This is a genomic window from Fructobacillus sp. ESL1129, assembly GCF_058507945.1.
On sequence record NZ_CP196668.1, the window covers coordinates 1094160 to 1150844 of the forward strand.

A 56685-nucleotide genomic window follows, 5' to 3' on the forward strand; every position below is an offset into this window, starting at 1 on the left:
CATTCGTGGCGGAAAGCGCCTTCAACAATTTTTTGGTGTTGACGGTAAAATTTAATTGTGCTAATCTAAAGCCAACAAACAAAGAGGTTGCAACCAAGATGAGTCGCACTGGAGAGTCCACCCAGGACGTTGAACCAGTGTTAAAGGTGCGGTTGCCGAAAGTTTTCCCTCGGGGGAGGGGGAACTTGGGACGTGAAAGAAAATTTCCCGGACTGTCGTTTTTTAAACGGTGCGCTTTGCTATCATGCTTAAAAAATGTGATGACGCCTACTTTTGTTTTTGTACAGAAGTAGGTTTTTTGTTTGTCAAAACAAAATGGAGGTTTTTGCTCATGGCAGAAACAAATGTGAATACAATCAAGCACCAGCTCCAAACCCGCCACGTTTCAATGATTGCGCTTGGTGGTTCAATTGGAACTGGTCTCTTCTTAACATCGGGTGCTTCGGTTTCACAAGCCGGGCCATTTGGTGCCATTGCTGCCTACGTGGCAATCGGTATCATGGTCTACTTCCTGATGACGTCTTTGGGTGAAATGGCGACTTTTGCCCCAACGTCAGGATCGTTTGCTGAATACGGCAATCGTTTCGTTGACCCGGCTTTTGGCTTTGCCCTTGGCTGGAACTACTGGTTTAACTGGGCCATCACCTTGGCCGTGGATACCGTCACGGTTGGGTTAGTTGCCCAATTCTGGCTGCCACAGGTACCATCCTGGATTTTTTCAGCGATTGCCTTGGTCTTGATTTTCCTAATTAACCTTTTCTCCGTGCGCACTTTTGGTGAAACGGAGTTCTGGTTGTCCTTGATTAAAGTGGTGACAATCTGTTTCTTCCTCTTTATCGGGGTTTTGGCCATCTTTGGTATCATTAACTCCCACACGGACGTGGTTCGCAACTTGACGGTTGGTAACCATGGCTTCGTTGGTGGCATGGGTGGTATCTTGTCCGTCTTCGTTGTGGCTGGGTTCTCTTTCCAAGGAACTGAACTAATCGGGATTACGGCTGGTGAAGCCAAGGACCCTAGCAAGTCCGTTCCTAAGGCCATTCACTCCGTCTTTTGGCGAATCTTGCTTTTCTACATCGGGGCCATCTTCGTGATTTCCGCCTTGGTTTACTACAAGGACCCCCGTTTGATGTCAGCTGCCGATTCCGGCAACATCTTGATGTCACCCTTCACGATTGTCTTTAAGAACGCGGGGATTGCTTTCGCTGCTTCTCTGATGAATGCAGTTATCCTGACTTCTGTTTTGTCAGCCGCCAACTCCGGTACGTATGCGTCAACGCGTACACTTTACTCGCTGGCTAAGAAGGGGCAAGCACCAAAGATTTTTGGTCGCTTAAGCAAAAATGGTGTTCCTTGGGCAGCGCTGCTCTTAACAATGGCCGTTGGCTTGCTTGCCTTCACTTCTGAAATGAAGGGTGGCAACATCGTTTATGGTTGGTTGGTGTCCGCTTCCGGTTTGACCGGCTTCATCGCCTGGATGGGTATTGCCATTGCCCACCTGCGCTTCCGGCGGGCTTACGTTGCCCAGGGGCACAAGGTTGATGACCTGATTTACAAGGCAAAGTGGTTCCCATTCGGGCCAATCTTTGCTTTGCTCATGTCCATCATCGTTATCTGTTTGCAGGATCCCGCTTCCTTTGCAAACTGGGAATGGGATAAGATTGCCGTGACCTACTTGTCCGTGCCAATCTTTGTGATTCCATACTTTGGTTACAAATGGTCAAAGAAAACGAAGTTGATTCCGCTAGAAGACGTGGATTTGACGGGTAAGAAATAAAATGAAAAAGTCGTTCATGGATTTCCATGAACGACTTTTTATGTGGATTAACCACTTATCTTTCTATAGGGACCAGATTTCTCTAAAACGGTAACAGGATTTTTGCAACATGCTATTATCAAAATAGAACAAAGGAGAGAGGTGAGATCCTTGAAAGTGCTTTTAAATGTCTCAGAAGATAATGCGGAAGCGAAGATTCTAGTTAACGTACCCAAACGAACTGTCTTTTTTGAGAATTTATTTCTAAAAATCAAACGACTTTTGCATGAACAACAAGTAAATGTTGAACAAGATGGCGAATTTTATACCTTTGAGGTGAATGGTATTGAACGGGTATTTACAGAAAAGAAAAGCGTTTTTTGCCAAGTAAATGGGAAAAAATATCGAATCAAAAAATACATCTATGAAATTGCTGATCTTTTGCCGTCCGATTCATTCTTCCAAATTTCACAGTCGGAGATTGTCAATCAACACTTTGTCTGTAAGTTTTCACTGACGAAGACGGGTCTGTATCAAGTTGTGCTAAAAGACGGCAGCTATACCTATGCTTCAAGACGATACATGTACAAAATTAAAAAGGAGTATTTCAAATGATGAAGTTTTTTAAAGGACTACTTTCTAGCATTTCTGCTGGTATCACCATTGGGCTGTTACTCTCGCTATTTTTTAGCTATTGCTATCAACTAAACGTCATGCAGCCATCAGGTAATCGCTTTGTTGACAGTTTTTCCTCACCATTGCAGGCAATGGCGGTTGCTACATTGATTTGGGCAGGCATGGGGGCCATGTTTTATTTGGCATCCTTCATCTATCGAATTGAATCCATCAGTATCACCAAACAAACGACTTATCATTTCCTGGTGACTTATGTAGGTTATACGGTTCTAGCGCTCTTTGCCAAATGGTACCCCTTTACGGCAACCTGGTTTTTGATTTATACTGCTATCTACATTCTGATTTATATCATCATTTGGTTTTGCTCAATGCAGTCAGCCAAACACTTGGTAGAAGAAGTCAACGCATTAGCACTGAAATGATTTGGAAGATAAAAGAAGCAGAAGGTCAAGCAAAAATATGTTTTCAGTGCTAAACATGTAGCAGCAAGGACTGGCATTGCTTGATAAAGTCGGTGTTGTTTGCTAACATCATATCAACAGGGGAAAGGCAAGTAGGATAGGTTTTTTTGTCCTGCTTGTTTTTGGATTAAAAGGGTTGGAGGAAAAATGATGAATAAAAAGGGTCAGGAATTTTCAGTAGAAAAATTGCGTGCCGAATTAAATGAGTATGGTTATTGGATTTTATTCACTGCTGTTTTTTTAATTTCCTTTTTGTGTGGGATAGCAGTTGGACTGAATCATCTCAATCATGCTGGCATGTAGTTAAACATAAAAGGTCGCGCACGATTCAATTCGTGTACGACCTTTTTTAAGTTGCTAGAATTTACTCTCGTACTTTTCAAAAACTGTCTCTATCGGCCGAACGTGGCCGTTCTGGTAATCTTGATAGCCTTTTTCCATTTCGAATTGAAATTTTCGAATTCGATCCCTTTGTTCACTCAAACAGAATCCATCGTTCCTTGAAATCTTTCTTGTCATATTAAACCTCACTGATCGAAATAAAAAGCGATGACCAAATCAGTCACCGCTACACAAGTTTTTCTGTTGCCAGCCAACAATCCAGGATGAACCTGGCTTACTTTTTCTGTTGTCAGCCAACGATCTGGGTCGCACCCAGCCTAATATATCTGGTTTTATAGTTGCTTGCTCAACTGGGGGAGAGCAAACCTCTCGTTTCTTGAATTATAGCAAGCGTCCAAAAATGATTTCATTCTGTTTTGTATTAATTATTAAAGAAGAGTCATTCAGTAATGGCCCGTTTTGGTCTCACTTGATATCTGTTATCCTTTCATATAGAAGAACAAAGGAGACAACCCATGAAAAAGATCTTTGCCAGAGAAAATAACAAGCAGGCACTGATTAGTGGTTTGGTTGCGGTTCTGATTTTCGTGCCGTTTATTGTCATCATTCAATTAGCAACAAAGCACTCAGTGGATAGCTGGCCATGGTGGGGACAGTTTGCGCTCTACTTTGTTTTGGGGATGGTCGCCGTCCAGGTGAACCAGTGGCGTATGAAGAGAGGAAAGAATCAGTCAAAACGATAGCTAGTGTAGAGCAAGTAGATTAATTGACGTTGCTTCACGTGAAACACTTGGCAGCCGGCTGATAGTCACCCCGACAGTGCTATACTAAATGATAAGTAAGAGGAGAAGGGGAGAACCCATGGCAAGCGTTATCTACTTATTAATCATGAGCCTTTTGGCTGGTATCTTGAACGGCATCGTGGGGATGGCCGCGCTCACCCTCTATCCCGTGCTGCTGTCGATCGGCATTACGCCAGTCAGTGCTAACGCCACCATCACCATTTCGCAGATGGGTTCTGGGATTGGCACGCTGCTTTCTTCCTTTAAAGAGCTGAAACATCATTGGAAGCAGGCCATCTTGATTGCCCTCATCAACACATCTGCTGGTATTCTAGGTGCCTTGCTCCTCATTCACAGTTCCGATGCGGACTTTAAAAAAGTCGTGCCACTCTTTATCCTGTTAGCCGCCATCATGATTTTGCTGCCAAAGAAACAGCGAGAAGGACTAACAAAAAGCCCATGGGTTAAAGCCATGGGCTGGATTAGCATCTTCTTAGTCGGCCTCTACATCGGCTACTTCGGCGCTGGGTCGGGCTTGCTGATGATTGCCGTCTTGTCCAGGGCGCTGAACGAAAAGTATGCGACCTACAACGCCATTCGTAACTTCGCGACTTTTCTAAACAACGGTGTGGCAGGAATTCTATTCGCCTTCACCATGCCTGTCCACTGGGTGGTCATCCCAATCCTGTTAGTGGGCCTCTTCGCCGGTGGCTTTCTCGGTCCGATCGTCGTTCGCCACGTTCCACAAAATAAAATTGAGCGCTACGTCGGTATCTTTGCATTGGTGCTGTCGACAGTGCTGGCTTGGCAGGCGTGGGGATGATGTCGAAAATATTTATGTCATTGAGGGCTTTTATTTGACCTAAGGGTTCCAATAAGGAATATTGGATTGAATTTTTTTGTTGCCACTGCTATACTTCGAGCGTGAAGTAGTTGAAAAGGTTATCATTTCTTTTCAAAGCCGTCGTTTGTCAGCGACGGCTTTTTTATTTGAATGCATTTTTACCAAAATATGATGTCGGTATAAGAAAAGCCCCGGCTGTCAAACCGAGGCACATGTGGCTATTTCTTTCGATTAAACCACTTGTGTAACTTAGTTAATGCGAATTCTGTCAAAACAGCGGTTAAAACAGTTAGCACGGCGTTAAGCAGTTGCACGATGAAGTAGCTGAAAATCACGGTTATCACCTCCCTTCCGGGGGCATAACTACGACCCTTACTTATTAATACGTAAGGATTGATGAACTTCTCCAAAACCGTCGTTTGTCAGTGGCAAGTTTTTTCATTGGTCCGTACCTCTTACCCCTTTTTCATAATTTTGTCAAGAATTTCCCTTGTATTTTTTGAAAAGACCCGTATAATAGTATTCAGTAACACTGTAAATAAATATGGCGGCTGGTGATCTATTGTCCATCAGAGCCCTTATAGCAGGCAAGGTCCGCGCCCTAACGGTCGCGAGACTTGCTTTTTTTGTGCCTTTCGGCCCCAAAATAAGGACTTTTTTGCTAAATTTTTACGAAAATTGTCAAATTTATTTTGCATGAACAGTGAATTTTAGATGAGGTGATAAGTGTGGCAGGACATTTAGTAAAATATGGTAAGTACCGTACTCGTCGTTCATACTCGAAGATTAAAGAAGTTTTGGATCTTCCAAATTTGATCGAAGTGCAAACGGCATCCTACCAATGGTTCCTTGATGAAGGAATCAAGGAGATGTTTAACGACATCATGCCAATCGAAGACTTCCAAGGAAACTTGTCTTTGGAATACGTTGACTACCAGTTAATGGAGCCAAAGTACAACATCGATGAGGCCCGTGAACATGATGCGAACTACTCAGCACCTTTGCACGTCACGCTTCGCTTGACGAACAAGGAAACGGGTGAGATTAAGTCCCAGGACGTCTTCTTTGGTGATTTCCCATTGATGACGAAGCAGGGAACTTTCATCATTAACGGTGCGGAACGTGTTATCGTTTCACAGCTTGTGCGCTCACCTGGTATTTATTACAACCAGGAAGCTGACAAGAACGGTCGTCCACACTTTGGTACAACGGTTATCCCTAACCGTGGTGCTTGGTTGGAATACGAAACGGATGCCAAGGGTATCGCTAACGTTCGTATCGACCGGACGCGTAAGTTGCTGATGACGGAATTGGTTCGTGCCCTTGGCTTTGGATCAGATTCTGACATCATCGACATCTTCTCTGACCAATACGATGCCTTGAACATGACTTTGGAAAAGGACGTTCACAAGAACATGTCCGATTCCCGTGTTGAAGAATCATTGAAGGACATTTACGAACGCTTGCGTCCAGGAGAACCTAAGACGGCCGACTCGTCTCGTGCCCTTTTGGTGGCTCGTTTCTTCGATCCAAAGCGTTACGATTTGGCTCCCGTTGGTCGTTACAAGATCAACAAGAAGTTGTCACTTAAAAACCGTTTGTTGAACCAGACCTTGGCCGAAACGTTGGCTGACCCTGAATCTGGTGAAATCATTGCGGAAAAGGGAACGGTTGTGGACAAGGCTGTTATGGCTAAGTTGGCACCATTCTTGGACAACCCTGACTTTAAGACGGTTTCATACACGCCATCCGGCGATGCCGTTTTGCAGGACCCCGTTGTTCTTCAAAAGATTAAGATTGAATCACCTGAAAACCCAGACAAGACGTTGGTCTTGATTGGAAACGGTCACTTGCCTGAAAACGAACACAACGTTCGTCCAGCCGACATCATTGCCGGTATGAACTACTTCTTGAACTTGCAAGAAGGTGTTGGTCAAGTTGATGATATTGATCACTTGGGTAACCGTCGTATCCGTTCCGTTGGGGAATTGTTGCAAAACCAATTCCGAATTGGTTTGACTCGTATGGAACGTGTCGTTCGCGAACGGATGTCAATCCAAGACGCCGCAACGGTAACACCACAACAATTGATCAACATCCGTCCGGTTGTTGCTTCAATTAAGGAATTCTTCGGTTCCTCACAGCTGTCACAGTTCATGGATCAGACGAATCCACTTGGGGAAATGAACCACAAGCGTCGTTTGTCAGCCCTTGGACCTGGTGGTTTGACTCGTGACCGTGCCGGCGTTGAAGTTCGAGACGTTCACTACACCCACTACGGCCGTATTGACCCAATCGAAACGCCCGAAGGTCCTAACATCGGTTTGATTAACTCTTTGGCTACTTACGGTCGCATCAACAAGTATGGTTTCATCGAAACACCATACCGTCGTGTTGACTGGGGTACGCACAAGGTTACTGCCAAGATTGATTATTTGACGGCCGATGAAGAAGATAACTACATTGTTGCCCAGGCCAACACGGAGTTGGAAGACGATGGTTCATTCGTCCACAACACAGCCATGGCCCGCTTCGGTGAAGAAAACATCGAAACGCCAGTTGAAAAAATCGATTACGTCGATGTTTCGCCTAAGCAAGTTGTTTCGGTTGGAACGTCTGTTATTCCTTTCTTGGAAAACGATGATTCGAACCGTGCCTTGATGGGTGCCAACATGCAACGTCAGGCCGTCCCTTTGCTCGACCCACACGCGCCAATCGTTGGAACTGGTGTTGAATACAAGGCTGCCCACGATTCAGGTGCTGCCATTATTTCAACGGCTCCTGGTGAAGTGGAATACGTTGATGCGAAGGAAATCCGCGTGCGTCGTGAAGACGGTCAGTTGGATACCTACGAATTGATGAAGTTCCGCCGCTCTAACGGTGGTAAGAACTATAACCAAAAGCCAATCGTCAAAGTCGGTGAAAAGATTGACGATGACCAAGTATTGGCTGATGGACCATCAATGGAAAAGGGTGAATTGGCCCTTGGACAAAACCCTGTCATCGCCTTCATGACTTGGCACGGTTACAACTTCGAAGATGCCATCGTCTTGAACGAACGTTTGGTTCGTGAAGACGTTTATACGTCAATTCACATCGAAGAATTTGATTCAGAGGCTCGTGATACAAAGCTTGGCCCTGAAGAAATTACTCGTGAAATTCCAAATACCGGTGAAGAACAACTGAAGGATTTGGATGAAAACGGAATCATTCGTGTTGGTGCCGAAGTTAAGGATGGCGACATCCTGGTTGGTAAGGTGACGCCTAAGGGTGTGACTGACCTATCAGCCGAAGAACGACTTTTGCATGCTATCTTTGGTGAAAAGGCTCGCGAAGTTCGCGATACATCATTGAAGGTACCGCACGGTGGTGGCGGTGTTGTGCAATCCGTTCGCGTCTTTACGCCTGAAAACGGTGATGAATTGGCCCCTGGTGTTAACCAGATGGTTCGTGTTTACATCGCCCAAAAGCGTAAGATCCAAGTCGGTGACAAGATGGCCGGTCGTCACGGAAACAAGGGTACTGTTTCAGTCGTTGTTCCCGAAGAAGACATGCCATACTTGCCAGATGGAACACCAGTTGATATCTGTTTGTCACCCATGGGTGTGCCATCACGTATGAACATCGGACAGGTTTTGGAATTGCACTTGGGTTATGCCGCTAAGAAGTTGGGTATCCACGTTGCTTCTCCTGTTTTCGATGGAGCAACCGATGATGAAATCGAAGAAGCTTTGGCCGAAGCTGGTTTGCCAGCCGATGGTAAGACGGTCGTTTACGACGGTCAAACCGGTGAAGCCTTCGATAAGCGTGTTGCCGTCGGTGTGATGCACTACTTGAAGTTGGCCCACATGGTCGATGACAAGATTCACGCCCGTTCAATCGGTCCTTACTCCCTTGTTACGCAACAGCCTCTTGGTGGGAAAGCCCAGTTTGGCGGACAGCGTTTCGGAGAAATGGAAGTTTGGGCTTTGGAAGCCTACGGTGCCGCTTACACTTTGCAAGAAATCTTGACTTACAAGTCTGATGATGTTGCTGGTCGTGTAAAGGTTTACGAATCAATCATCAAGGGTGAAGCCATTCCTAAGCCAGGCGTTCCTGAATCATTCCGAGTTTTGGTGAAGGAATTGCAGGCTCTCGGTTTGGACATGCGTGTCTTGAACCAAGAAGGTGAAGCCGTTCAATTGAAGCAAATGGACGAAGACGATTCTGTCTTGCCTGTTGACGCTTTGGAAAAGTTGGCCCGTACCAACCCAGATCTATTGAACCGTGACGATGAAGAAGTCAAGGTCGCCTTTGATAAGGTGGATGGTCAAGAAAAGACCCAAGAACAAAGCACCTTTAGTGATGAAGAACAATAATTTTAGAAAGGTGACCGAATAGATGGCAATTGATGTTAACAAGTTCGAATCGATGCAAATCGGTCTTGCTTCTCCTGATCAAATCCATGACTGGTCTCATGGTGAGGTCAAGAAGCCTGAAACGATTAACTATCGAACACTCAAGCCCGAAAAAGACGGCTTGTTTGATGAACGAATCTTTGGTCCTACTAAGGATTACGAATGTGCCTGTGGAAAGTACAAGCGAATCCGTTATAAGGGAATCGTTTGTGACCGCTGTGGCGTTGAAGTTACCTCAGCGAAGGTCCGCCGTGAACGGATGGGGCACATTGAATTAGCTGCACCCGTTACTCACATCTGGTACTTCAAGGGAATCCCATCACGAATGGGCTTGGTCTTGGACATGTCACCACGCTCATTGGAAGAAGTAATCTACTTTGCTTCTTACGTTGTGGTTGACCCAGGTGATGCACCGGTTGAAAAGAAGAAGCTTCTGACAGAGCGTGAATACCGCGACTTGAAGAAGGAATACGGTGCGAACTTTAAGGCAGGAATGGGAGCCGAAGCCATCAAGGAATTGTTGGCCGACGTTGACTTGGCTGGTGAAGCCGCTGCCTTGAAGGCTGAATTGCAAGAAGCAACTGGTCAAAAGCGTGTTCGTGCGGTTCGCCGTTTGGACATTATCGAGGCCTTCTTGCAATCAGATAACAAGCCAGAATGGATGGTCATGGATGTTATTCCTGTCATTCCACCTGACTTGCGTCCGATGGTTCAATTGGAAGGTGGTCGTTTTGCCACTTCCGATTTGAACGACTTGTACCGTCGTGTGATTAACCGTAACAACCGTTTGAAGCGATTGTTCGATTTGCACGCACCTGGTATCATCGTTCAAAACGAAAAGCGTATGCTTCAAGAAGCCGTCGATGCGCTGATGGACAACGGTCGTCGTGGCCGTCCCGTTGCCGGTCCTGGTAACCGTCCATTGAAGTCCCTTTCACACATGTTGAAGGGTAAGCAGGGACGTTTCCGTCAAAACTTGCTTGGTAAGCGTGTCGACTACTCTGGTCGTTCCGTTATCGATGTTGGACCATTCTTGAAGATGAACCAAATGGGATTGCCACGTCCAATGGCAATCGAATTGTTCCGTCCATTCATCATGAAGGAATTGACGGCTCGTGGTCTCGCTGGCAACGTGAAGTCTGCTAAGCGTAAGATTGACAAGGCCGACGAAGACGTCATGGATGTATTGGAAGACGTAATCAAGGAACACCCAGTTCTTTTGAACCGAGCACCTACCTTGCACCGTCTTGGAATTCAGGCCTTTGAACCAGTTTTGGTTTCAGGTAAGGCCATGCGTCTGCACCCATTGATCTGTGAAGCCTATAACGCCGATTTCGATGGTGATCAGATGGCCATTCACGTGCCTTTGTCTGACGAAGCACAAGCTGAAGCTCGTTTGCTGATGTTGGCCGCCGGCCACATCTTGGCACCGAAGGATGGAAAGCCAATCGTTGCCCCTTCTCAGGATATGGTTATCGGTAACTACTACCTAACTACTGAAGAAGCCGGTCGTGAAGGGGAAGGCATGATCTTCTCCTCTGTTGATGAAGCCCGTTTGGCTTTTGAAAACAAGTTGGTTCACTACCACACGCGTGTTGGTATCCAAACTTCATCATTCCCCGAAGAAAAGCCATTTACCGACGAACAGCGCGGTAAGATCATGGTTACTTCAGTTGGTAAGCTCTTCTTTAATGAAATCTTGCCAGTTGATTTCCCATACATTAACGAACCTTCCGATGAAAACTTTGAAGGAATCTCTGATGACTTCTTCATGGATGCCGGTGAAGATATCCACGATTACTTGGATGGTAAGGCTGTTATTAAGCCATTCAAGAAGGGCTTCTTGTCCGACATCATTGCAGCGGTATACAAGCAGTACAAGGTGACGGAAACGTCATTGCTCTTGGACCGCATGAAGGATATCGGTTATGACATCTCAACCAAGTCTGGTTTGACGGTTGCCATGACCGACGTTACCGAACTTTCTGATAAACCAGAAATTTTGGAAAACGCCCACAAAGAAGTGGCAACGGTAACGAAGCAGTTCCGTCGTGGACTGATTACCGATGCCGAACGTTACCAACGAGTTATTGAAATCTGGTCAAAGGCCAAGGATGTTATCCAAGACGAATTGATTCAGACTTTCGACCTCCGAAACCCAATCTACATGATGCAGGATTCTGGAGCTCGTGGTAACATTTCGAACTTCGTTCAGTTGGCCGGAATGCGTGGTTTGATGGCCGGACCTGGCGGTAAGATTATCGAATTGCCAGTTACATCAAACTTCCGTGACGGTTTGACGGTTATGGAAATGTTTATCTCAACCCACGGTGCCCGTAAGGGAATGTCCGATACGGCCTTGAAGACGGCCAACTCAGGTTACTTGACCCGTCGTTTGGTCGATGTTGCCCAGGACGTTATCGTGCGTGAGTATGACAATGGTTCTGACCGCGGTGTTAAAGTCGCAGCCATTACCGATGGTTCTTCAATCGTGGAACCATTGTACGACCGTATCCTTGGTCGTTACGCGATGAAGACTGTCTTTGACCCAGAAACTGGCGAAAAGATTGTTGCCCGTAACGAGATGATTGATGAAGCTGCCGCTAAGAAGATTGTGGCAGCCGGTATTGAGGAAGTAACCATCCGTTCTGTCTTTACTTCAACGACGGAGCACGGTGTTTCAGTTCTCGATTACGGACGTAACTTGGCCACTGGTGAAGAGGTTGAAGTTGGGGAAGCCGTTGGTACGGTTGCCGCCCAGTCAATCGGTGAACCAGGTACACAGTTGACCATGCGTAACTTCCACACGGGTGGTGTTGCCGGTGGAAACGATATCACGCAAGGTTTGCCTCGTGTGCAAGAAATTGTGGAAGCACGTATCCCTAAGGGACGCGCTGAAATTTCTGAAGTAACGGGTAAAATTACCGCAATCGAAGAAAACCCAGCCGAACGGACTAAGGACGTAACAATCGAAGGTGAGACCGATACTCGGACTTATACTTTGCCTTTGACTGCTCGTATGCGCTTTGGTGAAGGTGACTTTATCAAGCGTGGTGAAGCGATTAACGAAGGACCAATCGATCCGAAGGAATTGTTGGCTGTAACGGATACGTTGACGACGGAATCATACATGCTTTCTGAAATTCAGAAGGTGTACCGTTTGCAGGGTATCGAAGTTTCCGACAAGCACATCGAAGTAATGATTCGTCAGATGCTTCGTAAGGTTCGCATCATGGATCCAGGTCAAACTGACTTGTTGCCAGGAACCTTGATGGACATTGCCGACTTTAAGCGGGCTAACGAACCAGCGCTCTTTGCTGGTAAGGTACCTGCAACGGCTCGTCCTGTCTTGCTTGGAATTACGAAGGCTGCCTTGGAGACGAACTCCTTCTTGTCAGCCGCTTCCTTCCAGGAAACGACACGTGTCTTGACGGATGCTGCTATTCGCGGTAAGAACGATCCACTTGTTGGATTGAAGGAAAACGTCATTATCGGTAAGATTATTCCAGCCGGTACTGGTATGTCCGAATACCGTAAGATTAAGCCTGAAGTTGTTGGTGAAGTGGTTGCAAAGCCAGAAGAAGCAACGGAAGACATTCAATCATTGGACGACGTGGCCCAAAAGATGGACCAAGAAGACTAATGAAGGCAATATAAAGCCAGTTGATCAGCACGGTTATCGTGCTGATCAACTGGCTTTTTTATTGAGTGGAGACCTAAAATAGGGTAGACTAAGGGTAGGAATAAAGGAGATCGCATGGCAAAGGTAACGATTAATTGGATTGACTGGGTTAAGAAATTATCAAAGAAACAATTATGGGCGATTGCCATTGTGCCAGCGCTCATTGTGGTGGCCCTCTTTATTTGGCGATTGAAGTCCGGTAATTCGGAGTATAATGCTAATTGGTTTGCCTATGCCTTGACTTTGTACTATGTGGCAGCCTTTAGTCCGGCCGGTGAACAGATTCAGTACCGACTCTTTCCAAAAGCTGTTCCGCATAACCAGTACCAAGTAACAAGCTGGAACCAGTGGACACAAGCTATGTTGGTTTCAGTGGTTTTGTTGATTGTCGCTTTGTTAATTTGGCCTCCCCTAAACCAGTCCGAAATTGCTTTACATGTGGTGGGCTCAGCGGTTTTCGGCTTCATTGCGATGTGGACTTGGCGTTGGTCTAATGGTATTCGCCAGCAAAAAAATAACAAATAATGCACAGAAGGCCCCTTTGTTTGGGGTTCTTTTTAATGGAAGAAGCAGGGAAGTAGTGGGCGTCTTTAGTAAAATAGTCTTTTATCAGTTAGTTAGGCTATTTTGAAGCAACAAAGGTCTTGGTTGTCAGGTAATATTCCGAATTGGAATTATACTAAAGACAGTCGGGAGGAGACGTCTTCGTTAGAGGATACAATGGAAAAACTCGACTATGAACAAATGAATGGGTTGTCTCTTGCCTATATCGGTGATGCAATCTACGAAATCAAGGTTCGAACGCACCTGGTTAGCACGGGATTAACAAAAGTTAATGATTTGCAAAAGAAATCCAGGCACTATGTTTCAGCCAAGGCTCACGCTGCTATTTTTAACTTGATGCGCGATGACCACTACTTGACGGAAGAAGAGTTGCACTACTTTAAGCGTGGACGTAACGCCAAGTCCTATACCAAAGCTAAGAACACGAATGTCGTGGCTTATCGAATTTCGACAGGAATTGAAGCGATGGTGGGGTATCTTTACCTTTCAGGACAAAGTGAGCGTTTGGATCAGATGATGGACTGGATTTATGAACAGGTCGAACAAGGGAGAGTAGACGATGCCAAAACAAAGTGAGCAAGCCTTTATTTATGGGCACCATGCGGTGATCGAGGCGCTAAAGGGCGATCAAAGTTTAAACAAACTATGGATTCAAACTGGTTTGAACCCTCGGTTGGCGCAAGAAGCCAGCAAGTTGGCAAAGGAACGTGGTTTAGTTATCACGCAGGGACCTAAGGGTAAATTGGATGAACTGGCTGACCGTGGCAATCACCAAGGCCTAGTTCTTTCGGTGGCCGCCTATGATTACGCTGATTTAGATCAGCTATTCGAAAACGCCGAAGCAGCCGGAGAGGATCCCTTCTTCTTGATTCTGGATGAGATTGAAGATCCGCACAACTTGGGTTCCATTATGCGTACGGCTGATGCCGCTGGTGTGCATGGTCTCATTATCCCCAAGCGTCGCTCGGTTCAATTAACCGGAACCGTCGCTAAAGCATCGACCGGTGCCATTGAACACGTTCCTGTTTGTCGGGTAACGAACCTGGTTCAAACGGTGAAGACTTTGAAAGAACGCGGTCTCTGGGTCTTTGGAACTGATATGAACGGGCAGGATTACCGGACCTGGGATGCCAAGGGCGCCACGGCTTTAATTATTGGAAATGAAGGAAAGGGTATCTCGCCGTTGCTGAAAAAGCAGGTGGATGCCATGCTGACGATTCCGATGATTGGCCATGTCCAGTCCTTGAACGCTTCCGTCGCCGCCTCGCTGTTGATCTACCAAGCCTTTGGCTCGAGACACCCATTAAAATAAACGGGTGGCAAATGCCCCCGTTCAACAGGGGGTGTGTGGATGAACCGAGATCCGTTACTACCAGCAGTGATTGCTGCACAGCGTGGGCATGAGTGCGCCTATTGTTTTTTACAACGGGCGACGCGCGGTTTGGTTGGTAAAGTCTATCAGGAACAATTATCTGGTCGTTACCGTTTTGATGATTGGGAAGCCGATGCCTTAGTTTCCCTGATTAATTCCGTCCGTTGTTTTGCATTGATTGAGCGAAGTGCTCGCTTTTCAACCTATTACACGCAGTCCCTACTTAATCGCTCGCGTGATATTAAGCGCAAGGCCATGAGTCATAAGGGACGGGCCGCTGCTGAAATGCTTTCTTTTGACGAGAGCCCGAGTTTGGGCCAAACACTTGTGACGGATTCCTTTAATCCTGAACAAATTTTGCTTGTCAAAGAGGCTCTGCGAGACATTCGTTTTCGTAGAGGGAAGGGCTATGCCCATGGCGTTTCGAAACTGGTCGGATTGAAACCACTGAAAAAGCACCTCGATGCGAAAGAGGCACGACGAATGCAACAGGTTCAGTACCATTTTAAAAAGACCGTGTATCGCGCTCTAAAGGAGGAATAGGCTGCTTGCTTGTTCTCGCCTTTGAATCGTGCTATGATAGCAGGAAGTGAGGTAAACTATGCCTAGTCAAAAAGCATCGTTAGCCTGTGACGTCTGTGGTTCAAGAAACTACACCGTAACCCTTTCAAAGGGACGGACAGAACGTCTAGGCGTTAATAAATTTTGTCCCCATTGTGGGAAGCACACCTTCCATCGAGAAACTAAGTGAGGTTTTTTCATGATTACTTATTTTAAGAATGTTGCTTCAGAAATGAAGAAAGTGACCTGGTTGTCATGGGCGCAGACGAATCGTGAAACCATTGCGGTGATCGCTATGTCCATTCTCTTTGGTGTCTTGATTGGTGCCTTCGATTGGGTCTTGAAGCAAGGTGTTAATTTCTTGGTGGCGCACTAAGAAAAGCTGTAGTATACTAAAAACAGCGAAAAAAGAGTCTAACGGCTCTTTTTTATTTACAAAAAAACTAAAGGAGGGCGGGCTGACATGCCCGCATCGATATGACGGATTCAATCGAAAAAGCATGGTTTGTTGTGCACACTTATTCAGGATACGAACACAAGGTCCAAGCAAACTTGGAATCACGTACCCAAACAATGGGAATGGCGGATCAAATTTTCCGCATTTTGGTTCCTGAACAAGAAGTATCAACCGTTCAAGACGGTGAAGTGAAGACATCGATTGAAAACGACTTTCCTGGCTATGTTTTGGTCGAAATGGCCACGCCACAGGACGGCAACATGACAGACGAAGCTTGGTATGTTGTTCGTAACACGCCAGGGGTTACTGGATTCCTTGGCTCCCACGGTGCCGGATCAAAGCCTAACTCATTGCTTCCTGAAGAAGTTGATTTGTTGATGAAGCGAATGGGCATGACCGGTGAAAAAGTCGTGGATTTGGACGTCGAAGTTGGTCAAACAATCAAGATTGTTGCCGGACCATTTAACGGCATGGAGGGAATCATCCGTTCCATCGATCCTGAAAAGCAGGAAGTGGAAGCAACGGTTGAAGTCTTCGGTCGTGAAACACCGACGGAACTTGGCTTTAACGATATTGACACAAACATTTAATTGCTGAGAAGTCCCTTTACGAAAGGGGCTTTTTTTGTTATGATAATAGGGCATGTCAAAGACATGTGTGGAAGCAGCACTCAAGCTGCGCTCTACCACAACACGAGGAGGAAAATATCGTGGCTAAAAAAGTCGTAAATGTAGTTAAACTACAAATCGCTGCCGCTAAGGCAACCCCAGCTCCTCCAGTTGGTCCTGCATTGGGACAAGCTGGAATTAACATTGCTCAGTTTACTAAGGAATTCAACGCCCGGACTGCTGACCAAGCTGGTTCAACAATCCCTGTTGAAATCTCAGTTTTCGATGACCGTTCATTCGAATTCGTTACGAAGACACCACCAGCAGCTGACCAATTGCGTAAGATTGTTGGTAAGGGTTCTGGTGAACCTAACGTCAAGAAGGCCGGAAACGTTACTCTTGACCAAATTCGTGCTATCGCCGAAAACAAGATGGCCGATTTGAATGCCAATGACATCACAGCTGCCATGAAGATGATCGAAGGTACTGCCCGTTCAATGGGTGTTACGGTCGACGGTGTGGACTTGACTGTTGATGGAACAGCAATCAAGGAGGAAGCATAATGACTACTAAGCATGGAAAGAAGTATTTAGAAGCCGCAGCCAAGGTTGAAGCCGAAAAGGCCTACAACTTGACTGATGGTGTTTCCTTGTTGAAGGAAGTTTCATACGCCAACTTCGACGCTTCAGTTGAATTGACTTTCAAGTTGAACGTTGACACGCGTCAAGCTGACCAACAACTCCGTGGTGCCGTTGTTTTGCCAAACGGTTCTGGTAAGGATAAGAAGGTTGTTGTCTTCGCCCAAGGTGACAAGGCTAAGGAAGCAGAAGCTGCCGGTGCTGATGTCGTTGGTGCCGCTGACTTGGTTCAGCGTATCCAAGGTGGTTGGCTTGACTTTGACGTTGCTATCGCAACGCCTGACATGATGGCTCAAGTTGGTCGTGTGGGTCGTGCATTGGGTCCTAAGGGATTGATGCCTAACCCTAAGACTGGTACGGTTACTATGGATGTTAAGAAGGCTGTTTCTGACGCCAAGGGTGGTCAAGTGACCTACCGTACTGATCGTGACGGAAACGTTGCGGTAACTGTTGGCCGCGTATCATTTGATGATGCTAAGTTGGCAGAAAACATCAAGGCAATCGCTGCTGTTATCTTGAAGGCTCGTCCAGCCGCCGTTAAGGGAACTTACGTTTCAAACGTGGCTTTGGCCTCAACGATGTCACCAGCCGTTACCTTGGATGTAACGTCTCTTTAATTGACAGCTGTCAATTAACCTGTTAGACTAACAAAGTAAATTAAATCAATTTTGCCTAAGACTCAGGTGGTGCTTGCACCTTAATCTCCTGCCGAGGAAGTTATTAAAGATAACTGACCCGTCTGTCTTTTGGCAGGCGGGTTTCTTTTGCAAAAAAATCTTGAGGAAGGAGAATTTCACATGAGTGAACAAGCTATTGCTTTGAAGGCGCAAAAGGTTGCTGAGATCGCTGACCAGTTCAAGAACTCAACTTCTGCCGTTGTTGTTAACCCTCGTGGTTTGACTGTTGCAGAATCAACTGACTTGCGTCACCAATTACGTCAAGAAGGTGTCGTATTGGAAGTTATCAAGAACAAGGTTCTTGTCCGTGCTTCTAAGGACGCTGGTTTTGAAGGATTGAACGATTTGTTTGCTGGTCCTACGGCCGTTGCCTTCTCTGAAGAAGACGCCGTTGCCCCAGCCCGCATTTTGAAGAAGTACGCCGATGCTAACGAAAAGCTCGTTATCAAGGGTGGTGTGATTGATGGTTCAATTGTTTCAATTGATGAAATCAACAAGTACGCTTCATTGCCTTCACGCGAAGGTTTGCTTGGTCAGTTGATGGCCGAGTTCCAGTTCCCAATCCGGAGCTTTGCTTATGCTGTTAAGGCATTGCAAGAAAAGAAGGAAGCTGAAGGCGAAACAGCCGAAGCTGCCGAATAAGTTTGACTTATTAGAAAACATTTATAAATTGGAGGAAATTAATCATGGCTTTTGATAAAGACGCGATTATCGCATCATTGAAGGATGCAACGATTTTGGACTTGGCTGACTTGGTTTCAGCTATCGAAGAAGAATTTGACGTTTCAGCTGCTGCACCTGTTGCCGCTGCTGGTGCAGGTGACGGCGCAGCCGCTGCCAAGTCAGACTTCGACGTTGAATTGACTTCTGCAGGTACTGCAAAGGTTAAGGTTATCAAGGCAGTTCGTGAAGCAACTGGTCTTGGTTTGAAGGAAGCTAAGGACTTGGTTGACAACGCACCTTCTGTCATCAAGGAAGCTGTTCCTGAAGCAGATGCCAACGCAATGAAGGAAGCTTTGGAAGAAACTGGTGCCTCAGTTACTTTGAAGTAATTCATAAAAGAAGAGCACTTGGTGCTCTTTTTTTGTACATAAATTAGATTTCGTCAATTAAGGAGAAGAAGATGAGTGAAAAAACAGGGGGACAGCAGTATTTTACGGCTGATCCAACGGCTGAACATGATTACCAAAACTTTGACTTTACACTTTTAGGTAAGAATTTGCATTTCCAAACGGATGCTGGGGTCTTTTCAAAGAAAACCATTGATTTCGGTACGCGTGTGATGCTTGACGCAGCGGCTGAACAGCACTTTGTTGTTGGAAAAGTCTTGGATTTAGGTTGTGGCTATGGACCAGTCGGCAATGCCGTGGCTAAGGCCTGGGGACGTGAAGTGGATATGGTTGACGTTAACGACCGTGCCCTGGATCTAGCCAAAACGAACTGTCAAAAAAACGGGGTTAGTGACCTAACACGGGTTTTTCAATCCTCCGTTTATGACGCTGTTGTGGATAAGTACGCGCTAATTCTGGTTAATCCCCCAATCCGTGCTGGAAAAGTCGTGGTGACTGCCATGTTGCAGGGAGCGACTAAGCATCTTGTTGATGGTGGCGCCATCATCGCAGTTTTGCAAAAAAAACAGGGGGCGCCATCCGCACAGAAAAACTTGGAAGCTGTTTTCAATGATGTTTCGGTGATTGGCAAGAAGAAGGGCTACTTTGTTTTGATGGCTAAAGACCCCAAGGAGACAGTCTGATGGCCGTCGTGCCGACTTTAACGTCTGAACAGATTAAGGCTTCCATGGAAGCGGCACTAAACGAAGCGCGGGCTGCTGGACAGCGCGGCGAAGTGCCAATTGGGGCCGTGATTGTTAAGGACGGGAAAATCATCGCTTCGGCTGGCAACCGACGGGAAGAAGATCAAAAGACGGATGCCCATGCCGAGATGCACGCCATTCTAGAGGCAAACGCGAAATTAGGAACATGGCGCTTAGAGGAGACCGCTCTCTTTGTGACTTTGGAGCCGTGTTTGATGTGTGCGGGTGCCATTCTAAATGCTCGAATTCCCCTGGTTTACTTTGGTGCGCAAGACAAGAAGGCGGGTGCCGTGACCTCGCTCTATTCGGTTTTTGCTGACGATCGGCTGAACCACCAGGTCAAAGTCGTTCCAGGTGTTTTGCAGGCTGAGTCTTCCGCACTATTAAAAAGCTTTTTTCAAGAATTGCGGGCTAAGCAAAAGGCGAGAAAAAAGGCGTTGAAGCTAGAGAAAAACAGGGAGCAAGACGAGAAAGCAGAGTAGAAAAAATCTCGGCTTTTGTTTGCGCCAGTTCCTAATTTTCGATATAATAAAGAAGCAGGCAAGGGTCTACTTTCGAACCGAGTCAGGACAGAGATGTAGCAGCTCTAAGATTGCTTGACCTTGTGCTTGTGTACATAGCAAAACCGCCTTCAGGCGGCTTTTTTTGTAAGGGAGAAACGATGGCGTATCAGGCACTTTACCGGGTTTACCGGCCAAAGACTTTTTCAGAGATGGTTGGACAAGAAGTGATCACTAAGACGCTACAAAACGCCATCGATCAGCACCAAACTGGACACGCCTATCTGTTTGCAGGTCCAAGAGGAACTGGTAAGACATCGGCGGCCAAAATCTTTGCCCGTGAAGTGAATGGGATTGGCCCCGATCAGGCTGGTCAATCCCAACCCGATATTATTGAAATTGATGCGGCTTCCAATAACGGGGTGGATGAAATTCGCTCCATTCGTGACTCGGCGAATTACGCACCAATTGAGGCCCCTTACAAGATTTATATTATTGACGAAGCGCATATGCTCTCGACGGGGGCCTTTAATGCCCTTTTGAAGACACTTGAGGAGCCACCTGCTCAGGTAAAGTTTATTTTGGCCACCACTGAAATTCAAAAGATGCCCGCGACAATCTTGTCTCGAACTCAGCGTTTTGAATTTAAACGCCTCTCAAACCAAACCATTAAGAACCGTTTGGTGGAAATTTTGAAGCAGGAAAAACAAGACTACGAAGAGGCCGCTTTGGACGTTGTGGCCACTGCCGCCGAGGGTGGGATGCGTGATGCCCTGTCCATCATGGATCAGGTGATTGCCTTTGGCCCTGATAAAGTCACATTGGACAACGCACTGACGGTCACGGGATCCGTTGATATTGATCAGGTTTTGGCTTACTTGAATCAAGTGATGACGGGGCAAACAGCCGTTGCCCTTGAAACGCTTTCGCAAATTCTGCTCTCGGGGAAGGATGCTAATCGCTTTTTATCGGACCTCATTGCGACTTTGCGCGATGTGATGCTCGTTGACTTGGCCCCTGATTTGGTGAAGGCCAAGTCAAAGGAAAGCGATTTGAAGACCTTCTTGAAAGCTAGCTCACAAGAACAGATTCAAGAAATGTTGCAAGTTATTGATCAGACAAAGACGGCTTTGGCGCAGTCCTTACAATCCGACATTTATCTGGAGATTTTAACGGTTCAACTCGCGCAAAAGTCGAATCCAGCAAACGCCAACACATCAATTGGCCATGCAACGTCTTCTAAGGAAGAGCCGAAATCAGCAGCAAAGAGACAGGAAACAGTTGAGGAAAAGCCCACAAAAACAGTCGAACAAGCAGCGCCTGTTGAAGCAAGTGCGGCACATGAGGAATCGGCTGATTCAGAAAGCGAGCACGGCACAAACGGCGTTTTGGAGTCCAAACGATCTGAAACAAAAGCCATGGGCACTCCTTCCTCTAGCTCAACGGAAGAGCCAGTTGCTGAGCAATCCGCAGGCAGCCGTGTGCCGGAAGAGCGGCCAGCTGATGAAGTGACTGAAAAGCCAGAGCGTCCGGTTGAAAAGCGGTCACTTGATAATGAAACGACCACAGGGCAAGCCGAGACGGGAACTGCTGCGACAGCGACAGCAACTGTGGCCACGGAAGCAACGGCCACTGGACCAGCATTACGACTTTATACCGGTAACGAGCCGGTTCAGGCAGTTCTATCACAGGCCAAGCGTGACCAGTTGAATCAAGCGCAAGCAAAGTGGACTGACATTATTGCAACGATGCCCGTTAAGGATCAGGCGGTTCTGCAAACTGCTGAGCCAGTAGCCGCTTCGCTGGACGCAATTGTGTTAGCCTTTGACTACCCGGCATTGGAAGACAAGGCCGAAAAGGATGCCGAGTTGCAAGCACAACTTGCTCAGGCATTGATTCAAAGCGGGCTACCGGTTCAATTAGTGTTACGAACAAAGGATGAGTGGCATAACGATCGGGCGGAGTACGTGAAGGCGTTGAAGGCCGGTCAGACAGTGAAGATTGCACTTTCTGATTTAAGCCCCATTGTGGTTAACCAAGAAACGACACAACAAACCGCAACCCCACAGGAAACGAAGGGAAATGACCACTCAGACGTTGTGGCTTCGGCAAAAGCGCTCTTTGGCGATGACATCGTTCAAGTAAAAACTGAAACAAAGTAAGGAAAAAAGATGCAATATCCGGAACCCATTGCTAAACTAATTGATTCATATTCTAAGTTACCCGGAATTGGTGCCAAAACGGCGTCTCGTCTTGCCTTTTACACGTTAAACATGGATCAAGAAGACGTGGCGAATTTTTCAAAAGCACTGGCAGAAGCAAAAGATTCGATTACTTTTTGTGAGATTTGCGGTAATATTACCAGTAAAGATGAAAATCCCTGCGTCATCTGCACGGATACCACAAGAGATCGGTCAACCGTTCTGGTGCTTCAAAATCCAAAAGATGTCATGGCGATGGAACAGACCCAGGAGTACCACGGCCTGTACCATGTTTTGAACGGGGTGATTTCGCCGTCGGCTGGTACGGGACCGGAAGACATCAACCTACCGTCGTTGATTCGCCGGCTTTCCAAGGATGACGAAATCAAAGAGGTGATTGTCGGAACCAACGCGAACACCGATGGCGAGGCAACGGCCATGTATATCGCCCGTCTCGTCAAGCCCGCCAATATCAAAGTTACTCGCTTGGCCTCTGGATTAGCGGTTGGCTCGGACATTGACTACGCGGACCAGTTGACTTTGATCAAGTCCATCGAAGGTAGGAATGAACTGTGATTTTTAAGAAGAAAACCGTACGACACAACAATTTGAAGGCTGAGTATGACCAAATTCTGTTAGAAGAAGTGGACCACGCCCGCCGTGAATACCGACAGGCTCAGGATTCCGAAACTGCCTTGGTTGACGCACGGGTTAATGGGCACATGGTTCAGGCACAGACTGACATGAAAAAGGCTTGTTTCTCCTATCTTTATAAAGAAGCGAAACGGCGAAGAACCGTGGCAAACGGGCCACAACTTTATCGTTCGACTGATGAATAGGAGGGTGGTATGAAAAAAGCAAATTTTATCACCTTTGAAGGGCCCGAAGGGGCCGGAAAAACAACGGCCATTCAAGCTGTGCTGCCTTTCCTTGAAGAGCTGACGAGTAAAGTCGTTGTGACGACAAGGGAGCCGGGTGGCAATCCCCTGGCTGAGGCTGTTCGAGATTTATTGAAAGAACAGCAGGAGCCAGCCATTGATGCCCGGACGGAAGTGTTGCTGCTTGCGGCTTCTCGTCGTGAACACGTCGTACAGACCATCTTGCCGGCTCTAAATAACGGGGCTGTCGTGGTCTCTGACCGTTACTTGGATTCTTCCTTGGCCTACCAAGGTGGTGGCCGAGGATTGGGAATGCAGGCTGTTCAGGCTATCAATGACTACGCCATTGAAAATCCCGAAACGGGTCAGGCTGTTGAGCCAGGATTAACGATTTACATGGACTTACCCGTTGAAATCGGATTAGAACGAGTTTTCAAACACCGAACTGGCAAGATTGATCGGATGGATCGAGAGAATCTTGACTTTCACCGGAGGGTTCGCGAGAGTTATTTGGAATTGGCGGCACAAAATCCTGAACGGATTAAAACCGTCAATGCCAACCAGCCGGCCAACAAGGTTTTAGAGGATGTTAAAGCAATTTTACTGGAAAACTGGAGGTAAACGATGAAACTGATTAATGCGATTGTACAGGACAAGGATGCCACAAAATTGGCAAACGCTTTGGTGAAAAACAAAATTCAGGCAACTCGCTTGGCGACTTCTGGTGGCTTTTTGCGCTCAGGGAACACGACTTTTCTAGTAGCCATTGACGACGAGCGTGTGCAGGAAGTGCTCGACATTATCAAGTCTGTTTCGCAAAAGCGCAAGCAGTTCATGGTTCCCCCAATGGGTGTTGAAGGAGAGCGCGCAGCTGCCTTCCCTGTTGAAATCGAAGTTGGTGGAGCAACGGTCTTCACGCAAACGATCGATGACTTTTATCAATTCTAATGGTAGCGACGAAGAAAAAAGTCGCTGCGGCAAAGCAGGAAGAATCGGCCGTTTTTGAGATGGCCGATTTTTTGACACTTGCTAAGGAATCGTATCCCGAAAACATCCAGCAGTTGCAACAGGCGGTGGCTGAAGACCGACGGTCCCACCTTTATCTATTAGCAGGACCCGGTAATCAACAAAAGTTGGCCTTGGCCCTTGCTTTTGCTTCGATGGTGCTGGGGGATGATGAGGAAACACAGGAGCGGATTAGTCGCCTTGACCACCCGGACTTGGTCACGGTTTTACCGGAGAAGAAGGGGGCAGCCATTAAGATTGCCCAAATTCGCGCCATTACCCCAGAATTGACCACAACGGCATTAGAATCGCCCGTCAAGGTCTTTATCATCGATCGAGTGGAGACGCTCACGACCGCGGCCGCCAATTCCTTGCTGAAGTTCATTGAGGAACCGGCCGGACCACAGTTGATTATTCTATTAGCCAACAAAGCCGATGATGTGTTGCAAACCATCGTATCACGGGCCCAGGTCGTCCACCTACTGCCTAGTCCAGAAGTAGCAAAGGAAGCGGCCGCTAGTTTGGCTGTTTTCCAGGAAACGGCTCAACCCGCAGTCTTTAAGTGGTTTGAAAAAGTCGTTGCCCGAGATGTGTCTTCCATGGTTTTCTTGCAAACGACGTTAATTAAATTGATTGATGACAAGGAAAAGGAAGAGCAAGTGCTGCTTTGGCTGCAACAGCTCGCTCGTGATCTCTTTATGCAAAAGACGGTCGACCAACCCGTTTTATACTTTCCGCAGTTAGTTGGTTTTTATAAAAAAGCGGCGGAACGTTATCAAGCGAATCAATTGCAGGCCGTCCTCGAAAACGTTTTATCTTTGGATAAACTAAAGAACGTACAATTAGCTTTGCAATCAAAGCTTGAAAAAACTGCGCTTGAATGCGCCATTTTACTAGGTTAACGATGCAGATACAAAAGTCTTTTACAACTCATGACACCGGGACGCTCTACCTTGTGGGTACGCCCATTGGTAATCTTTCGGACATGTCTTCTCGGGCTCTCGAAGTTCTCCAAGAGGTGGATGTTATTGCGGCCGAAGACACTCGGCATACGCAGTTGCTCTTGAACTATTTTGATATCAAGAATAACAAGACTTCGCTTCACGAGCATAACTGGCAGGAAAAGGCACCAGAATTGGTACAAGAACTCCTTGCTGGTAAGTCCATTGCGCAAGTTTCCGATGCCGGCCTACCTTCCATCTCAGATCCGGGAAAGGAATTGGTGGCCCAAGCGATTGAGGCGAACGTGCCCGTTGTGCCAATTCCTGGTGCTTCCGCCGGAATTACAGCCTTAATTGCTTCAGGATTGGTGCCACAGCCCTTTTACTTCCATGGTTTTTTACCACGTAAGAAACAGGAGCAGGCCCAGGCGTTGCAGGATCTTTCGTGGCGTCCTGAAACCATGATTTTTTATGAAGCACCCCATCGCTTGAAAAAGACCTTGCAGAATTTGGTCGAAGTGCTCGGCGAGAAGCGTCGCATTGTACTGGCTCGCGAACTAACGAAACGCTACGAAGAGTTTCTTCGGGGGACGGCCGTTGAAGCCGTCCAGTGGGCGGAGGAAAATGACATTCGTGGTGAATTTGTTTTGTTAGTTGAGGGGCGGTCGGACGGTTCGGGTGTTCCACCAAAAGCTGTTGCTGACACGACAGACACCAGCGCGGCAAATCCTGAAGAAGCGGTCCAAGCACTCATTGACCAGGGGCTCAAGCCGAACGCTGCCATCAAGCAGGTGGCCAAAGAAAACGGCTTGAACCGACAGGATCTCTATAAAAGTTATCATCATATTGAGGAAGAAAATGGCTAATATCTATTCCATTCAACGTCCAGTTGAGTATTATCAAGTTGACCTCACCCGCAAGCTATCCCTTTCAATGATTTTGAATTTAGCCATTCTTTGTTCACGTAAACAGGGGGAGTACCTCAAGGTCGGTTATCAAGAAACTGACAAATGGGGACTGGGCTGGGTGATTTTACAATACGACGTTAAAATTTTACGTCGCCCCGTTCTGGGGGAAGAATTGACCATCGAGACGAAAGCCGGTGAGTGGTCCTCATACTTTGCCCAGCGTGGCTTTTATTTTAAGGACGCGGCCGGCAAAGTCATCATCGATATCGATTCACTGTGGGCCCTGATTGACCTTGAAAAACGGCACATGGTCAAGTTACCACTCGAATTGGTTAAACCTTACGGGGGAAACGAACAAAAACGTTTACCAAAGATGGTTCGAATTCCGAAAATTAAGGACGAGCCAATCGACTTTGATAAACCCTACCAAGTCCGTTTCTTGGACATTGATGGCAACCGTCACGTGAATAATTCGAAATATCTGGAGTGGATGGTCGATGTGTTACCGCTCGACTTTTTGAAGGAGCACGAGGCAACGGGCTTCTCCATTCGCTACGAGAATGAGGTTCACTATGGTCACCATGTTGATTCCCAAGTCGTGATGGGGGATAATGAGACGAGGCACCGTGTGTTAAACGGTGATCAAACAGCAGCAGAGGCCGTGATTCATTGGGCCCCTGCGGATAAAAAATAAGCGAGGACAAACATGTCAGTATTAGTATTGGGTGGAGCCGGCTACATCGGTTCTCACATGGTTCGCCAACTCTTGGCTAATGGTCAAGACGTGGTTGTTGTTGATAACTTGGTCAAGGGACACCGCGCGGCGGTAGCACCCGAAGCCAAGTTCTACGAAGTTGATATTCGTGACAAGAAGGCCCTTTCCGAAGTCTTTGACAAGGAAGACATCGAGGCCGTCGTTCACTTTGCAGCCTTTTCAATCGTGCCCGAATCCGTTGCAGAGCCTTTGAAGTATTTTGATAACAACACGGCCGGAATGGTGACTTTGCTCGAGGTCATGCAGGAACACAATGTGAAGAAGATTGTCTTCTCATCAACGGCCGCTACCTATGGTAACCCCGTTCACATTCCAATTAAGGAAACGGATCCACAAAACCCCATCAACCCCTATGGTGAATCCAAGTTGATGATGGAGAAGATGATGGGTTGGGCTGATCAGGCCTATGGTATTAAATGGGTAGCCTTACGCTATTTCAACGTGGCGGGAGCTATGCCAGACGGTTCCATTGGTGAAGATCACGAACCAGAGACCCACTTGGTACCAATCATCTTACAAGCCGCTTCTGGTAAGCGCGATTACATTGAGATGTTCGGGGATGACTACAATACCCCAGACGGCTTTAACGTCCGTGACTATGTCCACGTCGTTGATTTGGCCGATGCGCACATCTTGGCCTTGAATTACTTGAAGGAAGGCAAGCCATCTGCTCAATTTAACTTGGGTTCAGCAACTGGTTTCTCCGTTAAGGAAATGGTCGAAGCAGCCCGTAAGGCAACCGGTGTTGATATTCAGGCAAAAGTCGGTCCACGTCGTGCTGGGGATCCTGACATTTTGGTGGCGGATTCAACGGCCGCCCGTGAGGTCCTAGGCTGGAAGCCAAACTATGACAATGTGGAAGACATTATCAAGACGGCCTGGAATTGGGTTGAGAAGCACCCAAATGGTTATGACGACAAAAAGTAATGATTGAAAGAGTTGACTTCGGTCAGCTCTTTTTTGTTTCCCTCTGTTAGACGAAGACAGTATGATTGGCAAGAATGTTGGTGGCGTCTTGCTGCTGTTTACTCGAACCGATTACCAAAAATCGTAAAAAACCAGACAAAAGTCTTGTCAGCGCTGTTCGGCTATGGTATGATATTTTTTGTTGATAAAGACACCATGGTTAGTTAGCTCAGTTGGTAGAGCAACGGACTCTTAATCCGTGGGTCCAGGGTTCGAGCCCCTGACTGACCATCCCAAGGACCGGCGTAGCCGGTCCTTTTTTTGTACATAGGAGGGAAAAGTGAAACGTAAAAAGAGATTGTTAACCATTTTGTTCTTGGTTTTGATCTGTGCGATTGTTCTTGGTGGTTTCTTGTTCATGAGAACAGGGCATCAGCAACAGAGTACTTCAAGTACGAACGATTCGGCAAAAACCAAGACCCTAACTGATTTACCGAAGGGTGTGAAGTCCACTGATTGGGACCTTGTCTTGGTCAATAAGTGGCACCCCCTTTCCTCCGAAATAAATTTTGAAAAGGCAACGGTTGGTGGCATAACGGTCAATGCACGGATTAAGCAGGCCGTTTTGGACTTTCAAAATGGTGCCCGGGCGGCCGGCTACCAAACGAACTTGATTTCGGGCTACCGGTCGATTCAGTACCAAAAAGAAGTCTTTGAAAACGTCAAGAGGAACAACATTGCCCAGGGGATGACGGATGCCGAAGCGGAAAAAGCGACAGCGGCAGTTGTCCAAAATCCAGGCTCCTCAGAACACCACACTGGTTTAGCCGTCGACATGGCTGGCAGTGATGCTTTTGAAAAGTACCCGAACTTGGAAGCCAACATGGATCAGTTCGCTTCACAGCAGTGGTTAATCAAACACGCGGCGGATTATGGCTTTGTCTTACGTTATCCAAAGGAGAAGAGTCAAATCAAGCAAACGGGGATTGATTATGAATCCTGGCATTTCCGTTATGTTGGCGTGGAAAACGCCAAATACATGGTGAAACACCATCTCACGCTGGAAGCCTATGTGAAAGCACTAAAAGAAGCCGGCCGTTAAGGCGTTAAAAAGTCCGATTGCAATCGGGCTTTTTTTTAGGTAAAGGGCGCCAAAAAAGTCAAGTACAGGTGATGATGAATTTACAACTAGACCAATTAAAGAATGCGTGTTCGCTTGTTTTAAGGTAAACTTTATGCGTAGGCTTATTCCGAAAAGAGCTGTTCGGCTTTCCGGTTTGTCTTTAAACTTTATTTAACATGATGACTGGCTTTTGCTAGGTAAACCTACGGTAAAACCCGAAGGATTCATTGCGAAAAGGTAGCGAACAAATGTGCTTATCAACAGTTGGGGATAAGTCTGGGGATAAAGAAGGTAATTTGGGGAAAAAGATTGATTTAATGCCATTTCTGACTTTGGAAAAGAATGAATTCTTTTGACGTTGATAACGAGTCTTGTTGGGGAAAAGTCGTGTAGATTGCATAAAATCCGGGTATTTCTTTGGGAAAACTGTGGATAAGTCCGTTGATAAGTCGAAAAAGTGGGGATAACTTTTTGGCTTAGACCAAAATGAAAAGAGATAATTTAAATGAAAATTAAAGTAATTACAGTGGGAAAACTGAAAGAAAAGTATTTAAAAGAGGGCATTGCGGAGTATCAGAAGCGCTTGCAGCGTTTCGCAAAGATTGACATGATTGAGTTAGCTGATGAAAAAACACCGGAAAAGGCGTCGGAGGCAGAGAACCAGGAAATCATGGCAAAGGAAGGCGACCGCATTTGGGCAAAAATAGGCGAACGTGACTACGTCGTTGTGCTCGCGATTGAGGGAAAGCAGCTACCTTCAGAGAAGTTCTCCAAAGTGCTCCAGCAGGCAAAGCTATCAGGACATGGTACCCTGACTTTTATCATTGGCGGTTCACTTGGATTAACGGATAAAATCAAAAAAAGAGCCGATTTACTGCTCTCCTTTGGGTTATTAACGCTGCCCCATCAATTGATGCGTCTGGTTTTGATGGAGCAAATCTACCGGGCCCAAATGATCGAGGTCGGTTCGCCCTACCACAAATAAAAAAGCTAGGAGCAACCACTCCTAGCTGAATCAATTATTGAATTGAAAAGTCAAAATCATTCGGTGTAATCAAACCGGCCGATTGAACAATGACGCGACCCGCCATTTTTTTACCAAGGGAGCGCGACGTACCCACCTTTTGGTAACCGAAGGCGATGGTGGCCTTCGCCTTTAAGGCAGCCCCGTGGCTGTCGCCGGTGTTTACATCGATACCCGTTGGCATGTCCAAGGCAACCACGGTGTTTTCGATGTGGTTAGCCGCCTTGAGCATTTTTTGAAGACCTTCTGGCAAATCAGCATTCAAGCCGGTGCCAAAGATGGCATCGATGATGAGGGACGGCTCTTTAAAGTCTGATTTCTCGGCTCGTGTGACACCGCACGCCTCGGCTGCCTTGAGTTGTTCTTTGACAGATTGGCTGGCCCGGTGGACGTTACCAACGAATTGGAGGGTGACTGGTATTTTCGCTTGGTGAAGAAGGCGAGCCAGGGCTACGCCATCGGCGCCGTTTTGACCAAGGCCGGCCAAAACGAGCACCTTTGATAAGTCGAAGCGGCCTGCCGCTAGGACTTGCAGTGCGGCCATTGCAGCCTGCTCCGTCAAAACGGCAGCTGGCAAACCAGCTTCATCAATCGTGTAAGTTTCAATGGCCTTCATTTCTTCGCCAGTTACGAGTTGTGTCATGTTTTTCACCTTAGTATAATAGATACAGTTATTATAATATAGAAGAACAGAAATTACATATAAAAGGAGATGGGTCATGGATAATTTGGATGTGGCTGATGACTACCAACAAGTAAAGGACCAGGTCGCCATCTTGAACGCCCGTGGTGAGCAGGTGACAGAAGATCAAGTGATCAAGCGGACGCTGAAGCGTAGTCTCGAACAAATTCTTGACTACCGGATGGACGGGACGTTTTATACCGTTGCATGGGATGACCAGGGGAACCTTGCCCTGACCGACGTTTATGGCAAGCCTGCTGGCGTGATTAAGCCAATCAACGAATCGTTAATTGAAGACTTTAAAAAAGATGATCAGGGTGTTTGGGACCATTTCAACCTGGCCATCATGAAATCGATTGCGCGTTAAGAACACGACTTTCTTTGGCTGAGGGGGTGGAGAACTTCTTGCCGGCTAGCGGATAATCTGGTATAGTATTATCTGTTATTGGAGAAGTACTCAAGAGGCTGAAGAGGCGCCCTTGCTAAGGGTGTAGACGTGTTAAAGCGTGCGAGGGTTCGAATCCCTTCTTCTCCACTAAGTAAAGCACAGCTGGAAAGCTGTGCTTTTTTATTTTTTGAGATAAAGCGAACCAAGCGTTGATCAGTCGTTTTTGATAGTGGAAAAAGTTTACAATAGAGTCAAACAGATTGAGTAGAGGAGTACATCATGAAAGTTGCTATTTTAGTCGGTTCGAACCGTCAGTTTTCGGTTTCACGCAAAGTCGCTTACTGGTTAAACCCCATTTTGAACAGTGCTGACATGGCGGCCGAAGTTTTGGATTTGGCTGAGATTAACCTGCCCTGGTTGGATGAGCCCGAATTGCCAGCGGTGGGAATGTATCAGCTAGAGGCCACCAAGACCTGGTCGAACATTGTTAAGGAGTTCGATGCCATGGTCATTGTTTTCCCACAGTATAATTGGGGCTATCCGGCCGTTTTGAAAAACGCGCTCGATACGCTCTACCAGGAATGGCAGGGACTGCCGGTAGCGACCGTTGCCATTGGTTCCCACGGTGGGTTTCAGGGGGAGCTGGCGCTTTCGATGGTCTTGCAGGGCCTGAAGATGCGCCGGTTACCAGTGAACTTGCGGCTATCCATTAAACCGGATGAAATTGAGCGCGAGGCTGATGAGGCAGAGACGGCGCAATTTTTGGCGGATTCTGTCGATCAGGCAAAGCTGTTAGCACAAGCTTTAAAAAAAGAAGTAAACGAAAAGGATGAATAAATGACAACATTTGTGACCGTTTTAAGCCTCTTAGTGGCAATTGAATTTTTTTATATTCTGTACCTGGAGACTTTTGCCACGACTTCTGCTAGCACAGGCAAAGTCTTTTCGATGACAGCCGATGAGCTTGCCCAGCCGAAAGTCCAGCTACTCTTTCGTAATCAGGGAATCTACAACGGATTGATTGCGGTTGGGATGCTCTACGCGATTTTTGTACAACGGGATTTGTTAGTGCCGCTCCTGGTTTACATCCTTTTAGTGGCGGCCTATGGTGCTTTTTCTGCTGGCAAAGTCGCTTTGTTCTTCAAGCAGGGTGGCTTGGCTTTGCTAACGTTGCTTCTGTTACTGTTGGGTTAACGAAATGATTAAAGTTTGGGGTCAATCCGTTGGAGAAACGGGTACTTGTCGGCATTACCATAGTGAGTTGGACGTGGTTGCCCAACAGTGTGCCGGCTGTCAACGGTACTATGCGTGTTATCAGTGTCATGACGAACTGGAGAACCATGTCTTTCAGCCGGCTTCAACATCAGCGGGCAAGCCAGTCCTGTGTGGTGCCTGTCAGACGCTTCTGACGTATGAAGAGTATCAGCTGGGGGTTTGCCCGACGTGTCAACATCCGTTTAATCCAGGGTGTGCCTTACACCATGACCGCTACTTTCAGTAAGCTGTCTAAAAATGAATGTTGAAAAAGATTTAAATGAACGTTTTCTAATAAAAGTATTGACTTTCGGCTTTGATTCTTCTATTCTTGATGAAAAAGCAGGAGGAAAGACAGATGCGAAAAGTGGGAATCATCGGAATGGGAAACGTTGGATCAGCGGTGGCGCACGCGTTGATTCAAGAAGGTGCCTTTGATGAGTATGTCTTGATTGATAAGCGCGAAGAAAAGGTCCGCGCCGAAGCGTTGGATTTTGAAGATGCGAAGGCCAACCAAAATGAGAGCTATCAAATTACAGTGAACGATTATTCCGCTTTGGATGACGCAGATGTTGTGATTTCAGCGATTGGAAAGATTGAGTTGCACTACAACAACGTGAAGCGCGATCGCTTTATTGAATTACCCTTTACTGCTGAACAGACTAAGGAAGTGGCGGCCAAGTTGAAGGCTACTAAGTTCTCCGGAACGTTAGTTGTGATTACGAATCCCTGTGATGCCATTGCAGCGCTTTACCAGAAAGAGACGGGTTATCCAAAGGAGAAGGTGATTGCAACCGGTACTTTGCTGGATACCGCCCGTATGAAGCGTGCCGTTGGGGCTGCCTTTGGGGTAACGCCGAAGTCCGTTTCGGGGTACAACCTTGGGGAGCACGGTAACTCCCAGTTCTCCGCTTGGTCAACGGTTCGTGTCTTGGAACAGCCAATCAAGGAAATCGCACGAGAACGTGGGGTTGATTTGGCAGATATTGAGGAAGACTCAATTCGTGGTGGCTATACTGTCTTTTCTGGTAAGAAATGCACGACCTATGGCATTGCGACAGCAGCTGTTCGCTTGACCAAGGCAGTGGTCTCCGATTCTCACGAAGAGTTGGTTGTTTCCCATTACCAGGATGCATACGGAACTTACCTTTCAACGCCGGCCGTTGTTGGACGCGCGGGAATTGTTTACCATGTTCCAATGGCATTGCCAAAGGATGAGGCTGATAAGTTGCAAGCCTCAGCGGATTCAATTAAGACGCAATTTGAGAAATACGCGGACTAATGTTCGTGTTTTAATGGTTAAGAGACGGAAATAAATGTTTTATATTCCGTATTGACTTTTATAACCGAACGATTTAAGATAAAGAGGTTGAAGCGAAGAAAAGATAAGTAAGAGCTGCGGTTGCTAAGAGAGCCGGTGTTTGGTGCAAACCGGTCGATTCACGTTCTGAAAATGGTCTTGGAGCTTTTGTTAGAGTGAGCGTTTGTGAGCTCTGGCCGGGAATCGCCCGTTATAGCGAATGGTTTTCGAATATTGAGAACCTAGAAAGGGTAGCACCGTGAGATGCTACCAAACACACCAGGTGGTAACGCGAATTTTCGTCCCGGGTAGGTCTTTTGACCTATCCGGGTTTTTTAGTTGCCAAGAAAAGCTGCAAAATAGCAGGAGGAAGAAATGAAAGAAGCATTGGTATTACAAACAGACTTTGGCTTGAATGACGGCGCCGTTTCCACCATGTACGGGGTTGCTCGTCAAGTTGACCCGGAAGTAACGGTTGCTGATTTAACGCACGGTATCACGCCATTTAACATCTTTGAAGGTTCCTTCCGCCTCTCGCAAACGGTGAAGTATTGGCCAGCTGGAACAGTTTTCGTTTCCGTTGTGGATCCTGGTGTTGGCTCCAAGCGCCTTTCCTTGGTGGCGAAGCTCAAAACCGGTCACTATGTTGTCACGCCTGATAACGGCACGTTGACTCACTTAGACAAGCTCTATGGAATTGAAGCCGTGCGGGTGATTGATGAGAGTATTGATCGATTGCCGGGTTCTGAAAAATCCGCGACTTTCCACGGCCGTGACATCTACGTGTATAACGGCGCTCGCTTGGCTGGTGGGGAAGTGACTTTTGACCAAATTGGTGAAGAATTGCCGGTGAAAGACATTGTCCGCCTGCCTTTGAACCCAGCCCGGGTTGAAGGAAACAAAATTCTTGGAAACGTCGACATTACTGACGTTAACTTTGGCTCGCTTTGGACCAACATTGATGAAGACCTTTGGGAAGATTTTGGCGCCCGTTATGGGGATGTCTTCAACGTATCGGTCTTCTATGAGGGCAAGCGGGTTTATCAGGCTAAATTGCCTTACTACAAGACCTTTGCTGACGTGAAGAATGGTGAGACGCTCATTTATGTTAATTCCGTCTATACGGTTGGTATTGCCATTCGTCTCGGCTCAATGGCGACCGAAAACCACTTATCCGCCGGTCAGCACTGGACGATTGAGATTGAAAAGGAGAACTAAGATGAAGAAAAAGGGATTATCGACAAAGGACGTTGTTGCCATTGGAATTGGGGCAGCCGTCTTCTTGATTTTGTTTAAGTTTATTGCCATTCCAACGGGAATTCCAAATACTCAGATTAACGTGGCTCAGTCATGGCTATCGCTTCTTTCCGTGATCTTTTCACCAATTGTCGGTTTCTTTGTGGCCATCATTGGGCACAGCCTAAACGATGCCATCTCATACGGATCCGTTTGGTGGTCCTGGGTCATTGCCGATGGTATCTATGCCTTGATTTTTGCGGTGCTGGTCAAGCGAGCTAATTTGTTGCAGGGAAAGCTAACTGCTTTCAAGCTGATCTGGTTTAACATTAGCCAGGCCATTGCCAATGTCATTGCTTGGCTGGTTGTAGCCCCCATCCTAGACATTTTGATTTATGCCGAACCAGCTAACAAAGTCTTCTTGCAAGGTGGCCTTTCTGTTGTGGTGAACATCATTTCGACGGCAATTATTGGAACGACTTTGGTATCGTTGTATATTAAAAACAAAGGGCAACAAGAACTATTGCGTAAAGAAGATTAGAAAGAGAACTGAATGACTGATTCTGTCTTACAATTTAAGGACCTCTCCTTTCGTTATCACAGTCAAGCGGAAGAAACGTTGAAGAATCTAAACTTCACCATCCAAAAGGGGAGTAAAACTCTCGTTTTAGGCCCTTCTGGTTCGGGAAAGTCAACGTTGATTGCTCTTATCAATGCATTGGTAACTGAAAAAGAGGGCGAAATCGACGGACAAGTCTTCATTAATAATGAGGACCAAGCCGGGACTGACTCTTTTGACCGTTCGCTTTTAGTTGGGACTATTTTACAAGACACTGATCGCCAGTTTGTTGGTCTAACGGTGGCTGAAGACATTGCTTTCGTGCTCGAAAACGAGGCGGAAGCGGTTGAAAAACTGCGTGCTGCCGTTGCCAACATCGCCGATAAGTTAGGATTGACTAATTTGTTGCCGTTGGGGCCGGAGGCGCTCTCTGGTGGACAAAAGCAACGGGTTGCCATGGCGGGGGTGCTGGTTGGGAATAGTCCCATTTTAGTTTTGGATGAGCCCCTCGCAAGTCTCGATCCCCAAACCGGTCAAGCGGTGCTTGCGACCATTGAGCAGCTGCATCAAGATGGTATTACCATCATTATGGTGGAACACCGTCTGGATGAGGTTTTGCGTCAAGGTGTTGATCATGTTTTGGTTCTGAAAAACGGTGAACTGGTCTTTGACGGACAGGCCGAGGATTTGCTTAAAAACCCTCGCTTTCACGACTGGCAGTTGGCCCAGCCGGCGTATCTGTCACTCGTTGAACAATCGGGTTATTCTCTGCAGAATCTTGAACACATTGAAGATGTTCAAACGGTAACCGGTCCCAACTTGAAGCAGCAACTGCAACAGGCGCAAAAGACTAAGAAAACAGCAGTAGATAAGGGAACACAAGACAGGTCCACGGCCGCCTTGGAGGCGGAGAACTTGACCTATTCCTATGGCGATCGAACCATTTTAGACGATGTTTCGTTGACCATTGATGCCAATCAATGGTTGGCCTTGATCGGCGAAAATGGTTCTGGAAAGTCGACGCTCGCCCGTTTAATTGCTGGTTTCTTACCTGTTCAACAGGGACGTGTTTTTTCGAAGAGTGACGAGGATAAGAACGTCACAGTCGACTTTGCCGAACTGAGCTTGGCAGAGCAGGCGCGATACGTGGGCTACGTTTCGCAAAATCCTAACGAGATGCTCATTGGTTTGTCAGTTTTTGAGGAAGTGGCTACCGGCCTGCGCCTGCATCACGTAGCGGAAGATGTCATTGAGGAAACGGTTCATTTTGCTTTAAAAAAGGCGAATCTCTATCCTTATCGTCATTGGCAAAGTCAATCGCTGTCTTTTGGTCAAAAGAGACGCTTATCCGTTTTGTCAGTAGCCATTTTGGAACCTAAGGTCTTAATTTTAGACGAACCAACGGCCGGACAAGACGATGTTTCCGCCAAAGGGTTGCTGGAATACTTGCGTTTGTTGCAAGATTCCGGGATTGCCCTGGTGACGGTTACTCACGATATGGCCCTGATTGAAAAGTGGGCAGATCAGGTGGTCTCCTTGGTAGCGGGGCGTCTGACGGCGAAAATGACGCCGGCCGAACTTTTTAGTCAACGGTCGTTATTGGAACAGACGTCACTCATTGTGCCATCGGATCAAATTTTGCTGACGCGCATTGAAAGGGAGGGGAGTCATGACTGATTTTCTTGGTTATCAAGACCGCGATTCGGTCATCCATCGATTAAACGCGACGAGTAAGCTGCTTGTCTTTTTGTTGCTTACGGTCGCGGGGATCCTTTCCTTTGACATCCGCTTCCTGCTTTTGTTGACGGTTTTTGCCGGTTTTGTTTTATATTTATCAAAAATCTCTTGGCGCTCGATTCGGATACTGGTTTATTTAACCGTCGTTTTTGCGCTACTTAATCTGGTGTTGATTTATGTTTTTGCACCACAATACGGGGTTGAGTTATACCATGATAAAACGATTTTACTTGGTTCGGGTTACTATGCTTTGACGAGTCAACAACTGTTTTATGAATTGTTGGTGTTACTAAAGTATTGTTTTTCGGTTCCGCTTTCCCTGGCTTTCTTGCTCACGACGCAACCTTCTCAATTGGCAGCTGGTCTGAATCGAGTGGGAATTTCTTATAAGATTGCCTACGCCTTTTCCTTGACACTGCGGTATTTACCGACGATTCAAAACGAGTTTCAAACCACAAAAAAGGTGCAGGAGGCCCGCGGGTTCGCCCTTGGTAAAAAAGCATCTTTAGGGAAGAAAATGATGGCTTCGACCCGCCTCTTACTTTCCCTGGCCTTTTCGACTTTGGAAAAAGTCGAAACAATTTCCGAAGCGATGGCCCTACGCCGCTTCGGTAAGAAGCGAAAACGAACATGGTATTACAGTCAAAAATGGCGCTTGCCGGATTGGCTGGCTTTGACGATGGGAATTCTTCTTTTGTTACTGGCTGTCTGGTTGGTATCAATCGATGGTGGCCGTTTTTGGAATCCGTTCAGATAAAAATTAAAAAATACTCATAATTTGTTGACTTTTATTAGAATGGCGTGGTATATTAATACCACGCCATTTGATTGTCTTGTAGTTCAGTTGGTAGAACACCGCACTGTTAATGCGAAGGTCGCTGGTTCGAGCCCAGCCGGGACAGTTGAGAAATAAGATGTTTTTTCTCATTTTTATAATTTCATTTTGTCTTGTAGTTCAGTTGGTAGAACACCGCACTGTTAATGCGAAGGTCGCTGGTTCGAGCCCAGCCGGGACAGTCTGCGTCGCTCCATACGAGGAGGGGCTTTTTTTATTTTCTTCAAAATATTCGGCCTCGTTATAAAAGTTAACAAAAAAGGACCATTTATTCCTACAAGGGTTATAATGGCTATAATACATTGATTCTAAAAAAAGACATGGGGGAAAGAAAACAGATGTCCATGATTGAGTTCAAAGACGTAGAAAAGTACTATGGCGACTTTCACGCACTAAAAGACATTAACCTGAAAATTGATGCGGGCGAAACCGTTGTGTTGATTGGTCCATCTGGTTCTGGTAAATCAACGTTAATTCGAACGGTGAACGGGTTGGAAGAAATCCAAGAGGGTCAGCTCATTGTTGATGGTTTTGACCTTCATGATCCCAAGACGGATATGAATAAGATTCGTAAGAACGTTGGAATGGTCTTTCAGCATTTTAACCTCTATAACAATAAAACCGTGATTGAAAACATTATGTTGGCCCCCCGTTTGGTCTTGAAACGTGACGAAGCGGAAAACAAGCGAATTGCAATGGAGCTGTTGGAGCGTGTCGGTTTGGCTGACAAGGCGAATAACATGCCATCGGCTTTGTCTGGTGGACAAAAGCAGCGCGTGGCCATTGCCCGTTCTTTGGCGATGAAGCCTAAGTGCCTGCTCTTTGATGAGCCAACTTCTGCCTTGGATCCCGAAATGATTGGGGATGTTTTGAAGGTTATGAGGGAAATTGCTGAAGATAGTGATATGACGATGTTGGTCGTGACCCACGAAATGGGCTTTGCAAAGGCCGTGGCCGATCGTGTAATCTTCATGGCGGATGGTCAGATTTTGGAAGATTCCTCAACGGAGCAGTTCTTTAAGGACCCAAGTAACGAACGAGCAAAGAAGTTCTTGAGTCAAGTGGCAAACCACTAAGGGAGGAGGCAAGATGGAAAAGAATAAAAAACGTCTTTTTGGGATTACTGCCTCCATTCTGTTAGTGCTGATTTTGATTGTTGCTGGTTTGTGGGCTGCAAACCGTGCTCATGAAAACCGCATGCATCAAGATACACTGGCCCGTGTTGAAAAGACCAAGACCATTAATTGGGGGGTTAAGACAGACACGAAACTCTTTGGTCTGGTAAATACCAAAACTGGACAGTCGGAGGGCTTCGACGTTGATTTGGCAAAGGCGCTTACAAAGCAAATTGGTAAGCAATTGAACATGAAGCTGACCGCGACTTTTACACCCGTTAACGCCTCTTCAAAGGTTCAATTATTGAAGAACACGAACATTGATGGGGTAGCTGCGGTCATGACCATCACGAAGGAACGTGCCAAAATCGTTGATTTCACTGATCCGTATTTCCCAGCCGGAAATTCGCTTTTGGTTAAAAAGGATTCGGGTATCCAGTCGATTAAGGACTTGAATGATCCATCCAAGACCATCTTGATTGCCCTGGGAACAACGGCCGCGGATACTGTCAAAAAGGAAGCGCCAAAGGCTAAGGTTTTGGCCTTGCAAGATTATGCTTCGGCTATGCAGGCTCTGAAGGCCGGCCAAGGTCAGGCAATTGTGACAGATAACGCCATTTTGTATGGTTTGGTAACCGAAAACCCAGACTATCACGTGGTTGGTGGCATCATGGGCTACGCTCCTTATGGTATTGCCTTTGACCACAACCAGCCTGGTATGGTGAAAGAAAGTAATGAAGCGTTGGCCGCCCTCAAGAAAAATGGAAGGTACAACGCCTTAATTAGAAAGTGGTTTGGTCAGGTACAGGGATTAGACGTTAGTCAATTGGAGGTGACACAATGACAATCTTTAATCATTATAGTTCCCTCTTTTACTCTGGATTTGGTTACACCCTTCTCGCTTCGCTCATCGCTTTGGTTGCTTCTCTCATATTAGGGACGCTCTTTGCCTTGCTTCAGTTGTCGAAAAAACGCCTCTGGTCAGGTTTAGGGAACGCCTACGTGCAGTTCTTTCGAAACGTACCGTTGCTGATTATTACGCTCTTTTTCTACTTAGCAGTTGCCAAAGTCATTAAGATGACCGGCTTTGTTGCGGGAACTGTTGCCTTATCACTTTATACGTCGGCTTTTATCGCTGAATCGGTTCGTGCCGGGATTTTGTCGATTGATAAGGGACAGATGGAAGGTGCCTTAGCCAATGGTTTATCCTATGGTCAAGCCATGCGGGTAATTGTCTTACCACAGGCATTCAAGGTTGCCATTCCATCTTTAGGAAATCAATTCATTAATCTGGTCAAGAATTCTTCCATTTTGGCCTTTGTTGGTGGCTTAGACCTGATGTATCAGGGAAACTTAGTGGCAGCTAGTTCGTTTGATACGTTCACGTCTTATATCATCGTTGGTATTTTCTACCTCGTCTTAACGTTGCCACTTAGTTATGGTATGCAGTACTTGGAAGAACGTCTGCAGGGAAATCGATAGGAGGGGATGACCAATGAATGACTTTTTAAATGCGTTAACACCCGATAACTTGGGTTATCTCATGCAGGGCCTATGGATTACCGTTGCGGTCTCTGTTCTTTCAATTGTGGTTTCCTTCATTCTTGGTTCCGTTATTGGAATCGTCATGTTTGAAAAGATTCCTTACTTTTCATCGTTAGTTGGTACTCTAAACAACATCGTGCGAAACTTACCACTGTTGTTGATTATCTTCTTCACTTACTTTGCTTTGCCTCAGATTGGGATTCGCCTACCGGTTTTCTGGTCAACGGTTGTCGCCATGTCCTTTTTCGAAGCGGCCATGCTGTCTGAAATTATTCGTGGTGGCTTGGACTCGATTGACAAGGGACAGTTCGAAGGTGCTCGTTCGACTGGTATGTCCAACCGACAGACCATGATGTACATCATCTTGCCTCAGGCATACAAGAAGATGATTCCACCATTGATTTCGCAGTTGATTTCTTTGGTAAAGGATACCTCTTTGGCCTCTGGAATTGTGCTTGCTGATTTGACCTTCCGTGGTCAGGTTGTCTATGCACAAAACAGTCACTATATTGTACCCATTCTGGTCTTTATGACTTTCTGCTACTTTATCGTGAACTACCTCTTATCTTTGTTGGCCAAGCGTCTTGATCGCCGTTTAGCATAATCAAATCAATGAAAAAGTCCCGCTCTCACTAGTCGAGAACGGGACTTTTATAATGAATTAGTTTTTTCGATTATACCAGTACCAAGCACCGTAGAGGGCGTTTGCCAGCATGACGATTTGAAGCACCAGCATGGAAATCGCATAGGAGCCGTCGAGGACGAAAATGTTTTGGGCCCAGACGAGCACCTGAACGATGTCAACGGTAATCCAGGCGAACCACTGGGAGCGGTAACCATAGGTCATGAGTAACTGACCGATGATGTTCAGCGGGAGCACCGCGGAATCCAAGTAAACTTGCAGTCCGTTCAAGTGCTTTGAAATGGCTAAAACCACTAAGTAGGTCAGGATGGTCAAAGTTAAGACCGACCAAGCCAAGGTTTTGGACATCTTCTTGAAGACCAGCTCACCCTTTTCGCTGTTTCGTGCCCGAGCCCAGAAGTAAATCCCGGAAAACTGCATCAAAAAGGCGAATCCCTGGGCAAAAACGTCCCCGAAAGTTCGAGAGTGTAGAGCAACCATCATCCAGGCGGCCGTACAAATTAGGCCCCAAAAGAAGTTGGATTGCTTGCCCTGGTCAACTAAGGCCAGGTTAATCACCGCAGCCAAACCGGTCCAAAGGGTCAACCAGGCGAGACCGGATCGGTCGGACGAGAGCAGAAAGGTCAAAAGCTGGGCGAAGACCATTACGGAAAGCATTGCCTTTGTTGCCTTATTCAGTGAGATGAGGTCCGACCAAATCGCCTTGGGCGAAAAAGTCAGGGCCAGTGTGCTTGATTTTTGATTCATGATGAATCCTCCTATTGTTTTTTAGGTGCCGTCATCGGAAGCAACGCACCGTGTGTTTAGCGCTCACCGGAATTGGTAAACGTGTTGATTATAGCATTTTTGTGGGGATTTTCCTTTTAAAAGAGAAGCATCTGAATGGGCATAATGGAGGAAATTCTAATAAAACGAACAATTAGATAAATTTAATCAAAATGTTCGTTAAAACAGGGAAAGAAAGAGAGAGAAACTTAATTTGTTTACTTTTCACCGTGTATAATTAAGTTGTTATGCGAAACTGTCGGAATTACAGGGGGAAACGACATGTTCTATTTGTTGGTAAATGCGGTGGGACTACTGGTCTTTATCGGACTGGCTGTGCTGTTTTCAAAGAACCGCTCGAAGATTAACTGGCGCTCGATTGCCATCATGGTGGTGGTTAACTTAGTATTAGCTTGGTTCTTCACATCGTTCTCAATCGGTCGTGACATGATTGATGCGGCAGCTGGTGGCTTTAACGAACTAATTTCAGTGGCCAGTGTTGGAATTGACTTTGCTTTGAAGCCAACCGGCGCTAAGTTGCAGGGCACTTTCTTTACGTCCGTTTTGTTGCCAATTCTGTTGGTTGTGCCACTTTTCGATATTTTAACTTACTTTGGGATTTTGCCATTCGTCATTAAGTGGCTTGGAAAGGGACTTTCAAAGCTCTTTGGTCAACCAAAGTTTGAATCATTCTTCTCAATTGAAATGATGTTTCTAGGAAACACGGAAGCCTTGGCCGTTTCTGCCTTGCAATTGAAGAAGATGAAGGCGGACCGGATGTTGACTTTGGCCATGATGTCCATGTCTTGTGTGACGGCCTCGGTTCTGGGTTCTTATACGTTGATGATGCCTGCTCGTTACATCTTGACGGCTGTTCCCATTAACGTTATTAACGCACTAATTGTGACTGCTATCTTGAATCCTGTTGAAGTGTCACCAGAAGAAGATACGATTGCAAAGATGGGACCTGCTCCGGCAGCAACCGAGGATATCGACTCCGGATCAGAAGTCTTGGCTGAGTCCGAGGTGAAGGAAGCCGTTGTTGCCAAACGTGAGCCGTTCTTCTCATTCTTAGGTGATTCCATTCTTGGTGCCGGGAAGTTGATTTTGATCATTGCGGCCAACGTGATTGCCTTCGTTGCCTTGGCAGCGATGGTGGATAAGCTGTTGGGTCTTATCAACCCCTGGCTATCCCTCGAACATATCTTGGGAATCGTGATGTATCCATTTGCTTGGTTGCTCGGTGTGGGAGCACACTCCTTCGACTTGGCCCAGTTCATGGGAACAAAGTTGATTACGAACGAATTCGTTGTGATGGGGTCTGTGACTAACAAGATTAGCCACTTCCCAGAACACTATGCGGCAGTTTTGACGGTGTTCTTAACGTCATTTGCCAACTTCTCAACAATCGGAATGATTGTTGGTTGCTTCAAGGGAATGGTTTCAGACGATAAAAGCAAGGTCATTGCCAAGAACGTTGGCTACCTCCTCTTGTCTGGTATCCTGGTTTCGCTTTGTTCAGCGGCCATGGTGGGACTATTTGTTTGGTAAGCAGTTGATTAAAAAACGACCTGCGGGTCGTTTTTCTCTTTTGTAAAGTCAGTCGATCTCCTCGACTGACTTTTTTAATGATATTGGCTCTTTTGTTTCATTCCTGCTAGAATGAAAGTTGACAATAAACTTGATTGAAAGGAAATCGCTTATGGCAGAAGAGAAAAAGACGCCAGAAACAAAAAAGGATGTGGAACAAAACACATCTGAAGCGCAGCCGGTTGATTCAAAGAAAGAAAACACGGGTAACAACCGCATGGAAGAAGCGGCGGAAGCTGCACAAAAAGGTGCCCAAGCGGCGACGGATTCTGCTAAGCAGGCCTTTGTCAAAGTCAAAGAACGCTCCGAGTGGTCTAACCCCTTTGTTGTGGTGATTACGGCCATTGTTTTGCTCGTAGCCGTTCGTGTTCTTTTTGGTACTATCTTCGATAAGTTTTTCGGGTTCGTGGGTGAGTTGTTACTCGCAGCCGTTAAGCAAGGTGCTTGGCCCATTGTCTTTGCTGGTTTCATTATTTACTACCGCAAGGAAATTCGTGAACTTCTAAACCGTTTGGGTCGTAAGGACTAAACGCGAGAAAGGAATTTACATATGCTATCACGTTCAAAGCGTCGGAAAACCGACAAGCGCGGGATGACCTTTTATAAAAAATGGTGGTTTTGGCTCATCGTTGTGTTAATTGGTGGTGCCTTTGCCTTCTACATGGTTGGCGCGGCCTCATCGTCTTCTGACAATGATGATTCATCAACGCCGGATATTTCATACTCTTCAAAGAAGCATTCATCCTCAAAGAGCTCATCATCGTCAGATGATGACGATGATGCGAACACAGCATCGGCCAATGCAGCCGCAGCCGCAAGAGCTAGCTCCGAAGCGGCGGCCGATCGTGAAGCGATTGCAAGACAAAACGCACAATCAGCCGCAGCGGCAGCCTCATCACAAGCTGCAGCCGCCTCTGCAAAGGCAGCGGCTGATTCTTCATCAAAGGCAGCCGCAGATTCCGCTTCCTCAAAGGCAGCGGCCGACTCTGCTTCAAGTGCAGCAGCCCAATCTTCATCTGCTGCAGCAGCCGCAGCTCAAAATCAGAACCAGAATCAAAACCATTAAGATGGTCAAGATCAGGTGAAAAGCAGACGATCAAATCGTCTGCTTTTTTATTCTAATTTAAAAGAAGCGTATAATGGGGAACATTAAGGAAAGAAATCAGGTTGAAAGATGAAACGAACAAAGTGGATTTGGCTAGTGGTTGTTCTGCTCGTGGCTGGGCTATCCGGGACGTTCGTCTGGCAAAAACACCAGTTGAATAAGAATGACCAAAAGCAGGAGACGGTAAGTAGTGTTCGCTCGTCAACAAGTAATGGTATACTCGCCCTAACTTCGGGGCAGTCTGGCACTATTAAGGGGTTAAAAATCAACGTTTTGTCCCTTAAAAAAACGGATTACAAGGCTTTCCATAGTCGAAGTGTTGTGAAAATCAAGTTGCAACTAAAGAACACGACTAAATCGAACCTGTACGTCGTTGCATCAGCGCCCAATGGGGCCTTTGATACGGGCTTTAAGAATACAGATAGTCGTAACATGACGGGCCTTGCCACCGATGACATCACGGCCACGGCCTGGACTTCCAGCGTGAAGTATTTTGAAAATGGTGCTGGTCAATTAAAAGATGATCAATTGATTAGTAACAAATTGCAAAAGAAGGGCGATGTCATCCTCGGCCAGTCCGGTAAGTACCGCTACCTTTGTTGGAAGCTAGCCCCAGGGCAGACGGTGTCCGGAAATGCTTATGGGCTTTATACAGAGAACAATGACCATCCGAAGGAATTACCGGTTTTGAAAGTCAACACTGAACAAATTGGCGTTTTGAAAGAGCAAATTGACCAATACCAGTCAACCTATGAAGAACAAGCTGGGAATAGTCAGTCTTGAGGATTAAGAAAGGCTTGACTAACCCCAAAAGACTTTGTACACTAAAGAGAACTTAGAGGAGTACGCAAGCGCTACTGATATAGAGAACCGTTGGTTGCTGGAAAACGGGCGAGTTAATGCGGAAGGTTGCTAAGGGTAAATAATTAATTTGAATGAAGTGGTGTTTTTCTGGCTTTTGCTAGGAAAACGCAATTTAGGTGGTACCACGTGCAAGCGTCCTAATCTTTTGATTAGGACGCTTTTTTAATATCATCTTAAAAAAAGCCATTTTGTAAAGTAAAGTGAGGACAGTCGATGCGTGATGTAAACATGTCAACCAAGTATGATCCAACCGCGGTCGAAGCGGGTCGCTACCAAGATTGGTTGGACAACAAGCTGTTCGCTCCCGAAGCGAACAAGGCGATTCAGGGAAACGAACCAGAACCTTATTCTGTCGTGATTCCGCCACCAAACGTGACGGGAAAGTTGCACTTGGGTCATGCCTGGGACACGACTTTGCAAGATATGTTGATTCGTCAAAAGCGGATGCAAGGCTTTGATACGCTCTGGTTGCCAGGAATGGACCATGCCGGTATCGCCACACAGGCCAAAGTGGAACAACGCTTGCGTGCCGAAGGCATCTCCCGTTACGATCTTGGTCGTGAAAAGTTCATCGAACAGGTCTGGGATTGGAAGAACGAATACGCTTCAACAATCAAAAAGCAGTGGGGAAAGATGGGCTTGGCCCTGGATTATTCCCGCGAACGTTTTACCTTGGATAAGGGGTTGAATGAAGCGGTTAACAAAGTCTTCATCGACCTTTACAACAAGGGTCTAATCTACCGTGGTGAATACATCATTAACTGGGATCCACAGGCTCGAACAGCTTTGTCTGATATCGAAGTCATTTATCAAGATGACGAAGGGGCCTTTTACCACGTTAAGTACCCATTCACGGATGGGACGACTTTGGATGGCAAGGACTACATCGAGATTGCCACAACTCGTCCTGAAACAATCTTTGGTGACGTTGCCGTTGCCGTCAACCCAACGGATGAACGTTACAAAGACATCATTGGAAAGACGGTTAAGGTTCCGCTCGTCGGTCGCGAAATTCCAATCATCGCCGACGAATACGTTGAAAAGGACTTTGGAACGGGAATGGTGAAGATTACGCCAGCCCACGATCCAAACGATTTCCAAGTTGGTAACCGTCATAACTTGGAACGCATCAACACGATGACCGAAGACGCTCACATGAATGCCAATGCCGGTAAGTACGAGGGCTTGGATCGCTTCGAAGCTCGTAAGGCCATGGTGGCCGACATGGAAGCCGCCGGTGACATGTTGAAGATTGAGCCATACACGCACTCCGTTGGTCATTCAGAACGTACTGGTGTTGCTATCGAATCACGCTTGTCAACGCAGTGGTTCGTTAAGATGGAGCCATTGGCTAAGCAAATCCTAGCGATGCAAGAAAACGCTGACGAAAAAGTCAACTTCGTCCCAGGTCGTTTTGAAGATACCTTCACCCGTTGGATGGAAAACATCCGTGACTGGGTTATCTCACGTCAGCTCTGGTGGGGACACCAAATTCCTGCCTGGTACAAGAACAAGGGGACGGATCAAGAAGAAATCTACGTTGGTGAAAAGGCGCCGGGGGATGATTGGGAACGTGATCCAGACGTTTTGGATACTTGGTTCTCCTCTGCTCTTTGGCCATTTTCAACGATGGGTTGGCCAAACAACTTGGACGAAGACTTTGCTCGCTACTACCCAACAAATACCTTGGTTACGGGTTATGACATCATCTTCTTCTGGGTTGCTCGAATGATGTTCCAAGGAAAAGAATTCACTGGTGAGCGACCATTCAAGAACGTGTTGATTCACGGTTTGATTCGTGATGGGGAAGGCCGCAAGATGTCCAAATCACTCGGAAACGGTGTTGATCCAATGGACGTCATCGAAAAGTACGGTGCCGATGCCTTGCGTTGGTTCTTGGCGACGGGATCAACGCCTGGTCAAGACGTCCGCTTTACTTACGAAAAGATGGACGCCGCCTGGAACTTCATCAACAAGATCTGGAACGCTTCCCGCTACGTTATTATGAACTTGGAAGACGATACAGTGGCGCGCATTCCCGATGAAGACAAGTTGTCTCTTGCGGACAAGTGGATTCTGGATCGTTTGAACAAAACGGTCAAGGAAGTTACAGACAACTTCGATAAGTTCGAATTTGGTGAAGCGGGTCGTGATCTGTACAACTTCATCTGGTCTGACTTTGCCGACTGGTACATCGAAATGACGAAGGAATCGTTGAACGGGGATGGTGACAAGACGGCCGTTCAAGAAACCTTGGCCTATGTCTTGGACCAAACCCTGCGTCTCCTCCAACCAATCATGCCATTCATGGCTGAAGCCATCTGGCAGGAAATGCCAGAACAGGCTGGTAAGGATGCCCACTTAGGCATCCAAGCTTACCCAGTTTATAAGAAAGAATTGGAAAACGACGAAGCCGCTGCTTCCTTCAAGTCTTTGCAAGATTTGATTGTGGCGGTCCGGACGATTCGTGCCGAAGCGAAGGCGCCGATGTCCAAGGAAATCGACGTGTTGATTAAGGTAAAAGATGACCATTTGGTTACGATTTTCAACGACAACGCCGATTACATCCAGCGCTTTGTAAAGCCAAAGTCATTGACGATTGCAGAAGACGTTGATGTTCCTGATTTGGCCATGTCACAGGTGATTACGGGTGCTGAAGTCTACGTACCGCTTGCCGGATTGATTGACATCGATGCCGAAATCGAGCGTTTGGAAGGCGAATTGGCCAAGTTTGATAAGGAAGTCAAGCGTGGTCAAGGAAAACTTGCCAATGAAAAGTTCGTTTCTTCTGCTCCGGAAGCCGTTGTAGCCAAGGAGAAGGAAAAGTTGGCGGACTGGCAAGAAAAGGCCGCTGCCACGAAGAAGCGTCTCGACGACTTGAAGAAGGCCTAAAGAACACCTATAATAAGCATAGTTAGCTCCCTCATCGAAATGATGGTGGGGTTTTTATGTTAATTTAGTATAGACTCGCTACACTTACAGTGAGCCCTTTTTGAAGTAAAAAAGGAAGCTCCAACTTAGTATAGGAATGATTATGATTGGAAGTAAGATTTTGGCCACCGGCCACTATGTGCCAAAAGATATTGTGACCAATGATGATTTAGCCAAAGTCGTGGACACGAGTGATGAATGGATTGTTTCCCATACGGGGATTCGCTCACGCCGTGTTTCGCTTCGGGGTGAAAATACATCAGACCTGGCAACTAAGGCGGCAGAGATTGCGTTAGAACGGGCAGGTATTTCAGCCAAGGAATTAGGCTTCATTATTGTGACGACTTTTACACCAGATGGATTAGCTCCTTCGACAGCAGCGTTGGTTCAACGCAATTTGGGCGCTGATAAAGCCTGGGGCTTTGATTTATCAACGGCCTGTGCGGGCTTTGTCTTTGGCTTGTCAACCGCAGATAAATTCATTAAAAGCGGGGCGTACCAATACGGCTTGGTTATTGCCGCTGAGGTAAACTCCAAGATGATGGACTTTTCGGACCGAACATCGACCGTTTTCTTCGGTGATGGAGCCGGTGCGGCTGTTTTGGCGCCTAGCGAGGTCGGCGTTTTAACTGCTGAGGAAATGCACACCATTGGGGATGCCGAAGTGGTACACTCTGGACGCATTGCGCCTTTGACGAAATTATCAGCTGAGAACTACCCGACCATTGATGCTTTTGCTCAGGAGGGTCGGACGGTTTATAACGAAGTCACGACAAAGATTCCGAACCACATTCAAGACTTTTTGAAGGGGAAGAACCTAACCGTTGATGACGTTGATTACTTTGTCTTGCACCAAGCCAACTTACGGATGATTGAAAAAGTGGCTGCTAGTCTCGGTCAGAGTATGGATAAATTCATTACGAACCTAGAAGAATATGGCAATGCTTCTTCAGCAGGGATTGCCATGGCCTTTGACCAGTTGAACAGCCAAGTTGACCTGACTGGAAAGAAGGTGGTGTTAACTGGATTTGGCGCTGGTTTCACATACGGATCACTCTTATTGGAATTTTGATTTGCAAAAAGAGTTGATTTATTGTAATATGAACGTAACCTATGGGATATTATGCAGTAATGCTGTTATCTTACAATAGGCATATCGATTGAGTACAGCCACTGAGTTGTACCCACTATCAATAAAAAATAAGTAGAACATAATTGGAGAGTCTCTCATGAAGAATAACGTTACTAAGACAATCTTGGCCACATTAGCTTCTGCTACTGCTTTTGCTGCAGCAGGTGCTCACGCTTCTGCCAACGACGTCACAATCAAGGCCGGTGACACACTGTCACAAATCGCTGAAGATAACAACACAACTGTTGAAGAATTGGTTGCTAAGAACAACATCGCCAACGCTGACTTGATCATCGCTGGTGACACAATCACAACTGACGGTGTTGCTGCTGCCGCTACAACTTCTGCAACGGCAACTGCTGCCACTGCTTCAGTTGCTGCTGCCGCTGATGAAAACGTGACGGCTTCAACGACTGATGATTCAGCCGCAACTGCTAACACACAAGCAACGACGAACACGAACACACAAGCTGCTGCTGCAACGACTGCTGCCGTTTCAAACACGACTTACTCAGCTGGTGCTGATGGTTCAGTTCAAACAATTATCAACGCAATGAACGCAAAGCGTGCAGCTGCCGGTTTGGCACCTGTTTCATACGATGCTTCATTGGCCGCAACGGCTGCTTCACGTGCAGCTAACGCTGTAGCAAACGGTGGATTGCCAACTGGACACTTCCAACAAGTTGCTGGTCCTGAAGTTGTTGCCATCGATTGGTCACCTTCATCAGTTGTTGATGCTTGGTACAATGAAACTGGCATGGTTGCCGCACCTGCACACCGTAACTGGTTGATGAATGCTTCATTCACAAAGGTTGGTTTCGGTATCGTTGACGGCACGATTGTTGGTATCGCTGGCTAATTTAAATTTAATTTTTTCAAAACGACTAGGCTTTGCCTGGTCGTTTTTTGTTTACTCAAAAACAAATATAAAGCTTTTCCTAAGATGTCTTAATTCGCCTGCTTTTAACGCCTGTTTAACATGCTATGTGATAGAATAATAAAAGTTAAGTGATAATTTTAAAAATCGGTAGAAAGCGAAGATCATTCATATGCAACAAGATCCAGATCAATTATCCCGGAAAGTTCGGTATGACGGTGTCCGCCAAAAGCGAAAGAAGCGGAGCCGTATTCGGAAGTGGATTCTTTCCATTCTGACGATTATTCTATTGGCGGTTGCTGGATGGGGAACCTATCTCTATGCCCAGTACAAGGGGTCAATCGATGATATCCAAAAGTCTGCCAAGATCTCAAAGACTCGCAATGTTTCGAATTTAATTGCCCGGGGTAAGCCTTTTTCAGTTTTGGTTATGGGAACCGACGTTGGGGAGTTGAACCGTAACGATCGAGAAGGTCTCACGGATTCCATGATGCTGGTGACGATTAATCCCAAGACTGATAAAGTCACGATGATGTCGATCCCTCGTGATATTATGACGGCCATTCCCGGTTATGAAGATTCCTTCCCTCAGAAGTTGAATGCTGCATATGCTTACGGTGGCGTGGGAGCAACTATGAAAGCCGTGCAGAATTACCTGAATGTTCCAATCGACTCTTATGCATTGGTTAACATGAAGGGGTTGACGACATTGGTCGATAAGGTCGGTGGTGTTTCCGTTAAATCACCAATGGACTTCCAGTATAGCCAAGATACCGCCCACGATTACGGTCCTGACCTGTATCGTTTCCATAAGGGTTCCACGAAGTGGGAGTATTCCGATGATAACGGAGCTACTTGGACATCATCTAAGACGAAGTTGACTGGGGAAGCGGCTTTGGCCTTTTCAAGAATGCGTTATGATGATCCACAGGGAGACTATGGACGTCAGCAACGGCAACGACTCGTTTTGCAGGCGTTGATTAAGAAATCTGTGAATGCAGAGACGCTTTTGAACGCTTCCTTCATCAAGTCTTTGTCGAAGTATGCACAGACAGATTTGTCATTCAACAATATCTTGAAGATTGCTCAAAACTACCGAAACGCAGCTAAGAACCAAGATTCTGATCACATGCAGGGAACCGGTGTCATGTACGATGGGGTTTCTTACCAAGCGGTAACGAACTCTGAAAAGCAACGTGTTACGAACAAGCTACGAAAGCAGCTTGGACTTTCTGAAAAAGAAACCGGAACACAGTTTGGTGGTGACGTACCATCCTCAGGAACAAGTATTGCAAATACGTATTTGTCACAAATCGGCGAGACGTTAGAACAATAGAATAAAAAGCATTAGACAGTCGTCTAATGCTTTTTTCTTTGGAGGAAATGGCTGTGTTATACTGGACAATAATCACTAAATGGGGCCATTATGCAAGAGAAAAACATCGCCATTATCGATTTGGGCAGCAACTCAGCACGACTAGTTGTTGAAAAAATAAAAGAAGACGGCTCGTATGAAGAACTCTATCGTGTGAAAGAAGACACTCGTCTTTCACAGGGGATGGGGGATAGTCTTCTTTTACAAGAAGAGCCAATGGAAAAAACAATCACGGTATTAAAGACCTACATGGCTTCTTTGCAGAATTTTTCGGTTGATGCTGTTTATGGCATTACAACTGCTGCGGTTCGTACAGCCAAAAATCAGGCTGAATTTTTAGCTCGGGTCAAGCAAGCGATTGGATTACAGCTGCGCGTTTTAACGGGTGAAGAAGAGGCTCATTATGACTTTTTAGGAGTCATTGCTTCTCTCCCCAAGGTGCATTCAGCCGTTATACTGGATACCGGAGGGGCTTCGGTTGAGTTAATTCCTTTTCACCATCAAGTGGCAGAAGTGGAGTTATCCCTACCCTTTGGTGCCGTTAATTTATCGGAAAAGTATCAGTTGGCGGATACGGTGGAAAAGTCACAAATTAAGGCGGCTTGTCAAAAGATTCAATCCGCCTACCAAGGTCTTCCCTTCATTAGACAAAATCAGGGTCAACCAATTATTTTGCTAGGTGGGGCCAACCGTTCACTGGCAAAAATGGCGGAAAAGAAGGGCTGGACCAAGCAGAACCAACCGACCTTGCATGGCCTTTATTTAACCAGTGCCCACGTAGAAGAAATCTTTGCAGAAATTGCTGAAATGTCTCGCGCGCAGCGGGAACACTTAGCTGGGCTGGAGAAAAACCGGGCAGATATCATTGTTTCCGGCTTGTTGCCCGTGCTCAATCTGGTCCGCGCCCTACAGGCACCACGGGTAATTTTTTCTGAATCGGGTGTGCGCGAAGGTTTGATTTATGAATTAATGAAAGAGGAATTTGGCCACTCATGACAAAGAAGTTTTACCAACTGTCAGCACGAGAACGGCTCGAAGCCATGGGCTTGACTCCATCTTTAACGGCTTTTTACCGGGAGCGACAATCCGATGAAATGCCCAACCTGATTGAAAATTACTTTGCTGATTTTACGTTACCGGAAGGACTTTTACGCCATCTAGTGGTCGATGGTCGCTCCTATCAGGTTCCCATGGTCACGGAGGAACCTTCTGTTGTCGCTGCGGCTAACAATGGGGCTCGTTTGGTCGGCCAAGCAGGTGGCTTTCAAAGTCACCAAACAAGCCAATCCCTTCTCGGAGGTCAAATTCTTTTTCAAGATGTGGCGATTGATGAGTTGTCAGCCTACGTTTCTGAACAGCGAGAAGCCATTTTTGAAGCTGCTAAGCTGGCTAAGCCTTCCATGGTTGAACGAGGCGATGGCCTCAAAGATGTCCAGATTCGACCGCTAGCAGGACGGAGGGCGTCGCTCGACCTAACCGTCCAAACTGGTGAAGCAATGGGCGCTAACGCCGTTAACACGATTCTAGAAGCCGTTAAAGCTGTTTTTCAGCCGTTTAACAAGAACATTGTTGCGGCTATTTTAACAAATGCCGGTCATGACGCCTTGGTGACCGTAATGGCCCACATGCCAGTGGCGCTGGTAGGCGGTTTAGCGGCGGCCAAAGCCATTGAGTCATTATCGGCTTTTGGAAAAGTCGATCCAGACCGAGCGGTTACTGAAAATAAAGGCATCTTCAACGGCTTGTCCGCTGTTGTCTTGGCCACCGGTAATGATTACCGGGCGGTGGAAGCAGCTGGCCACGCTTATGCGGGAAGTACGGGACGGTACCAGTCGTTGTCAACTTGGAAATTAGATGATACTGGCGAGTTCCTACTGGGCTCCTTAACGATGCCGGTCAACATTGGTCGTTTGGGTGGCGCCATTGCAGCCATGCCGATGGCCCAAAGGAACTTGGAATTGCTGGGAGCGCCTTCCCTAGATGCACTAAAGAAAGTTATCGTGGCCACTGGTTTAGCCAATAATTTGGCTGCTTTAAAGGCGGTGTCTGGTCCTGGCATTCAGGCAGGACATATGCGAATGCAGGCGCGAACACTCGCTATCCAGGTGGGGGCCGTTGGTGATGAAGTCCTGAAGGTGGCCAATGGATTGGCAGCCGAAGGTGCTGTTGATCAAAATCATGCTAAAGAAATTTTAGGAGAAATACGAAAAAATGACGCCTAAATTACAAAAATTATTAGAACAAGTAAACGAAACCTATCCTGGGACGGTGATGGTCCGGACTGGTCAAGAAAAGTCGGGACGACTGCGCCTGGATCAGGTCAAGCAATCCTTTTTAGCCGACCGTTTGTTGATTGAAGTGCCGGATGAAACGGAAGCCGACTTTGCCATTGGGGTTGAACTGATTCAGCTATTGTTGTCCTTGAATGGCATCGTGCCCCAAATCTTCTTTGGTCTTACTTTTGAAGATGAAACCCTTGATCAGCAATTGGTCACCATTGCGAGTCGCTTGCATCGGATGGTCATGCACGCTATTGCCTTCCGCGAAATGGGTAAACAGGGTTATTTAAACAATTCGACAGCCACTGCTTTCCGCAATGGAATCGCAGACGAATTGTCCGATGAACAGGAAGAAATTGATGGGCAACATCTTTTCCGCCTGTTGTCCTTGGTAGACGTCCAAATTTTTAATGCCGTGTTGAAAGAGCGGGAATTGGCAGAAGAGTCGGCAGAAGCCGAACGTTTTTACCAAAGTCATTACCCAAAGGCAAATGCTGCCGCCAAGGCGCTGGCTGAGCCAATCATGAGTGCTGATTTGACGGATTCACGAACGATTCGTAAAACCATTGTTCATTTATTTGCCGGCCTCGATGAACTGTTGGCAAAGGAAAACTTGCCAACTGTTAATGCCCAACAATACGTGACATTGGCTCCGGTTTTGTCCGAACGGCAACTGAATGGTCCCGTGAAAAATCTGTATGAAATTTTCCATTCTGAGATGACCGATTATGCTTCAAAGGAAAAGGCATACGTTGGGTTGGGTAAGCAAGATAAGCAGAACACCTTTGTGATTGCCGCGCCTAAAAACCCTGCCGATCGACCTAAGTTCTTTACGGAACTCTACGCACTATCTGTTCGAGAATTGCTGGAGAAGTTGGCGTTGCCTTATATTTTGCGAAAGTAAAAGAAGGAGGAGTCGTTCATGAAGATGGTAACTGAGGGCGTTCAACGAGCCTTTGATCAAGCAAAGAAAATCGTGTTTTTGACGGGAGCTGGTGTTTCGACGTTGTCGGGTATTCCGGACTACCGTTCTAAAAATGGGGTTTACCAAGGACTCGACTATTCGCCGGAGTACTTATTGTCGGACCAGGCCTTTGCTGAAATTCCAGACATTCAGTACGATTTCATGCAGCAAAATCTGTATTTTCCAAAGGCACAACCCAACGTGATTCATCAAAAAATGGCTGAATTTGTTACTGAGGGACGGGCAAAAGTCATTACGCAAAACATTGATGATTTGGACGTTAAGGCTGGTTTATCTGATCAGCAATTGATTCGCTTTCACGGTTCACTTTATGATTTATACAGTCCCAAAGACGGGCAAAAAGCCCGCTTAGAGGATTATCAGCGCTCGCTCTATCGACCAGAAGATGGAGCTAAGATTCGGCCACGCATCACCTTTTATGGCGAGATCCCTTTTCGGGTAGAAGAGGCGGCTACTTGGGTTGCCCAGGCGGATCTGATTTGTTTAGTGGGGACCTCCTTTAAAGTCTATCCCTTCGCTGGGTTGCTAAGTTATGCTCAGCCCAATGTGCCAATTTTTGCCGTTAACTTAACACCGTTGCCAGCCATGGCTGGTGTGCAACAAATTATCGGAAATGCCGCTGACTTTTTCGATGAATTAAAAAACTAAGTCCATATTTGGGCTTTTTTTTATTTAGAAAAAAGGTATGATACAAAAAGGAGGAAGAAAACTATGTCAACACAAGAAGAAGCGCCAAGACAAACGGCGGCTTCCCATGGAACTGTTCAACAAAAGGAAAATCATCTTCATCATCATGGCCATACACAGGGTGGGCAGCCCTCGCAAAAGCCGTATTTAATTGGGATTAGTCTGAACTTGATTTTCGTTTTGTCTGAATTAATTTTTGCCAAGTTAGCTCATTCAACCGCCTTATTCGCTGATGCCTTTCACAACCTTTCGGATGTGCTCGCGCTTGTTATCGCGTGGCTGGCCGTTTTGGTTTTTGGTATTAAGGCAACGCGTAGTAAGACATATGGCTGGCACAATGTTTCAATTCTGGCTTCGATTTTTAACACGGTTTTGCTGCTCTTTGCGGTGGGGACCATTCTAGTCGAGGGGGTTAACGACCTCTTGAATCCTGCCGGCATTCATACGAATGGTTTGATGATTACGGTTGTTGCGGCCATCGGAATCGTCGTTAACGTCTCAACGGCTCTGCTTTTTAAAGCTTCAGGCGTGCCGGACGAGCACGGTCACAGTCATCATCATGACCAAGACTTAAATGCCAAGACAGCCTATATTCATCTGCTATCCGATGCTGGTGTTTCAATTGGTGTTATTTTAGCTGGATGGTTAATTAACCTTACCGGTTGGCAAATAATTGATCCCATTGTTTCGCTTTTGATTGGTTTGATTATCTTGCTAACGGCTTGGCCTGTCATGAAAGAAACCGTTAACTTAGCGATTAATGGGGTGCCAGATACCATTGATGAAGATGCCATCTATGACTATCTAGCAAAAAAAGAGGGCGTGGTGTCACTACACGATTTGCATATTTGGCCATTATCGACGACGGAAACGGCGTTGACGGTTCACTTGGCGTTGTCAGACGAAGCGTTACGAGGGGATCATGGACAAAAAGAGCTCCATGACATTGA

61 protein-coding genes, 4 tRNA genes, 1 other RNA gene, 1 riboswitch and 1 other annotated feature (2 of these 68 running past the window's edge) are annotated in these 56685 nt (G+C 46.5%); of the genes, 64 read left to right on the forward strand and 2 right to left on the reverse strand.

Annotated elements, in window-relative coordinates:
* The 35 genes from ACSYSL_RS05430 to rlmH form a co-directional block, all read left to right on the forward strand.
* A protein-coding gene (locus tag ACSYSL_RS05430; RefSeq protein WP_187753593.1) for a hypothetical protein crosses the window boundary here: on the forward strand, positions 1-55 show its 3' portion. 497 nt of this gene lie to the left of the window's left edge; 55 of the gene's 552 nt are visible here — the last part of the coding sequence; the start codon falls outside the window, past its left edge; it ends in the stop codon at positions 53-55.
* An 18-nt stretch (positions 56-73) separates the two neighbouring features.
* A riboswitch (Lysine riboswitch) is annotated at positions 74-245 on the forward strand.
* An 86-nt stretch (positions 246-331) separates the two neighbouring features.
* Positions 332-1777 carry an amino acid permease gene (locus ACSYSL_RS05435; RefSeq protein ID WP_491708519.1) on the forward strand — a complete coding sequence of 482 codons (1446 nt, stop codon included), beginning with the start codon at positions 332-334 and terminating at the stop codon, positions 1775-1777.
* 156 nt (positions 1778-1933) lie between these two features.
* The gene (locus ACSYSL_RS05440; RefSeq protein WP_491708520.1) at positions 1934-2371 is read left to right on the forward strand and encodes a LytTR family DNA-binding domain-containing protein; all 438 of its coding nucleotides are present in this window, start codon (positions 1934-1936) and stop codon (positions 2369-2371) included.
* A complete protein-coding gene (locus tag ACSYSL_RS05445; protein ID WP_491708521.1) occupies positions 2371-2814 on the forward strand; it encodes a DUF3021 domain-containing protein in 444 nt (147 codons plus the stop codon). The genes ACSYSL_RS05440 and ACSYSL_RS05445 overlap by 1 nt, the downstream gene beginning before the upstream one ends.
* 186 nt (positions 2815-3000) lie before the next feature.
* Entirely contained in the window at positions 3001-3156 is a 156-nt protein-coding gene (locus tag ACSYSL_RS05450; protein WP_491708522.1) for a hypothetical protein, read from the forward strand.
* Between the two features lie 554 nt (positions 3157-3710).
* A complete protein-coding gene (locus tag ACSYSL_RS05455; protein WP_491708523.1) occupies positions 3711-3938 on the forward strand; it encodes a hypothetical protein in 228 nt (75 codons plus the stop codon).
* 118 nt (positions 3939-4056) lie between these two features.
* Positions 4057-4800 carry a sulfite exporter TauE/SafE family protein gene (locus ACSYSL_RS05460; RefSeq protein WP_491708524.1) on the forward strand — a complete coding sequence of 248 codons (744 nt, stop codon included), beginning with the start codon at positions 4057-4059 and terminating at the stop codon, positions 4798-4800.
* Positions 4801-5549: 749 nt separating this feature from the next.
* Entirely contained in the window at positions 5550-9179 is a 3630-nt protein-coding gene (gene rpoB, locus ACSYSL_RS05465) for a DNA-directed RNA polymerase subunit beta (protein ID WP_187753585.1), read from the forward strand.
* Positions 9180-9201: 22 nt separating this feature from the next.
* Positions 9202-12861, forward strand: a complete 3660-nt coding sequence (gene rpoC, locus ACSYSL_RS05470) for a DNA-directed RNA polymerase subunit beta' (protein ID WP_491708525.1) — start codon at positions 9202-9204, stop codon at positions 12859-12861.
* A 114-nt stretch (positions 12862-12975) separates the two neighbouring features.
* On the forward strand, positions 12976-13425 hold the full coding sequence (locus tag ACSYSL_RS05475; RefSeq protein WP_187753583.1) for a hypothetical protein: 450 nt from the start codon (positions 12976-12978) through the stop codon (positions 13423-13425).
* 195 nt (positions 13426-13620) lie between these two features.
* Complete coding sequence (locus ACSYSL_RS05480) at positions 13621-14040, forward strand: Mini-ribonuclease 3 (protein WP_010691441.1); 420 nt, start codon at positions 13621-13623, stop codon at positions 14038-14040.
* Entirely contained in the window at positions 14024-14776 is a 753-nt protein-coding gene (rlmB, locus tag ACSYSL_RS05485; RefSeq protein ID WP_187753582.1) for a 23S rRNA (guanosine(2251)-2'-O)-methyltransferase RlmB, read from the forward strand. Before ACSYSL_RS05480 ends, rlmB begins: the two co-directional genes overlap by 17 nt.
* Before the next feature lie 39 nt (positions 14777-14815).
* Positions 14816-15379 carry a hypothetical protein gene (locus tag ACSYSL_RS05490; RefSeq protein ID WP_187753581.1) on the forward strand — a complete coding sequence of 188 codons (564 nt, stop codon included), beginning with the start codon at positions 14816-14818 and terminating at the stop codon, positions 15377-15379.
* 58 nt (positions 15380-15437) lie between these two features.
* Positions 15438-15587, forward strand: coding sequence for a 50S ribosomal protein L33 (gene rpmG / locus ACSYSL_RS05495; RefSeq protein WP_010691445.1), 150 nt, complete (start codon positions 15438-15440; stop codon positions 15585-15587).
* A gap of 9 nt (positions 15588-15596) precedes the next feature.
* Complete coding sequence (secE, locus tag ACSYSL_RS05500; protein ID WP_010691446.1) at positions 15597-15773, forward strand: preprotein translocase subunit SecE; 177 nt, start codon at positions 15597-15599, stop codon at positions 15771-15773.
* 101 nt (positions 15774-15874) lie between these two features.
* A complete protein-coding gene (gene nusG, locus ACSYSL_RS05505; RefSeq protein WP_010691447.1) occupies positions 15875-16444 on the forward strand; it encodes a transcription termination/antitermination protein NusG in 570 nt (189 codons plus the stop codon).
* A gap of 119 nt (positions 16445-16563) precedes the next feature.
* Positions 16564-17025 (forward strand): 50S ribosomal protein L11, encoded by a 462-nt coding sequence (rplK, locus tag ACSYSL_RS05510; protein WP_010691448.1) that lies wholly within the window; start codon positions 16564-16566, stop codon positions 17023-17025.
* The gene (gene rplA / locus ACSYSL_RS05515) at positions 17025-17717 is read left to right on the forward strand and encodes a 50S ribosomal protein L1 (RefSeq protein ID WP_010691450.1); all 693 of its coding nucleotides are present in this window, start codon (positions 17025-17027) and stop codon (positions 17715-17717) included. The genes rplK and rplA overlap by 1 nt, the downstream gene beginning before the upstream one ends.
* A 36-nt stretch (positions 17718-17753) precedes the next feature.
* Positions 17754-17873 (forward strand) — a sequence feature (ribosomal protein L10 leader region).
* A gap of 24 nt (positions 17874-17897) precedes the next feature.
* Positions 17898-18419: a 50S ribosomal protein L10 gene (gene rplJ, locus ACSYSL_RS05520; RefSeq protein WP_010691452.1), complete on the forward strand. Its 522-nt coding sequence runs from the start codon at positions 17898-17900 to the stop codon at positions 18417-18419.
* A 44-nt stretch (positions 18420-18463) separates the two neighbouring features.
* A complete protein-coding gene (rplL, locus tag ACSYSL_RS05525; protein ID WP_010691455.1) occupies positions 18464-18829 on the forward strand; it encodes a 50S ribosomal protein L7/L12 in 366 nt (121 codons plus the stop codon).
* Between the two features lie 71 nt (positions 18830-18900).
* Positions 18901-19530 carry a class I SAM-dependent methyltransferase gene (locus ACSYSL_RS05530; protein WP_491708526.1) on the forward strand — a complete coding sequence of 210 codons (630 nt, stop codon included), beginning with the start codon at positions 18901-18903 and terminating at the stop codon, positions 19528-19530.
* On the forward strand, positions 19530-20072 hold the full coding sequence (locus tag ACSYSL_RS05535; RefSeq protein ID WP_010691459.1) for a nucleoside deaminase: 543 nt from the start codon (positions 19530-19532) through the stop codon (positions 20070-20072). The genes ACSYSL_RS05530 and ACSYSL_RS05535 overlap by 1 nt, the downstream gene beginning before the upstream one ends.
* A 50-nt stretch (positions 20073-20122) precedes the next feature.
* Positions 20123-20209, forward strand: an RNA gene (ffs, locus tag ACSYSL_RS05540) — signal recognition particle sRNA small type.
* A gap of 42 nt (positions 20210-20251) precedes the next feature.
* Positions 20252-22252, forward strand: coding sequence for a DNA polymerase III subunit gamma/tau (dnaX, locus tag ACSYSL_RS05545; RefSeq protein ID WP_491708527.1), 2001 nt, complete (start codon positions 20252-20254; stop codon positions 22250-22252).
* A 9-nt stretch (positions 22253-22261) separates the two neighbouring features.
* Positions 22262-22867 (forward strand): recombination mediator RecR, encoded by a 606-nt coding sequence (gene recR / locus ACSYSL_RS05550; RefSeq protein WP_010691464.1) that lies wholly within the window; start codon positions 22262-22264, stop codon positions 22865-22867.
* Positions 22864-23130: a DUF2508 family protein gene (locus ACSYSL_RS05555; RefSeq protein WP_010691466.1), complete on the forward strand. Its 267-nt coding sequence runs from the start codon at positions 22864-22866 to the stop codon at positions 23128-23130. Before recR ends, ACSYSL_RS05555 begins: the two co-directional genes overlap by 4 nt.
* A 9-nt stretch (positions 23131-23139) precedes the next feature.
* Complete coding sequence (gene tmk, locus ACSYSL_RS05560) at positions 23140-23790, forward strand: dTMP kinase (protein ID WP_491708528.1); 651 nt, start codon at positions 23140-23142, stop codon at positions 23788-23790.
* A 3-nt stretch (positions 23791-23793) separates the two neighbouring features.
* A complete protein-coding gene (gene darA / locus ACSYSL_RS05565; protein ID WP_010691471.1) occupies positions 23794-24117 on the forward strand; it encodes a cyclic di-AMP receptor DarA in 324 nt (107 codons plus the stop codon).
* On the forward strand, positions 24117-25076 hold the full coding sequence (locus tag ACSYSL_RS05570; protein ID WP_187753576.1) for a DNA polymerase III delta subunit-related protein: 960 nt from the start codon (positions 24117-24119) through the stop codon (positions 25074-25076). The genes darA and ACSYSL_RS05570 overlap by 1 nt, the downstream gene beginning before the upstream one ends.
* A gap of 2 nt (positions 25077-25078) precedes the next feature.
* Positions 25079-25981, forward strand: a complete 903-nt coding sequence (rsmI, locus tag ACSYSL_RS05575) for a 16S rRNA (cytidine(1402)-2'-O)-methyltransferase (RefSeq protein WP_010691473.1) — start codon at positions 25079-25081, stop codon at positions 25979-25981.
* Positions 25974-26717 carry an acyl-[acyl-carrier-protein] thioesterase gene (locus ACSYSL_RS05580; RefSeq protein ID WP_010691474.1) on the forward strand — a complete coding sequence of 248 codons (744 nt, stop codon included), beginning with the start codon at positions 25974-25976 and terminating at the stop codon, positions 26715-26717. Before rsmI ends, ACSYSL_RS05580 begins: the two co-directional genes overlap by 8 nt.
* A 12-nt stretch (positions 26718-26729) precedes the next feature.
* Entirely contained in the window at positions 26730-27725 is a 996-nt protein-coding gene (galE, locus tag ACSYSL_RS05585) for a UDP-glucose 4-epimerase GalE (RefSeq protein WP_010691476.1), read from the forward strand.
* A gap of 197 nt (positions 27726-27922) precedes the next feature.
* Positions 27923-27995 (forward strand) — tRNA-Lys (locus tag ACSYSL_RS05590).
* Between the two features lie 49 nt (positions 27996-28044).
* Entirely contained in the window at positions 28045-28806 is a 762-nt protein-coding gene (locus tag ACSYSL_RS05595; RefSeq protein ID WP_491708529.1) for a M15 family metallopeptidase, read from the forward strand.
* Positions 28807-29332: 526 nt separating this feature from the next.
* Positions 29333-29812, forward strand: coding sequence for a 23S rRNA (pseudouridine(1915)-N(3))-methyltransferase RlmH (gene rlmH / locus ACSYSL_RS05600; protein ID WP_338349574.1), 480 nt, complete (start codon positions 29333-29335; stop codon positions 29810-29812).
* A gap of 34 nt (positions 29813-29846) precedes the next feature.
* Here the strand turns inward: rlmH and ACSYSL_RS05605 are convergent, their stop codons facing one another.
* Complete coding sequence (locus tag ACSYSL_RS05605) at positions 29847-30494, reverse strand: NAD(P)H-hydrate epimerase (protein ID WP_338344948.1); 648 nt, start codon at positions 30492-30494, stop codon at positions 29847-29849.
* 76 nt (positions 30495-30570) lie between these two features.
* On the opposite strand from ACSYSL_RS05605, the gene ACSYSL_RS05610 reads away from it, so the two are divergent.
* The 16 genes from ACSYSL_RS05610 (at position 30571) to ACSYSL_RS05685 (ending at position 41106) form a co-directional block, all read left to right on the forward strand.
* On the forward strand, positions 30571-30900 hold the full coding sequence (locus ACSYSL_RS05610) for a hypothetical protein (protein ID WP_010691483.1): 330 nt from the start codon (positions 30571-30573) through the stop codon (positions 30898-30900).
* 80 nt (positions 30901-30980) lie between these two features.
* Positions 30981-31068, forward strand: a tRNA-Ser gene (locus ACSYSL_RS05615).
* 132 nt (positions 31069-31200) lie between these two features.
* Positions 31201-31758 (forward strand): NADPH-dependent FMN reductase, encoded by a 558-nt coding sequence (locus ACSYSL_RS05620; protein ID WP_338342545.1) that lies wholly within the window; start codon positions 31201-31203, stop codon positions 31756-31758.
* A complete protein-coding gene (locus ACSYSL_RS05625; RefSeq protein ID WP_491708530.1) occupies positions 31759-32115 on the forward strand; it encodes a DUF1304 domain-containing protein in 357 nt (118 codons plus the stop codon).
* 4 nt (positions 32116-32119) lie between these two features.
* A complete protein-coding gene (locus tag ACSYSL_RS05630) occupies positions 32120-32422 on the forward strand; it encodes a CHY zinc finger protein (RefSeq protein WP_010690982.1) in 303 nt (100 codons plus the stop codon).
* Positions 32423-32533: 111 nt separating this feature from the next.
* Positions 32534-33457 (forward strand): L-lactate dehydrogenase, encoded by a 924-nt coding sequence (locus tag ACSYSL_RS05635; protein ID WP_338342548.1) that lies wholly within the window; start codon positions 32534-32536, stop codon positions 33455-33457.
* Between the two features lie 393 nt (positions 33458-33850).
* Positions 33851-34693, forward strand: coding sequence for an SAM hydrolase/SAM-dependent halogenase family protein (locus tag ACSYSL_RS05640; RefSeq protein WP_338342549.1), 843 nt, complete (start codon positions 33851-33853; stop codon positions 34691-34693).
* A gap of 1 nt (position 34694) precedes the next feature.
* On the forward strand, positions 34695-35252 hold the full coding sequence (locus ACSYSL_RS05645; RefSeq protein WP_010690986.1) for an ECF-type riboflavin transporter substrate-binding protein: 558 nt from the start codon (positions 34695-34697) through the stop codon (positions 35250-35252).
* A 12-nt stretch (positions 35253-35264) separates the two neighbouring features.
* Entirely contained in the window at positions 35265-36947 is a 1683-nt protein-coding gene (locus ACSYSL_RS05650) for an ABC transporter ATP-binding protein (protein WP_491708531.1), read from the forward strand.
* Positions 36940-37764 (forward strand): energy-coupling factor transporter transmembrane component T family protein, encoded by an 825-nt coding sequence (locus tag ACSYSL_RS05655; protein ID WP_010690989.1) that lies wholly within the window; start codon positions 36940-36942, stop codon positions 37762-37764. The genes ACSYSL_RS05650 and ACSYSL_RS05655 overlap by 8 nt, the downstream gene beginning before the upstream one ends.
* Positions 37765-37836: 72 nt before the next feature.
* Positions 37837-37909, forward strand: a tRNA-Asn gene (locus ACSYSL_RS05660).
* Between the two features lie 42 nt (positions 37910-37951).
* A tRNA-Asn gene (locus tag ACSYSL_RS05665) sits at positions 37952-38024 on the forward strand.
* A gap of 156 nt (positions 38025-38180) precedes the next feature.
* Positions 38181-38918 (forward strand): amino acid ABC transporter ATP-binding protein, encoded by a 738-nt coding sequence (locus ACSYSL_RS05670; protein WP_033444860.1) that lies wholly within the window; start codon positions 38181-38183, stop codon positions 38916-38918.
* Positions 38919-38931: 13 nt separating this feature from the next.
* A complete protein-coding gene (locus ACSYSL_RS05675; protein ID WP_491708532.1) occupies positions 38932-39801 on the forward strand; it encodes a transporter substrate-binding domain-containing protein in 870 nt (289 codons plus the stop codon).
* Positions 39798-40439 (forward strand): amino acid ABC transporter permease, encoded by a 642-nt coding sequence (locus tag ACSYSL_RS05680; protein WP_491708533.1) that lies wholly within the window; start codon positions 39798-39800, stop codon positions 40437-40439. Before ACSYSL_RS05675 ends, ACSYSL_RS05680 begins: the two co-directional genes overlap by 4 nt.
* 13 nt (positions 40440-40452) lie before the next feature.
* The gene (locus ACSYSL_RS05685) at positions 40453-41106 is read left to right on the forward strand and encodes an amino acid ABC transporter permease (RefSeq protein WP_187753563.1); all 654 of its coding nucleotides are present in this window, start codon (positions 40453-40455) and stop codon (positions 41104-41106) included.
* Between the two features lie 57 nt (positions 41107-41163).
* Here the strand turns inward: ACSYSL_RS05685 and pnuC are convergent, their stop codons facing one another.
* Positions 41164-41892: a nicotinamide riboside transporter PnuC gene (gene pnuC, locus ACSYSL_RS05690; RefSeq protein WP_491708534.1), complete on the reverse strand. Its 729-nt coding sequence runs from the start codon at positions 41890-41892 to the stop codon at positions 41164-41166.
* A 300-nt stretch (positions 41893-42192) separates the two neighbouring features.
* On the opposite strand from pnuC, the gene ACSYSL_RS05695 reads away from it, so the two are divergent.
* From ACSYSL_RS05695 to ACSYSL_RS05755, 13 genes are all read left to right on the forward strand, one after another.
* Positions 42193-43461, forward strand: a complete 1269-nt coding sequence (locus ACSYSL_RS05695; protein WP_248656855.1) for a NupC/NupG family nucleoside CNT transporter — start codon at positions 42193-42195, stop codon at positions 43459-43461.
* A 151-nt stretch (positions 43462-43612) separates the two neighbouring features.
* Positions 43613-44029, forward strand: coding sequence for a hypothetical protein (locus ACSYSL_RS05700; protein WP_338342556.1), 417 nt, complete (start codon positions 43613-43615; stop codon positions 44027-44029).
* Between the two features lie 21 nt (positions 44030-44050).
* Complete coding sequence (locus tag ACSYSL_RS05705) at positions 44051-44566, forward strand: hypothetical protein (RefSeq protein WP_491708535.1); 516 nt, start codon at positions 44051-44053, stop codon at positions 44564-44566.
* A 108-nt stretch (positions 44567-44674) separates the two neighbouring features.
* Positions 44675-45388, forward strand: coding sequence for a hypothetical protein (locus tag ACSYSL_RS05710; RefSeq protein ID WP_010691003.1), 714 nt, complete (start codon positions 44675-44677; stop codon positions 45386-45388).
* Between the two features lie 294 nt (positions 45389-45682).
* On the forward strand, positions 45683-48361 hold the full coding sequence (locus tag ACSYSL_RS05715) for a valine--tRNA ligase (protein WP_338344959.1): 2679 nt from the start codon (positions 45683-45685) through the stop codon (positions 48359-48361).
* Positions 48362-48503: 142 nt separating this feature from the next.
* Positions 48504-49472: a beta-ketoacyl-ACP synthase III gene (locus ACSYSL_RS05720; protein WP_029489811.1), complete on the forward strand. Its 969-nt coding sequence runs from the start codon at positions 48504-48506 to the stop codon at positions 49470-49472.
* A 157-nt stretch (positions 49473-49629) separates the two neighbouring features.
* Positions 49630-50391 (forward strand): CAP domain-containing protein, encoded by a 762-nt coding sequence (locus ACSYSL_RS05725; RefSeq protein WP_010691006.1) that lies wholly within the window; start codon positions 49630-49632, stop codon positions 50389-50391.
* A 190-nt stretch (positions 50392-50581) separates the two neighbouring features.
* Entirely contained in the window at positions 50582-51745 is a 1164-nt protein-coding gene (locus tag ACSYSL_RS05730; RefSeq protein WP_010691011.1) for an LCP family protein, read from the forward strand.
* Positions 51746-51835: 90 nt separating this feature from the next.
* Positions 51836-52780, forward strand: coding sequence for a Ppx/GppA phosphatase family protein (locus ACSYSL_RS05735; protein ID WP_338344962.1), 945 nt, complete (start codon positions 51836-51838; stop codon positions 52778-52780).
* Entirely contained in the window at positions 52777-54006 is a 1230-nt protein-coding gene (locus tag ACSYSL_RS05740) for a hydroxymethylglutaryl-CoA reductase, degradative (protein ID WP_491708536.1), read from the forward strand. The genes ACSYSL_RS05735 and ACSYSL_RS05740 overlap by 4 nt, the downstream gene beginning before the upstream one ends.
* Positions 53996-54967 carry a nitrate ABC transporter ATPase gene (locus tag ACSYSL_RS05745; protein ID WP_491708537.1) on the forward strand — a complete coding sequence of 324 codons (972 nt, stop codon included), beginning with the start codon at positions 53996-53998 and terminating at the stop codon, positions 54965-54967. Before ACSYSL_RS05740 ends, ACSYSL_RS05745 begins: the two co-directional genes overlap by 11 nt.
* Before the next feature lie 18 nt (positions 54968-54985).
* Complete coding sequence (locus ACSYSL_RS05750; RefSeq protein WP_491708538.1) at positions 54986-55696, forward strand: Sir2 family NAD-dependent protein deacetylase; 711 nt, start codon at positions 54986-54988, stop codon at positions 55694-55696.
* 63 nt (positions 55697-55759) lie between these two features.
* On the forward strand, positions 55760-56685 hold the 5' portion of the coding sequence (locus tag ACSYSL_RS05755; RefSeq protein WP_338342565.1) for a cation diffusion facilitator family transporter. 88 nt of this gene lie beyond the right edge of the window; 926 of the gene's 1014 nt are visible here — the first part of the coding sequence; it begins with the start codon at positions 55760-55762; its stop codon lies off the right edge, out of view.

Bases quoted from the DNA above. Each gene is read 5' to 3' on its own strand.
- ACSYSL_RS05700 (WP_338342556.1), top strand. From the start codon at position 43,613: ATGGCAGAAGAGAAAAAGACGCCAGAAACAAAAAAGGATGTGGAACAA.
- ACSYSL_RS05480 (WP_010691441.1), top strand. From the start codon at position 13,621: ATGGAAAAACTCGACTATGAACAAATGAATGGGTTGTCTCTTGCCTAT.
- rlmH (WP_338349574.1), top strand. From the start codon at position 29,333: ATGAAAATTAAAGTAATTACAGTGGGAAAACTGAAAGAAAAGTATTTA.
- rsmI (WP_010691473.1), top strand. From the start codon at position 25,079: ATGCAGATACAAAAGTCTTTTACAACTCATGACACCGGGACGCTCTAC.
- rpoC (WP_491708525.1), top strand. From the start codon at position 9,202: ATGGCAATTGATGTTAACAAGTTCGAATCGATGCAAATCGGTCTTGCT.
- ACSYSL_RS05695 (WP_248656855.1), top strand. From the start codon at position 42,193: ATGTTCTATTTGTTGGTAAATGCGGTGGGACTACTGGTCTTTATCGGA.
- ACSYSL_RS05730 (WP_010691011.1), top strand. From the start codon at position 50,582: ATGCAACAAGATCCAGATCAATTATCCCGGAAAGTTCGGTATGACGGT.
- ACSYSL_RS05490 (WP_187753581.1), top strand. From the start codon at position 14,816: ATGAACCGAGATCCGTTACTACCAGCAGTGATTGCTGCACAGCGTGGG.
- rplJ (WP_010691452.1), top strand. From the start codon at position 17,898: ATGAGTGAACAAGCTATTGCTTTGAAGGCGCAAAAGGTTGCTGAGATC.
- tmk (WP_491708528.1), top strand. From the start codon at position 23,140: ATGAAAAAAGCAAATTTTATCACCTTTGAAGGGCCCGAAGGGGCCGGA.
- darA (WP_010691471.1), top strand. From the start codon at position 23,794: ATGAAACTGATTAATGCGATTGTACAGGACAAGGATGCCACAAAATTG.
- ACSYSL_RS05705 (WP_491708535.1), top strand. From the start codon at position 44,051: ATGCTATCACGTTCAAAGCGTCGGAAAACCGACAAGCGCGGGATGACC.
- ACSYSL_RS05530 (WP_491708526.1), top strand. From the start codon at position 18,901: ATGAGTGAAAAAACAGGGGGACAGCAGTATTTTACGGCTGATCCAACG.
- ACSYSL_RS05450 (WP_491708522.1), top strand. From the start codon at position 3,001: ATGATGAATAAAAAGGGTCAGGAATTTTCAGTAGAAAAATTGCGTGCC.
- rplL (WP_010691455.1), top strand. From the start codon at position 18,464: ATGGCTTTTGATAAAGACGCGATTATCGCATCATTGAAGGATGCAACG.
- ACSYSL_RS05745 (WP_491708537.1), top strand. From the start codon at position 53,996: ATGACGCCTAAATTACAAAAATTATTAGAACAAGTAAACGAAACCTAT.
- dnaX (WP_491708527.1), top strand. From the start codon at position 20,252: ATGGCGTATCAGGCACTTTACCGGGTTTACCGGCCAAAGACTTTTTCA.
- ACSYSL_RS05685 (WP_187753563.1), top strand. From the start codon at position 40,453: ATGAATGACTTTTTAAATGCGTTAACACCCGATAACTTGGGTTATCTC.
- ACSYSL_RS05460 (WP_491708524.1), top strand. From the start codon at position 4,057: ATGGCAAGCGTTATCTACTTATTAATCATGAGCCTTTTGGCTGGTATC.
- ACSYSL_RS05635 (WP_338342548.1), top strand. From the start codon at position 32,534: ATGCGAAAAGTGGGAATCATCGGAATGGGAAACGTTGGATCAGCGGTG.
- ACSYSL_RS05455 (WP_491708523.1), top strand. From the start codon at position 3,711: ATGAAAAAGATCTTTGCCAGAGAAAATAACAAGCAGGCACTGATTAGT.
- ACSYSL_RS05625 (WP_491708530.1), top strand. From the start codon at position 31,759: ATGACAACATTTGTGACCGTTTTAAGCCTCTTAGTGGCAATTGAATTT.
- ACSYSL_RS05710 (WP_010691003.1), top strand. From the start codon at position 44,675: ATGAAACGAACAAAGTGGATTTGGCTAGTGGTTGTTCTGCTCGTGGCT.
- ACSYSL_RS05655 (WP_010690989.1), top strand. From the start codon at position 36,940: ATGACTGATTTTCTTGGTTATCAAGACCGCGATTCGGTCATCCATCGA.
- ACSYSL_RS05740 (WP_491708536.1), top strand. From the start codon at position 52,777: ATGACAAAGAAGTTTTACCAACTGTCAGCACGAGAACGGCTCGAAGCC.
- ACSYSL_RS05475 (WP_187753583.1), top strand. From the start codon at position 12,976: ATGGCAAAGGTAACGATTAATTGGATTGACTGGGTTAAGAAATTATCA.
- recR (WP_010691464.1), top strand. From the start codon at position 22,262: ATGCAATATCCGGAACCCATTGCTAAACTAATTGATTCATATTCTAAG.
- galE (WP_010691476.1), top strand. From the start codon at position 26,730: ATGTCAGTATTAGTATTGGGTGGAGCCGGCTACATCGGTTCTCACATG.
- ACSYSL_RS05720 (WP_029489811.1), top strand. From the start codon at position 48,504: ATGATTGGAAGTAAGATTTTGGCCACCGGCCACTATGTGCCAAAAGAT.
- ACSYSL_RS05435 (WP_491708519.1), top strand. From the start codon at position 332: ATGGCAGAAACAAATGTGAATACAATCAAGCACCAGCTCCAAACCCGC.
- ACSYSL_RS05735 (WP_338344962.1), top strand. From the start codon at position 51,836: ATGCAAGAGAAAAACATCGCCATTATCGATTTGGGCAGCAACTCAGCA.
- ACSYSL_RS05630 (WP_010690982.1), top strand. From the start codon at position 32,120: ATGATTAAAGTTTGGGGTCAATCCGTTGGAGAAACGGGTACTTGTCGG.
- ACSYSL_RS05645 (WP_010690986.1), top strand. From the start codon at position 34,695: ATGAAGAAAAAGGGATTATCGACAAAGGACGTTGTTGCCATTGGAATT.
- ACSYSL_RS05610 (WP_010691483.1), top strand. From the start codon at position 30,571: ATGGATAATTTGGATGTGGCTGATGACTACCAACAAGTAAAGGACCAG.
- ACSYSL_RS05445 (WP_491708521.1), top strand. From the start codon at position 2,371: ATGAAGTTTTTTAAAGGACTACTTTCTAGCATTTCTGCTGGTATCACC.
- ACSYSL_RS05725 (WP_010691006.1), top strand. From the start codon at position 49,630: ATGAAGAATAACGTTACTAAGACAATCTTGGCCACATTAGCTTCTGCT.
- ACSYSL_RS05535 (WP_010691459.1), top strand. From the start codon at position 19,530: ATGGCCGTCGTGCCGACTTTAACGTCTGAACAGATTAAGGCTTCCATG.
- ACSYSL_RS05620 (WP_338342545.1), top strand. From the start codon at position 31,201: ATGAAAGTTGCTATTTTAGTCGGTTCGAACCGTCAGTTTTCGGTTTCA.
- ACSYSL_RS05670 (WP_033444860.1), top strand. From the start codon at position 38,181: ATGTCCATGATTGAGTTCAAAGACGTAGAAAAGTACTATGGCGACTTT.
- secE (WP_010691446.1), top strand. From the start codon at position 15,597: ATGATTACTTATTTTAAGAATGTTGCTTCAGAAATGAAGAAAGTGACC.
- ACSYSL_RS05680 (WP_491708533.1), top strand. From the start codon at position 39,798: ATGACAATCTTTAATCATTATAGTTCCCTCTTTTACTCTGGATTTGGT.
- ACSYSL_RS05715 (WP_338344959.1), top strand. From the start codon at position 45,683: ATGCGTGATGTAAACATGTCAACCAAGTATGATCCAACCGCGGTCGAA.
- ACSYSL_RS05605 (WP_338344948.1), bottom strand. From the start codon at position 30,494: ATGACACAACTCGTAACTGGCGAAGAAATGAAGGCCATTGAAACTTAC.
- ACSYSL_RS05580 (WP_010691474.1), top strand. From the start codon at position 25,974: ATGGCTAATATCTATTCCATTCAACGTCCAGTTGAGTATTATCAAGTT.
- rpmG (WP_010691445.1), top strand. From the start codon at position 15,438: ATGCCTAGTCAAAAAGCATCGTTAGCCTGTGACGTCTGTGGTTCAAGA.
- ACSYSL_RS05640 (WP_338342549.1), top strand. From the start codon at position 33,851: ATGAAAGAAGCATTGGTATTACAAACAGACTTTGGCTTGAATGACGGC.
- rlmB (WP_187753582.1), top strand. From the start codon at position 14,024: ATGCCAAAACAAAGTGAGCAAGCCTTTATTTATGGGCACCATGCGGTG.
- ACSYSL_RS05750 (WP_491708538.1), top strand. From the start codon at position 54,986: ATGAAGATGGTAACTGAGGGCGTTCAACGAGCCTTTGATCAAGCAAAG.
- ACSYSL_RS05570 (WP_187753576.1), top strand. From the start codon at position 24,117: ATGGTAGCGACGAAGAAAAAAGTCGCTGCGGCAAAGCAGGAAGAATCG.
- nusG (WP_010691447.1), top strand. From the start codon at position 15,875: ATGACGGATTCAATCGAAAAAGCATGGTTTGTTGTGCACACTTATTCA.
- rplA (WP_010691450.1), top strand. From the start codon at position 17,025: ATGACTACTAAGCATGGAAAGAAGTATTTAGAAGCCGCAGCCAAGGTT.
- ACSYSL_RS05675 (WP_491708532.1), top strand. From the start codon at position 38,932: ATGGAAAAGAATAAAAAACGTCTTTTTGGGATTACTGCCTCCATTCTG.
- pnuC (WP_491708534.1), bottom strand. From the start codon at position 41,892: ATGAATCAAAAATCAAGCACACTGGCCCTGACTTTTTCGCCCAAGGCG.
- ACSYSL_RS05650 (WP_491708531.1), top strand. From the start codon at position 35,265: ATGACTGATTCTGTCTTACAATTTAAGGACCTCTCCTTTCGTTATCAC.